The following is a 41,949-nucleotide window of genomic DNA, read 5'->3' on the forward strand; positions in this document are numbered from 1 at the left end:
AATATCTGTCGGTCATGATACATCAGGTAGTTCATTATTAATGACTGAAGGATTACAAATCTCTCGCTGCTTTTTGTTTTATTTTTTAGTATTTCTAAAATTAGCAAATGTGTAAGTTTCATTTTTTTCTTTTTTAAAGTTATCAAATACAAAGATAAGAAAAAAGAAGCTTACACACTTTTATAGGACAGTACCAACAAAGCAGACTCCTTGGCGCACGATGTTTACAGAAGATAATAAGACCCGATTATTGGTACATGATAAATGTTATCGTAGTTATGTGTATAAGAAAAGAAGTAAATAACTTTCTGACTATGCGAATTTGCTATATAAAAGCAAGCCATAGTTTGCTTGAGCCGTATGAGGGGAAACTCTCATGTACGGTTCTTAGAGGGGAAAGCCCCCGAGAGGGGGCTGACCTACTCGATCCCGACCTCTCCATGATTGCCTACAATCATCTGCTCAACCACCCGGAGGGGTACAAGGTGAAACCGCAGTTCTACGTCATCAACTTCGACGACCCTCGCCGCAGCCACCGCTGCAACCCCATACACCCGGATTTCATGACCGACATTTCGGATGCCTACGAGAGTGCCTATACTATCATGCTCAACCTCAACCGCACGTGGGTGCAGAAACAGGGCGACTTCTTTGTGGAATCGCCCATCATCCTCTTCGCTGCCATCATCTGGTTCCTGCGCATCTATCAGGACGGCAGGTATTGCACCTTTCCCCATGCCATCGAACTGCTCAACCGCCGCTACGAGGATGTGTTTCCCATCCTGACGAGCTATCCCGAACTGGAGAACTATCTTTCGCCCTTCATGGACGCTTGGCAAGGGGGAGCGATGGAACAGTTGCAGGGACAGATTGCCAGCGCGAAGATTCCGCTCTCACGCATGATTTCGCCACAGCTCTACTGGGTGATGTCGGACAGCGAGTTCACGCTCGACATCAACAACCCCGAAGAACCGAAGATTCTCTGTGTGGGCAACAATCCCGACCGCCAGAACATTTACGGTGCGGCACTCGGATTGTATAACTCCCGCATCGTGAAACTCATCAACAAGAAGGGGATGCTGAAATCGTCGGTCATCATCGACGAGCTGCCCACCATCTATTTCAAGGGACTGGACAACCTCATCGCCACGGCACGCAGCAACAAGGTGGCGGTGTGTCTGGGCTTTCAGGATTTCTCGCAGCTGGTGCGTGACTATGGCGACAAGGAAGCAAAGGTGGTGATGAACACCGTCGGCAACATCTTCTCCGGGCAGGTGGTGGGCGAGACCGCCAAGACGCTTTCGGAGCGTTTCGGCAAGGTGTTGCAGAAACGGCAGTCTATCTCCATCAACCGTCAGGACGTCTCCACCTCCATCAACACACAGATGGACTCGCTCATTCCGCCGAGCAAGATTTCCGGCCTCACGCAGGGCATGTTCGTGGGTGCGGTCAGCGACAACTTCGACGAGCGCATCGAGCAGAAGATTTTCCATGCGGAGATTGTGGTGGACAACGCAAAGGTCGCCGCCGAGACGAAGGCCTACAAGCCCATTCCCGTCATCACGGACTTCACGGACGAGCAGGGCAACGACTGCATGAAGGAGAAGGTGCAGGAGAACTACAACCGCATCAAGGACGAGGTGAAGCTGATTGTCAAGGACGAGCTGGAGCGCATCGCCAGCGATGAAAGCCTGAAGCATTTGCTGCAGAATAAGTAAGAACGATTAAGGGAGAGCCAATCCTTCGTTGACTCTCCCTTAATCTGTATTTATAGCAGGGTTCCTTATCCCATTCCGTTGATTCGTTCATTCAATTTCCGAATCTTGTCTATCAGTTGGCTGAATGGCAGTGAATCACCGTAAATCATGGTTCCCTGCATCACCTCATAATCCTTCTTCCATTCCTCCACGATGTTTTCCGGCGGCACTATCCGCAAGGTGGCAGGCTGCAAAGTGTCATAGTCGAATCCTCGCAGACCGATAAAGGTGCGGCGATGGTCGATGACCGACTGATAGAGCGCTTTGTCCTGCAAGGCTTCCTCAGCAATCGGCGTATCCATAATCTGCCCGATGTCGTAGAGGTGTCTCGACATACGTTCGGTACGAATGTTCTCCTTCGGCTTGGCAAATTCCTCGTGCAGCAGGAACACCTTTTCAAGGAATGTGCGTTGTGGCAGCACGGCACGGACTTCAAACTCTTTTTCCGTGAATGGAGCCTTTGTGAAGACCTCGTCGATGAACGACCGCAATTTGACGGGAGTGACCGGCTCGCTCATGGAACGGCCGCTGACCTCAATGATAACCTTGGGACGGATATAGACGTTGTCGTCAAAAGCGGGATGATAGGCCACCTCGATGATTTCAGGGTCGGTCGTCGTCACGGGGGTGATGTTCACGGACACCGTAAACGCATCCTTGGAAATGCCGTCCCGGACGAGTTGTTCCGCCAAGTCATATTGCAGCCTTTCCCTGACAAACGAGCAGGAGGCACGGCGCAGTTTGTCGCTTATCTGAGTCTTCGACAGCTTTCCGTTGAAACCAAGATATTCACGGTCTATGGCAATGTCGGCATCCTCGGACATTCGGCTGATGAGATGCCAGCACTTGCTCAGATTGGTACCGCCCTTGAAGGAGATATGCTCCGCATAGGGCAAAGCGAACAATGCCCGCAAGACTGCCGTCACCCACCAGTCTTTCTCGATTATCTGAAGGTGCAACCCGTTCTCGGCTTGCACACGGCGTATGATTTCCTGTCGGTCTTTTACGGATAAATCTGCAAATTTCATAGCTATGAGAGTTTTTTGCGCACCCATATCGGTGCAAGTTGGATGTCTTTCTGATAGTCTTCCTCGGTCACATGTTCAAGATGTTTTCTGATAACGGCTATCTGTTCATCGGTCACGTTGTGTTCACCAATCTCGCGCATGGCGGTCACGATAAGCTGCATCAGGGTAGAGCGGAAAGCGAAAATACGCATTTCCGACGTATGCTTGAACAGGATGCCCTTGCCCTTCCCGATGGACACGCGACGCCCGGAACCATCCGTGACAAACACGACATTGGCCGGAATCTGGGTGGATAGTCCCAGCTTGTTCAGTACGTATGCTCCAGTAGGGGCAATCCTCACCTTGTCGCGCTTGGCGATAGCTTCGGCAATCTCTTCAATGGAGGGCGGTATGATGCCGCTGCCCCATTTTCTGTCCACTTTTGGATAGCAATAGATGCCCTGGGCCACACGCATAAGGTCGCCCGCACGGCACAGACGGACCAAGGCCGACCGTACCGCATCGGAAGATGCCGGGTGAAAGTCATCGGGAAAGAAGAGCCTTCCCCTTTTGGATTTCTCCACCCTTCTTTTTATCTCGTTATAAACGCTTTGTGCTGCCATTTCTTCTTTAATTTTGCCACAAATGTATAATAAATTTGTGACATAACCAAACGGATAGACCGTTTTCATTCAAGTACATACGTTTTTCTTGTCCTAAAACAATTATTGGGATAGGAAAAGCCGACTTTTATGTCCCTTTTACCTCCTCATCCGCTCCAATTCCTCATCCCGTCGAATCTTCTCATTGAGTTTCTTCTGCATCTTGTCGATGAAATAGGTACGGCTGGGATTCTTGCGCAGTTTGATGGCAGAGTAGTAGCGGTAGCACTCCTTGGTGTCAAGCCCGAAGAACTCGTAGAGGGCAGGGGCGAGCACCTTCAGGGGTGTCTCTCCGTTGTCAATGCAACCCATCTCGCTCAGCCCGTAAATCAGTTCCACGAGGTCGAGGGTGTTGCCCGTCCATTGCAAGGACTTTGGCGTTTCGCTTTTGGCGGCAGTAATATTGGTTGAATGGATGTTGGATGTGAGTGGTGGCACTTGGGGAGTGGTAAGGAACTTCTGCATCTTCCTCACGAAAGAAAGTGCCTTTCCGATATAGGCGGCGGCTTCCTTGCGTTCTTCGGATAACAGACGCACGGGGTGGTGTTGCAACTCGATTTCAATATAAGCCAGTGCGATGGCGGTATGGCTCGCATGGCTGCTGCCGCACAGTTCGATTACTTGGTTGGCGAAAGCCATATATGCCGTTTCCATATTGCAGTCTCCGGCTTCATTGATACGGCGGAAGAACTCGGTATCCGCCAGTAAGAAATAGTTCATGTCCTGTCAATTTTGAAATTTTACACTCTGTTTTCGGTATGCGCACATGAATAATATTGGCAAAAATCGCGACCAAAAAGCAAAAAATCCGGCACGGTATTTACAACGTACTGGATTTCAGTGCAATAAGAATTGATATTTTTTATCCGGCATGAATTATGGTCGTCTTAAAATGTTCTATTTCAGAACATTGCTTTATTAAACGGATTATAGAAATGTTCTCCTATGGTACATCCCGGCTATTTCATGGTTTCCATGCGTGTGTAGATGCTCCGGTACACTCCGTTGGAATAACTCTTTTGTGAGGAGAGTGTCCAGCGTGCTTCGGGTAGTGCCGACTTGAAGAAATGCCGTCCCGTTCCCGATATGAAAGGCACGGTATATAGGATAATCTCATCCACCACCCGCATACGCAACAGCCCGTTGATATAGTCCGAATTGTCGGGGGTGGCTTCTGCGAGATAGCAGATGTTGGTATTGTCTTTCCGCCATTCGTCCAGCATGGAGATGGAGTAGTCCGGCGTGACATGGTAAAGCGCGTTTTCCCTTATTTTGTCAATATCGCAGCGGTCAAGGCGTAAATCCTCATACGCTTTGCCATATAATTCTGAAGAATGACACCCGTCCATCGTGAGGACGGCAAGAATCTGAACTTTACCCATAGCCTTTTTCTTTCGTTGGGCAAGGAGCAAAAAAGTAGCGTGCAATCCACACTACTTTCAAGCGACGGCTCTGGTAAAGCCTTTTACGGAGAGTACGTGAATGCACGCTATGCGTAGGCATAGCATAAGCATCACGCAATCGTCTCCGTAGTGTCAATTTACCAGATTTTCGCTCGAAACGCCTTGCGGTCTTATGTTATATATCGGCGGCGAAAGGCTCCCCAATCGCCGTTTACCTTCAAATGTTCATGCAAAGATAGCTAAATTCAGTGAATTACCGGCTATGATTGCCTGAATTTGTATTTCAAGCCATACTCTTCCAGCTTGCTGTACAGCGTTGTACGTCCTATTCCGAGCAGTTCGGCGGCAACCTTGCGGTTACCGTTTGCCTGTTTCAACGCACGCAATATCCGCTCCTTATCCTCCGCGTCATTGCGCAAGGCGAAGCTGACAGTAGAGGTCGGTTTCGTCACGGCAAGTTCCAGATGCTCTTTCATGACAACACCTTCCTGCGCCTGCAATACAGCACCCATAACTTTCTGCCGAAGTTCCCGCACGTTGCCCGGCCATGCGTGTGTCAGCAACGCTTTACGTGCTTCGGAACTGAACCCGCTCACGCTACACTCCAGCTCTCTGTTTGCCATATCACGGAAGAACTCTGCCAGCGGCATAATGTCTTCTTGACAGTCACGCAACGGAGGAACGGTTATCCCGAAGTCGTGCAGGCGGTACAGAAGATCCTGCCGAAAACGCTTTTCATTCACCGATACCTCCAAATCTTCATTGGTAGCAGCGATGATGCGGACATTGAAATTCCGGTCTGCCTTGTCTCCGACCGGGCGATACCGCCTCTCCTGTATGGCACGGAGCAACATCTGTTGGGTTTCCAACGCGAGGTTTCCTACCTCGTCCAGAAACAACGTGCCGCCTTCCGCCTCATGGAAATATCCTTTCTTGGCATTGTCCGCACCTGTAAATGCACCTTTGACGTGTCCGAAGAAAGCCGACGGTGCAAGCTCTTTGGAGAGTGAACCGCAGTCCACCGCCACAAATGGCTTGCCTGCACGTTTGCTCTTGTCATGCAACAGGTGGGCAATATGCTCCTTGCCCGTGCCGTTCTCACCAAATATCATCACGCTCATATCGGTGGCGGCTACCAGCCTTATGCGGTGCATGATTTTCTGAAAGGCGGAACCTTCACGGGCGAATATAGGCATACGGCGTTGTCCTGCCTGACGTTCTTTCAGTATGGAACGGATCAGGGGGACAAGTTTATCCTCCACAAGCTGTTTGGGAATATAGTCTATCGAGCCGAGTTTCATGCTTTCCACGGCGGTATTAACTTCGGCGTAGTCGGTCATAATGATGAAGGGCTGCATCTTTCCCTCCTTTCGCATCCAGCACAAAAGGTCTATGCCACTGCCGTCAGGCAGACGCAGGTCGGCAACCACGATATCATTATCTGTTGCCTGTTGCAGATGTTTCTTCGCGGTTGAGAGGTGGTAAGCCTTCATATTGCGGTAGCCCTCCCGTGACAGCATATTGCAGACATATTCGCAATACACGATGTTGTCTTCCACCACAATTATTTTTGTCTTATTCATCTTCGTATTTTCTCCTTTCCTCTTCTGCCAACCGTATTATTTCCACTCCCTTATCCAGCACGGCAGTCACGGCATGGCTTAACGCTTCACCATCCGGGAGAGCATCGCCACGAAGCAATCCGTAAAGTACATTCAGCGGTTGGTCGGCACGGAGCACCTCCCACGAACTGCGCAGGTGGTGGATCAGGGAATCCAGCTTTTGCAGGTCTTTTTCTTTTGCTGCATCCCGTACCGCCTGCATTTCCTTTTCTGTTTCAGTTATCAACTTTTCCAGCATGACGGCTTCATTGCCATAGGACAATAAGGCGGAAAAGTCCGGTTTCCCGTCCGGTGTCGCTTTTATGGCACACCTGTCGGAAACCTCCATCAGTTCCGATATGGAGAACGGTTTGAACAGGCATCCGGCAAAGCCTTTTGCCAATAGTTCCCCTTTGTTACAACTGCCCGAAGCGGTTGCCACAACCACCGGGATTGTTGGTGAATTGCCCACGTTGGACGAACGCAACAGTTCCAGCAATTCGAAACCGTTTATATCGGGCATATTCAAGTCTGTCAGCAACAGGCTGTATTCTTTCTGGCGTATCATTTCCATCAGTGCCGCAGCATCGGTGCAAGTGTCGCAGTGTATTCCTTCTTGGGAATACATCTCTTTCAGCATCAGAAGTAATACCTCATCATTGTCAATGGCGACAACATCATGGAATTTATTGTTATGATAAACAGGTGTATTGCTTGTATATCCAAGCTGTTCTTCAGCTTCCTGCATAGAAATTTCAACTGTGAAACGACTGCCTTTCCCTTTCTTGCTGTCTAAACGGATTGTTCCGCCAAGCATCGACACAATATTACGCATTATGGCAAGCCCAAGCCCGAAACCCTCCTTTGCGGCGGCATTTGATAGACGTTCAAACGCACCGAACGCTTGTTTCTGTTCCTCTTCTGTCATGCCTGTACCTGTATCTTCAACGACCAGTGTCAGAACTCCATTATCATATTCAGTAATCAAAGAAACACCGCCTTCTTCTGTGAACTTGACAGCGTTTGACAGCAGGTTATTCCCGATTTGTATTATTCGCTCTTTGTCGGTCAATACAATGGCATCGTGTCCAGTCTTCACGGACAAGGACAGCCCTTTGTTCACGGCAACAGGCATGAACTCCGTTTCAAGTGTGTGCGTGATTGCTGAAATCCGGCAGGGTGACAGACGGGGCTGTTCCTTGCCGTTGTCCAGGCGGAAGAAGTCAAGCAAAGTGTTAAGCATATCCCGCATACGGTCGGAGGATTGCAGTATGTTTTGGATATACTGCCCGGACTTATCCTCACACTGTTCTTTCCGTATCAGTCCGGCATAGCCTGTTATTGCTGTCAGCGGTGTGCGCAGTTCATGGGTGATAGTATGTACCGCCTTCTTCCTTGACGTTATCAGTGCCTCGTTCCGTTGTACGGATTGTTCCAGTTGCCTTATCAAATCAGTTGTCTTGTGCTTGTATTGTTTAATGCTTTTTGCATCACGATGTATGATGATGTAGGAAATTAACAACAATAGAAGAACGAATCCCATTAAACCGCCTACTTGCATAAATGACTTTTCACGCATGGCAACTATTTCGTTTTCCCGGCTTTGCAGTTCGGTTTGTACCTTTTCTTCTATTTGGCAAATCAATTCTTGCAGTTGTCTGTTAAGTTCTGCATTACGAGCTGCAAGGCTGTCGGCTTGTTCCGACAATTGGCGATCCTGCACTTTCTGTTCGCTGATTACGTTTCTATTGACCGAATGAAGGATAGTGGTTGATACTGCTGGAGTTACTTCCTTTTTTTTGCCGAATATGCCTAAGAAACCTTTTCGTTTTGGCTTTTTGGACTGTTCCTGCACACTTTTCTGTACAATAACCGGAATTTGATTGGCTATCTTCTTGTTAATAGATTGTTGTTCATCCATTAACCGGACTATCTGGAACATCTGTCGTTCCTTATCCTCTAAAAGACTGCGCACACTATCGATGCGCTCTGCTGGATAGGTGGCCTTGAAACGGCAGAGCATACTGTCCATTGCCATACGCCGTGCATGGTAATGCTCGATATCTTTATCGTTCCATTCCAGTATTGTTTCACCCAATAGAGAAAATTTTATCATTTGAATATTGATATTGTTTATTTCTTTTCGGAGCTCGTCTATTTTTTTATTGCCAAGTTCTAATGCTTCTATCTCCTGCCATTCATAGAGGCTATTATATGCCATACATCCGATAAGAATGGAGATAAGTATATATCCCAACCGTATTGCCTTATAGAAATTTCCTGACCGCTCCATTATTTTAATGACATTGATTTTTGGAACATGAATAAAAGTTTATCTTTTTCGTTCATGCGGATATTATCAGAATAACCGTCTTTTGTTATTTGATACCCACATGGCTTAACCATAAAAATGCCTAAGCCCTTAGTGTACGAACTTACTTCTGAGGCATAGTCTTTACTTGTATTTAATGGAACTTTCCCTTTAATATGACACCACTCATTATTACAACTGATGTCTTCAATCTCAGACATCAGTTTTTGCAAATCTGTAATAGCTTTGGAACTCGCTACTTGGGGTATCTGCAACTCAAAACAGAGCATCGGTTCGAGAATGTCCACACCTGACTGTTGCAAAGCCAGCCTGAAGACATAAGGGGTCAGCTGTCTGAAATCAGCAGGTGTACTTACCGGGCTATAATACTCGGCTTGAGTAAAAGTTACTTTCAGATCTGTCACTTCCCATCCATGTAAACCAGATTGGCAAGACATACGAATCCCTTCAAAAACGGCATTTTGAAAAGAATGGTTCAGATAACCATAGGAGATGTCACTTTCGATTTGCAACCCTGCCCCTAACGGTAAGGGTTCAAGAGTCAGCCCTATTGTGGCCCAGTAAGGGTTGGGTGGTACTTCGATCTGAATAATCTTATTGACCTTTTTTATAGGTCGTTCTTTGTAGATAGTCTTGATCTCATCAAAATGGACCTTTACGGAAAATCGTTCTTCCAGCAATGTCTGTATGATTTCCTTTTGGGTCAAACCATATAACGAGATTTCCAATTCATCACTATATGAGTTTATGGAAAAGGACAAAGACGGGTCTTCAATCCACAATGTATTCAGAGCGGATATCACCTTGCTTCTCTCTTCGGGCTTATTTGGCCGGACGGAGGATTTGAGAGCGGGATGCTGATGAGATAATCCTTGAATCAAACAAGGTTTAGCACCTAAATAATCTCCGATTCGAAAATCTTCTATATCTTCTACAATCGCGATATCATTGGCACCCACTTCATCAACATTTATCTCTCTGCCCTGATAAATAGTCTTTAGATTTTTAATCTTGATGAATTTTTCCGAATCGTTGATTCTTACAACGTCTCGAAGTCTCAGACTTCCGTCAATTATTTTAAGAAAACTTCTTTTATGCCCTTTGGGGTCATGCTCTATCTTATAGAGATAAGCTGAAAGTCTGTTTGAGACTGATGCCGGAGGAAGTATAAAAGAAGAAATGGCGTCCAACAACTCATTGATACCGATATTGAACATTGCTGATCCATGTAGCACCGGATAGACTTTGGCTTTTGCCACAAGAGCGATTATCGTATTCCAATAATCAGCCGGTGAAATTTCGCTATCCGCCAAATATCGTTCTAATATATCGTCGTCATGGTTGCATACAAATTCTTTGTATTCTTCCTTTATATATGTTTGGGAGCAAACCGGATAAACCGATCCATCGACAACAGTTTGCATAAACAGGACATCTTGCGACAGATTTGTTTTTATATCCATATACAAACGCTCCAAATTCACACCGGCACGGTCAATCTTATTGATAAATATAATTGTCGGGATTTGCAGCTTTTGTAAAGTACTGAACAGCAACTTTGTCTGCGCTTGTATGCCTTCCTTTGCGGATAAGATGAGGACTGCTCCATCAAGCATTTTGAATGTCCGCTCCACTTCCGCAATAAAATCCATGTGTCCCGGAGTGTCAATGATATTGCATTTCACTCCATTCCAGATAATAGATGTCGTAGAAGCCCGGACAGTAATTCCTCTACGTTTCTCTATATCCATAGAGTCCGTTATGGTGTCACCATTATCCACACGGCCGCACTTTTCCGTTGCTCCACTGGCAAACAGCAGATTCTCGGTTACGGAAGTTTTTCCTGCATCAATGTGAGCAAGAATTCCTAAATTTATAATATTCATTTGGATTAAGCAATAATATACTACAGTAGATGCATTGTCGAAACGCACCTTTTAATACCTCCTCGTAGCATATGAGAACTACAGGATTACTAACTCGTATTAATATGTATATTATTACTGCCGCATAACGATTACAAAATTACACAAAAAAATATATCTAACAAAAGTGGGAGGATTTTTTAACTTTTTTTACCATAGACATTTTATTAGGGAAGCGTAGGTTCAACTGGCAAGTACAAATAAGTAGAAATGTTTGAACAACACCGTTTTAGGAAGTTGAAAAATCAAGTTTCTCTCTCGGTATAGCGTTTATTTTGGCCAATATCTTCTTTAGTTTAGCATTTGTGTATTTCCCATTCGTGTTCTATTTAGCTCCTTATTATGAGTATGTAGCAAGTTACTTATCAAATTCAGCCTCTTTGAGGGTCAAATATGGTTTTGCAAATGGTGACTGACAAGACATAAACAAGGTCAGCAGGAATTTTTTACATAAATGGACATGAATGTATATAACCTAAAATAAGAATAAATTTTAATAAGGGCTGCCCAAAAAGAAAAAAATGCAGTTGCCATCCTATAGATACTTGCAGAAAGGATAAAATTTACTTTTAGACCTTTTGGGATAGCCCTTATTAATACTTCAGATAAAATTCCTTAGGTTATATTTTCAATCCTTTGGACCGGGTTTCCTCCTTGGCATACAGTCCCGGACGCCCGATTATGACATGGTTGGCAACGATACTATCCGCCGGACTGCGTATCTGCGGCGGTGCATTTTCGGGATATTGCGCCTGCCTGTTCCTCACATCTTCCGCTTCCGGCTTGAGCTGTTGCCCTTCATTCTCCTTTTCTGCGACTTCGGGCGTGGGTGGCGCAAGCTCCAGCTGAATTTTTCGGTCAAGGGCGGCAAGTTCGGACTTCAACTGCTTCAGCTCGTCCTCCTTCTTCCACACCTTACCCGCTATCTCCTGTAACTGCGGTATCTCCATCTCCAGCACCTCGTTCTTCGCCTTGTACTGGTCGATGATGGAGGGTATCCTCTCCATCGCGTTGAGGAAGTTGCGGGCGGCGGCCAACGGGTCAGCCATCGCCAGATGCCCGTTGTTGTAGGTGTACTTGTAGTTCCCCTCGACCACGAAGCGGTTGTCGGTGAACTCCAATCCCTCTTTGAGTATCCTTTCGCTCACCACCTTTATCGGAAAACCGTAAAGTTCACCGACCTGCGTGTACAACCCTCCGGTCGTGGCATTCTTGGCTATCTCCTGCAAACGCTTTCCGATGACCTTCTCATCGGCGGAATCCACTCCGTCCACCTTTATTATATTAAGGCGGTTGCCCTCCTTGTCGGTCTGCACCACCGACAGGAAGCGGTTCCAGTCCTCCGTCATGGCATCTATGAAAGCCGTGTTGTTGCGCAACTCGCCGGTCTTTGACTCCAGCTTGAACTCCGAATCACGCTTGCCCTTGTTGAACGACTTGCGTTCCCCTTCGAGCGATGCGATCCGCTTTTCCAGTTTCGCCTTGTCCAACAGGTCGGTATTGCCGGAGAGCAACGCCATGTATTCCGAGAAATTCATGCCCGATTTCTCGTCCATCGCCCCCTCGTCAATGGTACGCGCACCCATCGCGCCGCTTTTGAGCTGGCTTATGAAAGTCTGCTTGCAGTGCAGGAGGTTGAACTTGTAGCTGTCCAGCGACATCTCCACCGCATAGATGATTACATCCACGTTGTTCCCGGCGAAATGCTTGGCTATCTCATTCCCGGCTCTAACTCCGCGTCCGTCACGCTGTTGCAGGTCGGACGGTCGCCACGGCGTGTCCAAATGATGGATTGCCACACACCGTTTCTGTGCGTTTACACCCGTACCAAGCATACTCGTGGAGCCGAACAGCACACGCACCGTTCCGGCATTCATGGCATCTATCACCGCCTTGCGAGCCTTGTCGGTCTTGCACTCCTGAATGAAGCGCACCTCGCTTGGCGGTATGCCGTAATCCTCCGTCAGCTTGCGCTTGATTTCCGAATAGACGTTCCACCCGTCGCCCGGCTGGTATGTCCCCAAGTCAGAGAAAACGAACTGTGTGCCTTTCTGCGCGTCGTATTTTTGGTAATACTCCGCGATCATATTGGCACAGTGGCTCGCCTTGTTATCGGGGTGGTCTTCATAATTCGGATCTATCATGCGCATGTCGAGAGCCATCTTGCGGGCGTAGTCCGTGGCGATGAGCATCTTCGCCTTTTCTTCCGTTTCCGAAAGCGGCAGCCTGCCCAACAGGGTAGCGTCGCCTGTCTTGGCGAACTGCATCAGCTTCTGTATGAAGTCCTCCTGTTCCGGCGTGGGCGGTATGTGGTGCAGTATCTCGTTCTTGTTGGGACGGTCCACGCCCACATCTTCCGCCGTGCGGTAGTCCGTTATTTCGTTATAGAAGGCGGCAAGTTCCGGCACTTTGATGAAGTAGCGGAAACGCTCCTTCTGCACCACGTTGTTCGTCACGTTAAATTCAAAGTCCGTCGTCTTTTTGGCGAATATCGCCGCCCAAGCATCGAAACACCGGATGTCCTGCCGTTCCAGCTCCTTCGGACGCAGGTACTTGAACAGCAGATACAATTCAGTCAGCGAGTTGCTGATGGTCGTGCCCGAAAGGAAGGTCGCTCCCAAGTCCTTGCCTGTGCGCTCCTGTATGGTACGTATGGCAAAGAGCATATTCAGTGCCTTCTGGCTTCCCTCGCTGTTTCCCAGCCCCGCCACACGGTCGTGGCGCGTGTTGAAAGTCAGATTCTTGAACTGGTGCGATTCATCAATGAAGATGTGGTCGATGCCCATCTGCTTGAAGTCCACCACGTCATCCGTGCGCGATCGAATGGCGTGTTCCACCTTCTCCAGCTTCGCTTCAAGGTTGTGCTTGCGCTTCTCCAAACCTTTCAGCATCGCCCGCGACACGTTCTTTCCCTGCTGGCGCAGCACTTCGAGGTTTTCCTCCACCGTGTCAAGCTCCGCTTGCAGGATGCGCTGCTGCAACTCCGGCGACTGCGGTATCTTGCCGAACTGGTCGTGCGACATGATGACACAATCGTAATCGTTGTTCTTGATATTGTTGAAGAAGTGCACACGGTTGGCAGTCGAAAAGTCCTTCTCCGAAGCGTACAGAATACGCGCGTTGGGATATGCCGCCTGATAGGTGGCAGCAATCTCCGCAACATTGGCTTTCAACCCGATAATCATCGGCTTATGCGCCAAGTTCAGACGCTTCATCTCATGCGCGGCGATGCACATTATCAGCGTCTTGCCGGTTCCGACCTCGTGGTCACAAATTCCGCCGCCGTTCTGTTTCAGCATCCAGACGCAATCCATTTGCGAGGGATAGACACTCTTGATGCCCCGGCTTGCCAAGCCTTTCAGATTGAGGTCGGGAAAAGTCTGGTGCGAGCCGTCATACTTCGGGCGCACAAAACAGTTGAACTTGCGGTTATACATCGTCGTCAGCCGTTCCTTGAACTGCGGCGACTGCTCTTCGAGCCATTCGGAGAAACCGTTTCGTATCTCGTCAATCTTGGCGTTGGCGAGCTGTATTCCCTCGCTGTCGCGCACCTTGATGTCATTGCCATGCTCGTCCTTGCCGATGGACTTCATCATGTCGGGGCAGGTGTTGTGCAGAGCGTGCTTCAGGAGGTGCATACCGTCATAGTTCCGGTAATACCCCTTCACCAGAAACTCGTCCGTGATTTTCATGGTGCGGTAGCCGCACGCCACCGAAAACTCGTCCATGCTGGCGGAGTAGGCGATTTTCACCTCAGTGTCGAACAGATGGCTCATGTAGGCGGCATAGACACCCGTCGGAATCCAGCGTTCCCCGAAGTTGAAATCAAGGTCTTCAAAGGCGATGCGTGGCGGTTCGGCATCTTTCAGAGCCTCCAACGCCTGCTTCACCTCCGGCATACGTTCATTTTCGGGGTTTTCGCCCATCCATGCCTCTATGCGTTCCGCCTTCTCTATCACGTTCCCGGCGATGAAGCGGTCTTTGATCTCGTAACCGGTCACGAGCGGATTATAATAGATGCGCCCTTGCAAGGCAGTGAGCAATTCCTCCGCCGTGCTGTCGGTTATCTCCCGCATATAGTCGAGATTGACCGTACCGAACTTGTTGAGTGATGCGGAGAGGGCTTCTTCGGGAGAGCCTACGTTGGCATGGCTCTCCACCGCAAAGGAAACAGGACGCTCGAAGATGTCCGCCTTGACGAACTTTCCGTTCTCCGCCCGTTCCAACGAAAGGATGTCACGTCCGCCCGCGTCCATCATCACCAATTTCACGTTCTGCTTGGCGTTGAGGTTGCCGTAGCGCATGACAAACTCATCGTAACAGGTGTTCAAGTGTTCACGCCACGGAACATTCGCCTCGCGCCGGAGCGATTCATAACGGTACAGACGCTCGTAGGCATCACGCAGGGAGATGTAGAGCATCAGTTTCTCTTTCTGAAAGCCATTGAGGTCAGCGGGATGGAACATCCCTCCGTAGGGCGTGAGGTCTTTCAGATAGCCCACGTTTCTTGACGCATCGAGCACGATGGAGCCTTTACGGTGATGGGGCTCCAGCGTGCGGTCGTAGGGATGCGGAGTGAGGTCAAGCGGTGGCTGCTTTACCTCTGCAGGCTTCGTCTCAGCTTCGGACAACGGCTTTATCTCTCCCATGGGAGGGATGAAGGCGGGATTAAGCGTATCAGCCACGCCCAGTCTCTTCAACTGTTCCTGACGATGGCGTTCCGCCTCCTGGCGCAATGCCACACGCTTCTCCGGTGTCAACGTCATCATGGTCTCATAGAAACCATTGATAGGCGGGTTGTCCTCCCAGTTGATGTCCGCATAGATGTCGCCCGGCAGGGTCTTCTTTTCTTCTTTGTGGGCATCGTCTGCATTTTTCTGTGAAGGCTGCAATGATTCACCATCCTGCTTCTTCGGCTTCTCCGCACGGGCAGGTGTGGGATGATTCCCCTTTTGTGCCTGTTTGGCGACAGCAGACTTCTTTTTGTTCTTCGGGACAGGCTTCTCTTGCGGAACGGTGTACTCCCATAGGTCGAAAAGGGTAAGCTGTACCGCCTTCCCCTCAGCAGAATGATCTATTGAGGGTTGTTCTTTCGGAGACTCTGTAATTGTAGGGACTTCTTCCGCTATCTTGGTTTCCTTGGTCGCAGACGGAATGGCTTGGGTTGGTATCTCCTCCGCCATACCCTTATAGCGTGCCACGTCCAACCGTGCAGCCAAATCGGCATCAATCCGCTTACGCAAATCCTCGGCGATTCCCGTCACACCGCCCTCATATAGATAGAGCATCGCAGGTTTCCCGTATGGGTCGGTGTCCAGTTTGGCACTGGTGTGTATGACCAACTCGGGATGTGCCAGCAGATAACGGTTGGTCGTCACGTGGGTATGATTGTCCTTCACCGTCTGTGTCAACAGTTGGTCGTCCTCCGTCAGTTCTTCCTTGCGGCTGTTCTTCTGAAGGATGATCAGGTCGCAGCCCACCTCGGTGTTGGCGTTCTCCGTGAAGAGGTTGTTGGGCATTCGCACCACCGACAACAGGTCGGCATTCCTCATCATCAGAAAGCGGGTGCCGTTGTTGCTCTCGCTGTCCAGCACGCCCTGCGAGGTGAGGAAGGCGACGATGCCGCCGTCACGTACGGCATCGAGTCCTTTCAGGAAGAAATAGTTATGTATCTTCTTCGCCGCTGCCCGGTGCATGAGGGAACGCTTCTCATACTCCGCATCGAATACGGCGATGTCACCGAAGGGGATGTTGGACAGGGCAAGGTCGAAATGGCCGTTGAAGGGTTTTTCTATTTTCTCAAAACCTTCTACACGCACTTTCCGGTCGGGATGAAGATGGCGGAGCATCCTGCCCGTCAGCAGGTCCTTCTCGAAAGCCATCACATCGGCTTGGGGTGCGTAGCGCAGCATGGAGTCCACGAAAGCTCCCATGCCTGCCGATGGTTCCAGCAACCGTACGGGCATGATGCCGTGCCCCGCAAGCACGCCTGCGAGGGTATCTGTGATTTCCTTCGGGGTATAGAAGGCCGTGAGCACGGAGCCTTTCAGCGAATCAACATAACGCTTGTACTCCATCTCGTTACGGCTATTCTCACGGATAAGGCGGTGGAGTTCCGCCGTGGGTGCAAAGAGTTCGAGGTCGGATTTCGCCCAGTGGACGGCATCCGTCAGTTCCTTGGCGGGATTAAGAATGCACTTCAAGCCTCCGAAGCCGCAGTACCTACGCAGTATGTCGCGCTCGGCCTCGGTGGGGGTGCGCCCTTCCCGGTCAAGGAGGAATGCCGTCCGTATCGCCTCGATATTGTCCCTCAGTCGCTGCTTGCGGTTAAACGCCATACTCGGCCAGATAGAGTACGACAGCTCCCGTCAGTTCGCTGTACAGCAGGTCATAGTCCAACGACTGGGCGAAATGGTCGTCAGACAGGTCGTAGATGGAGAATACGTTGTCCACTAAAGGCAGCAGTTTCGTGGTAAGGGCTTCCTGCCGCGTTTCGGGGATCTCGTAGGCAAACTCGTTCGTGATGACCTCACGCAGGATGGCGTATCTGGAGTGGTGCAGCCCTTTCAGCAGGGTCTGCATCGCCAGTTCCTGCGCTCCCTCGATGGGATAGCCCTCACGGCGTGCCTGTTCGTAGGCGGTTGCGGCCAGGTCGGCACGGGTCTCGATGAAGGAGGCATCATCGGCCTGCTCAAAACGGTTCTCTTGAAGGTGTTTTTGCAGATAGAGGTGGTAGTACGACAGCTCTTTCCGCTTTTTTTCGTTCTTGTTCATGTCTATTCTTGGATTATAGTGGTGAATACTAAATGTCGGGATAGAAATCGGGTAGGTCGGAAAACGGAGTAAGTTTTCTGACCTACTTTCGTTTTCCTTCCTCCCACACCACCGTACGTGCCGTTCGGCATACGGCGGTTTCGGGCTTATCTTGTCCCTTTTGGACTCCGCATATTGGACATCGTCACTTCTTCTCTATTGTCGGGATACGCCCTATCGTCTTGAAAAGAGAGTTCCTCTTCGGTCATCTGACTACTACAGTTTCCAAATACACAGATTGTCTTGTGAGACAATGCACGATTCGGCCCTTCGCCTTGACCGTCACGCGGTCGGCTACTTCGGCCTCTGCTGACTCCTCGACATTCGTTGTTACTATCCTTGCGGACTGCCGAGGCCTCGCGGGGTAAGCCATACATCTTTCCTCGTTTACCTGCATGGTTTACGCAACAAGGTTACGGTTGCCTTTAGGAGCTTCACTGTCTTTAGCCAGCTTGTCCGCTTGATGCGCCTTAGTACCATGTTTCTGTTCGTCAGGCCACGATTTCGCTATTGCTTCTTCTCTCCCGAGCGTCACCACTCGAAACTTGCAAGTCGCTATGGGGTTCGTTGGCAACTACGCCCCGCGTGGACTTTCACCACAGATGTATGACATGCCCGTCATACGAAAAAAGCACTCCGGGTATCCCTCCCGAAGTGCCACCACTAAATCCAAAGTAAATCAGTCCGGTCTTAGAAGAACAAGAACGATTCGACTTTGATTCAGTGGCGAAGGTACTCATTTATTTCCTCTTCGGGGAATATTTTCCCTTGTTTTTCACTTCGGGGAAGACAAATACCGTGTTGAAGTCGGCATCAAAGGCGATAATGGCATCGAAACTCTTGCCTTGCTTGCTCTTGAAGCCTTTCAGCAGGGAGGTCTTCCCGGCGGTGAGCAGTTCTTTGACTTCCTCGTCCTTCAAGTCACGGTTGGCTTTCTGACGGAACACGGGCAGACCGCATTCTGGATTGTCGCAACGCACCACCTTGCCGTAGAACTGCATCTGCCCTTTGCCGCACTTGGGACAGGTGCAGCCGGAGGGCTTGTGCCCGAAGATTTTGTCGCAGGAGAGCAGTTCGGCGGTGATTTCCGTGGTGTATCGCTCTATATCCTCATGGAAGGCGAAAGCTTCCTTCTCCCCACGCTCGATGCGTGCCAGTTCACGTTCCCACTCTCCCGTTAGGGCGGCATCGGCGATGCGCATTCCTTTCACTACGGAGTAGAGGGCCAGCCCCTTCTCGGTGGGTACGAGCGATTTCTTGCAACGCTGCACATAGCCGCGGGCAAAGAGGGTCTCGATGATGGCGGCACGGGTGGCGGGAGTGCCGATGCCACATTCCTTCATGGCCTGGCGCACCTCCTCATTCTCCACGTCCTTGCCTGCCGTTTGCGTTCCGCCAAATCCGGCTGCACTCGGCATATCCAAACAAGTTTGGTTCTGCTCTCGTTGGCACGGATTTTCCATCGCTGAGAGCAGGGTGGCTTCGGTATGCAGGGGTTTTGGCTTGGTCTTACCCTCGGTGAGACTGATGCCGCATACGGCAAGGGTGTCGCCGCTCTTCCAAGGCGGAAGTACCTGCTCCTCGCTCTCTTCGCCCAGCACGGCACGCCATCCCGCCTGACGGATGACGCAGCCCTTGGCGGCAAACTCCGCCTCGCCACTGAGGGCGGTGACGGTGGTGAGTTCCTTGACGCACTTGTCGGAAAAGGCTTCCACCATGCGCCCGGCTATCATCTGATAGACGGTGTTGTCCTCCTTGGAGAGAAAGAGGGGCTTCTCGCCCGTGACGAGCAGGGCGTGGTGGTCGGTCACCTTGCTGCTGTCCACGCTGCGGCGGGTCAGCCTGTCTCTGTGGGGCTCCTTGCCAATCCATTCGGGATAGCCGCCCAGGAAGGCGAGCAGCTTGGGGATTTCGGCAAAGACATCTTCAGGGATGTAGCGGCTGCCGGTGCGCGGATAGGTGATGAGCTTCTTCTCGTAGAGCTTCTGCGCTATCTCCAGTGTCTTCTCCGCCGTGAGTCCGTGCTTGGCATTGGCTTCCTTCTGCAGGGTGGTGAGGTCGTAGAGCAGCGGCGTGTCCTCCACCTTCTCCTTGCACTCCACCTTGGTGACAAGCAGGGAGGACTGCGCCTTTACCTTATTATATATATGCTCCGCAGGGGACTTCTCCTTCCATTTCTCCACGGAAGAGAACTTCACCGTCTGTTCCCCTGTGCCATCCGTAGATAGATGCACCTGCCAGAAGGCTTCGGGCGTGAAGCGTTTGTGCTCCCAGTAGCGGGCGCACACCATAGCCAGCGTGGGTGTCTGCACACGTCCGAGGGAGTAGGTGCCCCTGCCTGCGGCGATGGTCATGGCCTGCGTAGCGTTGATGCCCACTAACCAGTCGGCCTCGCTGCGTGCCTTGGCGGCATGATAAAGGCGGTCGTAGCGGTTGCCCTCTTCGAGGTGGCGCAGCCCCTCACGGATGGCTTTGTCGGTGAGTGAACTGATCCAGAGGCGTACAAAGGGCGTGCGGCAGTCCAGGTAGCTGTAGAGGTAACGGAAGATGAGCTCACCCTCGCGCCCGGCATCGGTGGCCACTACAATCTGCTCACTCTCTTCGAAGAGTTTGCCCACTATACGTATCTGCGTGACGACGCTGGGTTCGGGCTTGTAACCCTTCTCCGTCTTGGTATGACGGGGTTGCAGGGTAAAGGTGTCGGGCAGTATGGGCAGGTGCTCACGGGCGAAGCCGTGGATGCCGTAGCCTTCGGGCATGGTGAGCTGCACCAAGTGCCCATAGGCCCATGTGACGGCATAGCCGTTGCCGGAAAAATAACCTTCTTCTCTCTTGGTCGCGCCCACGATGCGGGCTATCTCACGTGCCACGGAGGGCTTCTCTGCGATAATGGTCTTCATACTGATTTACTTTTTTTCTGTTTTTACCTATTGTTTCTATTCTCATGTTCGGGATAATGATGGATTTAGTGGTGGCACTCCGGCTCATACCTTCATGCCTTTGCTCTTGCGTTTTTCCTGCTTCTGCTGGACATCATCCTTCGGGGCGGTCTGCCCCTTCTGCAGCGGCTCGTTTACATTTTTGGTCGCCTCGTTGGTCTTGCCCTGACTGTTGACGGCTACCTGCGTGCGGCTCTCGTTTGCTGGAGCTACCTTCTGGGCATTATCAGGATTGGTGTCGTAGCGATAGGGACGGCCTTTCTCGGGATTGAAGCGGAGGTACATGGTGGAGGGTATGCCCTTGTCGTCGGGTACGTTCTCCAGCTTGACGGTCTTGCCCGCCACGTAGTCGGCTTTCTGCTCCTCGGTGAAGGGCACACCCTTCCACTTGGTGATAGGGCGGATGCTGCCATCCTCGTTGGTCCATGTATTGCGACGTTGCTTGCCGGGTTCCTGTTGCGGTGCTGACTGTTCCACCTTTTGGGATTCCTTGTTGCTCTGCTCCTCCACGGTACGGGGCGACTTACCCGTGCCGGGCACGAACTCCACGCCTCGCTGCTCCACGTTCACCTGCAGGGTGGTGACGAACTTGCGGCCGTCGTTGCGCTCGATGAGCTTGTCCTTGACGGGCAGTCCGGCACGGAGCATCTCACGCTCCCTAGGGGTGATCTCCGTCTTGCCGATACGTTCAGGAATGCGGATGCGGGCGGCGGGCATGTCGGTAATCTCGTTGGTCTTGCGGTCGATGCTGATGAAAGAAGGGGTTATCTCGCCCGTGGCCTTGTCCACCAAGTCCACGATTCTTCCGAGGTTGCCTGTCTCCTTCAGGGCTTTCTTCTCTTCCGGGGTGAACTTGTGACCCTTGTACTCATCGAGCTTCTGCTCCTTGCGGATGAAGTGGGGAACGAGACGCACGTTGCCGTCGTCGTCCTTGCGGAAGGAGAGGCGGGCATCGAGGCTGAACGACTCTCCTCCGAAGTTGGGCGTGACACGCACGAGGTCGGACTTGCCGTAGTTAAGCATCTTCTGCAGGTCACCGGACTGCTCCAGCTCCTCACGCTTCACGCCCCAGTTCTTTTCCAAAGCCTGCCAGTCGATGCGGCTTTCGTCGATGGGCTGGTAGCCTTGCTTTTGCTTGTTCTCTTGTTTGTTCTCTGGTTTGTTCTCTGGTGCGTTCTGCTGCACGTTTTCCTGTTGTTTCTGTTCCATGTTTTCTTGTTTTTGGGGTTCTACATTGTTTGTCTGATTCTGTTTTTTCTTCTGCTCTTCCTGTGCCTTCTGTTCCTGCGCCACCTGTTTTTCGTAGGCAGAGGTATCCACTTTGTGGGGTGCGAGCAGGTCGGCATTGGCCACGGGGTCTTTCAGCAGTTCCTTCATCACGCCGAGCAGGTTCTCCGCCTGGTCTGCCGCAATACGGTAGAAACCGAATCGGCTAGGTTCCTTGCACTGCCGAAAGAAGTTGCGGAAGAAATTGTCGAGCACGTCGCCGTTCTTGTCAAACTGCAGAAAATCCTGTGCGTTCTCCATCTTTGGCGGTGTGCGTCTGGGGGTGCCGTCCGCCTGTAATCCGGCCACCACGCTGATTTCGCCCGTCTTTTCATCACGGACTATCAGCACGTCTTTTTCGTTTTTTTTCTTTGCCATCTTGATTGACTTTTAATTGTGATACATTGATTGTTATCGGATGCGGGCCTTGTAGTCCGCCATCTTCTCTTTCTGGAAACAGTCAATATGCTCCGAGAGGAACTTCTCCACGTCCGACTCCTTGTAGTAGGTCTTCTGCCGGAGCATGAGGTAGGGCAGGATGCCTAACGTGCGGTAGCGTTGCAGCGACCGCTTGCTCACCTGTAGCATCAGGCAGAGGTCCTGGTTGTCGTAGAGGCGTTCGCCGTTGTACAGCTTGCACTCCGTACCTTCCTCCGTACCTGCCGACTGCCGCTGGCTGCGGTATAGCAGGTCGTCGAGTATCTTCTCGTGTCTGTCAAGCCGCTCCATGAGGAGGTGGAACAGCCGCTCTATCTTGTAGGTATCCATTTTCTTGCCCTTTTATGTTTTCTTGCCTGTCCTTACCATATACTGCCTGTGCAGCTCACCGATGCGCTCTGCGTTGCCGCTCATGGAACACTCCTTCATCATGCGCTCCACATCCGTGAGTCGGTAGCGGCAGGTACGCCCCATCAGCGAGAAGGGGATACGCCCCTCGTCACGATAGCGTTGCAGGGTGCGCAGGCTGATGCCGAGCAGAGCGGTCACCTCCTTGCTGTTCAACCACCGTTCCTGTGGCTGCACGGGCTGTCTGTCCTCATACTTGCGGATGTGCTCCGCTATCTTCTCGATGTGTCCGACCAGTTCCTGAAAGGCGGCACTTTCTATCATTATTACGTTCATAATCAATACTGTTTTTTCTTGTTTCTGCTGCAAAATTACAGGGTATGGAAAGGGTGAACTTATGACTCATAGATGACTCATAGAAGATTTTCTTGCAACTGGCTTTGGATGGCTCAACCATCGGTTCCACATGCTGCCACCTGCGCTGGAAATGAGTGGTTTTAGGAGGTCGCAGCGTAACTTTGCACCGATAATCACAGCAACACTCAGAATCATGGAAGTAGTAATCATTGAAAGAAAGGCGTTCGAGGCACTGATGGCGGATGTCTCGTCGCTGACGGAGAAGGTGAACCGTCTGTGCGGTCGTGAAAGCGACAGGCGCATGGCGAAGTGGATGGACAACGAGGAGGTATGCCGGTTGCTGCGCCTTAGTCCGAGAACCTTGCAGACGATGCGGGACAAGAGATTGATTGCCTGCTCGCAGATAGGCAAGAAGTTTTATTACCGCAGGGAGGACGTGGCCAGCCTCGTCATTGACAGTAAGGAGGCCAGCCTATGAAGCAGGAGATTCTCACGCTGGAGCAGGGACGTGTGGCGGACATGCTCCTCTCGCTTAAAAACAGCCATCGCAGGATAAACCGCTTTCTGCAGGAATATACTCCTCCGCTGAACGGTGACCGTTACCTGACGGACAAGGAGGTGGCGGAAGCATTGAAGGTGAGCCGCCGCACCTTGCAGAACCTGCGCAACAACCGTGTGCTGCCATTCATCCTGTTTGGCGGCAAGGCACTCTATCGGGAGTATGACATACAACGTCTGCTGGAGGCAAACTACCGCAAGGCGGATGTATAGGAACGAAAAAGACGGACGGGCAACCCTGATGATAGGATTGTCCGTCCGTCTTTTTCGTTTGTGATGTCTGTCTTTCAGTTATTCCCAGAAGTCCACAGGGGAATGATGATGGCTTGGTGTTTTTCTCTTCCCCTTTCTTTTGTCGCTGTCTCTTTCAACCACTTGCGGAAGGCGTGGGCATAGAAGGTGTTAGCCCGATAGGCCAAGGCGACAATGATGTCCCAGTGGTAGATGTCCACGGAACAGCCCTCCGCCATGCTGATATACTTGCACACCTCATAGTCCACCAACACACCCGTCTTGCGGATGCCCTTTATCTCCCTGCCTACGGTGGCGGCAGGGAGGTTGAACAGGTCGGCTATCTCGGCGAGGGTCATCCATACTTCTTCCTGCGGGTTGCCCTCCATGCGCACGTGGCCGTGCTCGTCTATTCTGATAGTTCTTCTCATGGCGTTCCGTGTTAGATGGTCTGACAAATGAACTGCTCCATGGACTCTATCTGCTTGGACAGGCGTTCCATGTCGTTGCTTACCTTCTCGGCGGTAATCTTCGCATAAATCTGCGTGCTGCGGATGCTGGTGTGACCCATCATCTTCGACAGGGTTTCAATCGGCACGCCGTTGGAGAGGCAGATGGTGGTGGCATACGAGTGGCGGCTCTGGTGCCAGGTGATGTTCTTGTTGATGCCGCAAAGTTTGGCTATCGCCTTGATGCCGTTCTTGCAGTTCCCATAACATGGGACGGGCAACAGCCGTCCGTCTTCTGCCATGCCGCTGTACTTCTCGATGATGTGCTTGGGCACGTCGAGCAGGCGGATGTTCGACTCCACGCCAGTCTTCTGGCGGTTGGTCTTTATCCACAGGTGGCCGTCGAAGGAGGTCTGCAGGTTCTCTTCCGTCAGGTTGTACATGTCCCGCCAGCTCAGTCCCGTGAAGCAGCAGAAGATGAAGAGGTCCCGGATAAGTTCATAGCTTTTCTTCTTGAACGTGCCGTTGATGAGTGCCGTAATCTCCTCCTTGGACAGGAAGCCACGCTTGGTCTCTTCCTTCGTGATGTGGTAGGCATAGAAGGGGTCACGCGCCAGCCAACCGTTGTTGATGGCGGTGAAGATGATGCTGCGGAAAGGCATCATGTACGACCACACGGTGTTGGTGCAGTGGTTCTTCTCCGTGCGGAGGAACAGCTCGAAGTCGGTGATGAAGGCGGGTGTCAGCTCACGCAGGGCGATGTCGCTCATCTTGTAGCGCTGCTTGATGAACTCCGACAGGTGGTTATATACCACGCAGTATTTCCAGTAGCTGCGCTCGCTCTTCATCTTGCCTACCTGCTTTGCATAGTCCTCGTTGTGCTGCTTGAACACGGCCAGCAGGGTCTTGTGGTTCTGACCCAGCCCCAGATAGGCGTTGCGCACCTTCTCCGCCGTGACATACCCGTCGGTGTCGCACACTTCCTGATACGCCTTGTTGATGCCAAGCCGTATCTTGTCCAGCATACGGTTGCCCTCCTGTGCCACGAGGCTGCGGCCTGTCAGCTTGCCCAGTTCCACGTTCCACATCTTTTCCTCCACGTCCAGCTTGCTGCTGAACTGTGATACCTTTCCGTTCACCGTGATGCGGCACATCACGGGAATCATTCCGTTCTTTTTCGGCGCGTTGCGCTTGAGGTAGAACAACACCCTGAAAGTGCTTCTGCTCATACTCTACGTTTTTTAATTGCAAAATTAGTTTCTGTAGAGCTGAAAGGCTGTAAGCAAACCGCAGCACATCGGCGCAATCGCATCCGCTTCATGTCTTTTTCGTCCTTTTCCCGCAGGCAACATCAGATATTACCCTAACTTTACCTCCCGAAACGCTGTATTCCGATAGTTTACAGCCATTTCCTCACGGTCTTTTCAGACCTCTTCGACAGCGAAAAGAGTAACGGGATAGTAACGAAACTCTTGCTTCAACTGACTTTTTGTGGCATCTGTTGTCTTCACAGAAAATCCAACTAAATCAATTAATCCGCTCATTCTCATAGATTTTTCATCATTCTGCCCTCATTCTCAGTTTTTTGTTATATCTTTGCATGAGATAAAAACCCACTTGAGAATTTGTAAAAACCTACAAGTGAAAAGGATATTTATCGTATTTGCAAAGTTAATAAAAAAGTCCATGCCTGCCAAACAAGGAATGACATTTCAGACAATCATGAACGATCTGAAAGCTCGGAAGTTCTCACCTATTTATATTCTCATGGGTGATGAATCTTATTATATCGATCGCATTTCTACCTATATTGCAGAGAATGTCTTGAATGAATCCGAGAAAGATTTTAACTTAACTGTTTGTTTCGGGGCTGATATAAATGCTGCCCAAGTAACCGATATGGCACGTCGTTTTCCGATGATGGCAAAATATCAAGTCATCATCGTAAAGGAGGCGCAAAATGTTCGTTCCTTGGATGCTTTAGAAAAATACCTCAGAAAGCCTGTTGATTCCACAATTTTGGTTTGGTGTCATAAGAATGGAACAATTAACGTTCGAAAAAAAATTATTTCATTGGCGCAGGGTGTCGGAGTGGTTTTTGAAAGTAAAAAACTACGCGATTATCAATTAGCAGATTTTATACAAAAATATGTTAATAATAAAAATATCTCTATTGATGCTAAATCCTGTGGAATGATAGCTGATTCTGTGGGAGCAGATTTGAATCGGTTGACGTCTGAACTTGATAAGGTTATCATATCCTTACCGGAAATTGATAAACGAATAACACCTGAAAGAGTGGAACGAGAAGTTGGCGTGAGTAAAGAATTCAATAGCTTTGAGTTGAGGAATGCCTTGATAAGGAAAGATGTTTTTAAAGCTAATCAGATTATGAACTATTTTGACAAAAATCCTAAAGCAGGCTCTTTGTTTTCTTTTCTTCCATTGTTATTTTCTTTCTTCCAAAATCTGATGATAGTACATTATTTACCACAAATTAAATCAGAGAACAATATTGCAAATGCATTGAAATTGCGTTCAGCTTGGTCGGCAAAAGACTATATTATCGGACTAAGAAATTATACACCACGCAAAACAATGGAAATTATTTCTAAGTTTCGTGAGATAGATGCAAAGAGTAAAGGCATCGGAAATCCTAATATTAGCACTGGAGATTTGATGAAAGAGCTCATTTTTTTCATTTTGCATTAAGAAAATCTACGATTTTTCGCGTTTTATAGTAGAAAAATAGCCCTAAACTTGCAAGATTTTACTTATTTTGAACTGGTTTGACAGATTTTGAAATGTTAAATTTTAAGGCTAAATGACTAAGAATAGGGCTGTTATACTGTTTTTATCATCCTGACAATCGCTTATTTTGGCGCATCCTTTACATTCATTCTAATTACTAAAGTTTTAGAGATTTAAGGGCTTCATTCAATTGATAAATTTAGCATTAACATTTATTATCTTTTATATTTGTATAACGTTTAAACATGAATATCAATAAATAAATCACAAATTCATATTTACAACGTAAAGTACACAATCGCAAATTAAAAACGCCTCACCTATATTTACTTTCACAAATATAAAGTTTCATATCTCTATAGGCGAATGAATATATATGCAGAAGGCGGTTAGTGCATATATATATATGATAATCAGTGGTTTATAATTATTTAATGACGTAAGTGCGACAAAAAGAGGAAAAATTCATCCATTTTACAAGTATTATAGTATTCCTGGGGGGATTGGTCTATGTAATAGACTCTTTATACCCAATCATATATACTTTATAGCTAATCTTTTGATTAACCATCCTTTTTATATCTATTATTTATGTATGTAAATGTAAATGTTAAGCATCTACTCTTGAATGAGACATTCAACATATGTAAATATGTAAAGATGAATTTTAAAACCTATATTTATGTTTAGTTTACTTGTTGGGGTAAAAAAAAACATTTACCTTTGTAAAACTAAATAAAAACGAGTTTTTACTCGTCTAACAGCTATAATACAATAATGAAAGATAGAATTAAACAGTTAATGGAGAGTCAGCACATGACCCAGCAAACCTTTGCCGACTTCATCGGCATCTCATCGGCATCATTGAGCAGTATTTTTACAGGGAGGACCAAACCAACATTAAACACCGTTGAAGCCATCCGGAGTAAATTTTCTACCATCAGTCTTGATTGGTTATTATATGGTACCGGGAATATGTTTAACGATGTATCGGAGTTAGCCTCAGGCAGTGTGGCTGCAGCTTCGCCACAAGTTAGTAACGATCTCTTCAGTAATGATACCGTTCCCACCCTACCGTTTCAAGAAGCTAACACTGTACCATCTCCTACATTGCAGACACCTATTCAAAATCACCCTATTGTGAGTACGAAAATAATTAACAAAAAAGAAAGAAATATTACCGAGATTAGAATTTTTTTTGATGACCAAACTTGGGAAACCTTTGTACCTAAAAAATAGGAAAAATGTTTTTGTATATTTAGTGTTCCCCTTGTTTCTCCTTTCTTTATGATTTATTTTCATTGGTGCGAATTTCTATTTTCCAAATAGCGAAATTGTTATTTGTAGTATTTTGTTGTTGCTTTTATCGTCTGTATTTTCATTTTTAGCGGTGCGAAATCTCTATATACTTAAAATAATAAAAGTTAAAATAAACTCGCATATATGTTAATAAATATTTTGTTATTTCATCTTTATTTTTATGCTTATCACGCTACTTTCCCTTTTATGGGATTATTTTTTTATGTTCGTCCAATAGTGTCCTAAATAATTTTGTACCCCACGCAAAGCTTCATCAAATCATGAGACTTGATGTGTTTTGTTTCAATGTTGAATAACACATACCTCCTCATGACTTCAAATCGTATTCAGATAATGGTAAACAGGCTCTTGATAGCGAACATTCGAACCGAACATAACTACGAAATTATATTACAAAAACCGCACCTAGGATGTGCTTCATAATCCATTGATAATCAGAATAATATGAATTGTGATTTAAAAGCTTAGCTTTTGCACTCCGATTCATGACCTTTTGCATTGCAAAAGCTAAGCTTTTGAAACGCGAAAGCTAAGCTTTGGATAAACGAATGAAGAATATTTAGGACACTATTGATGTTCGTCTGATATTTTATGTACCTTTGTAAGCAAATTCCAAATTCATTAATTCATGAAAAAGTATATTTTGGATCTTCAAGTAAAATCAGTTGAGCAATTAAACGCAAAGAATGTTTTGATAAAACTCACAGATGATAAACCTTTACCCGAAATGTTACCCGGACAGTTTGTCCAAATTCGAGTTGATGGCTCCTACTCCACATACCTTCGTCGCCCTATTTCCGTAAATTTTTATGATAGTGCGACCAATGAATTGTGGTTATTGGTTGCCATGGTTGGTGATGGAACTCGAAAGATTGGCACGGTACGCCCGGGAGATTATCTAAATTGTATTTTTCCTCTTGGCAACAATTTCACTATGCCGCAGCAACGAGATGATAAGTTTTTGTTGATAGGTGGCGGAGTCGGTATTGCTCCCCTTCTCTATTTTGGTAAACTAATCAAGGATTTTGGTGCCACACCCATATTCCTTTTGGGTGCTCGTAGCCGGAATGATTTACTTGAACTGAATGAATTTGAGAAATACGGAAAGGTTTTTGTTACCACGGAGGACGGCTCTATGGGTGTGAAAGGCTACGTAACAAATCATCCCATTTTACAGGCAGAACATTATACCCGAATTTCCACTTGTGGCCCCAAGCCTATGATGGTTGCCGTAGCCAAATATGCTCGAACCGCCGGTATTTCATGTGAAGTTTCTTTAGAGAATCTGATGGCTTGCGGACTTGGGGCATGTTTATGCTGTGTGGAAAAAACCACTGAAGGAAATCTGTGCGCTTGTACCTCCGGACCAGTCTTTAACATCGATAAGCTCTTGTGGTAATGTTCTTCCGGTATGAGTTCAATTGTTCAGTTTGTATAGAAATATGTGTAAAATAAAATGATAAACAATGGCTGACCTGACTGTAAAGATAAATGATTTAAAGTTAAAGAATCCGGTAATGACCGCGAGTGGTACTTTCGGCTATGGTTTGGAGTTTGCCGATTTCGTGCCATTGGATGAGATTGGCGGTATTATCGTCAAAGGAACAACGCTCAATCCCCGAGAGGGTAACGATTATCCTCGTATGGTGGAAACCCCTCATGGGATGTTGAATTGCGTGGGGTTGCAGAATAAAGGCGTAGATTATTTCATCCACCATATTTATCCTGAGGTTTGTAAAATAAACACCAATATCATCGTGAATGTTAGTGGAAGTTCTCCGGAGACCTATGCCGAGGCAGCAGCTCGTATCACTGAGTTGGATGCCATTCCAGCCATAGAGCTCAATATTTCGTGTCCCAATGTAAAAGAAGGTGGAATGGCTTTCGGTGTGTCTTGCTCAGGAGCATCGTCTATTGTGAAAGCCGTTCGTCGTCGCTACAATAAGACGCTGATAGTGAAGCTTTCTCCTAATGTTACGGATATAGCCAGTATAGCCCGTGCATGTGAAGATGAGGGAGCTGACTCCGTTTCGCTTATCAACACCCTCATGGGAATGTCGATTGACATCGAACATCGTCGTCCGCGATTAAGTATTCGTACGGGTGGTCTGAGCGGTCCCGCCGTTAAACCTGTTGCCTTGAGGATGGTTTATGATGTTGCCAAAGCCGTGAAGATACCTGTTATAGGTCTTGGGGGGATTTCTACGGCTGAAGATGCTTTGGAGTTTATGATGGCAGGTGCCACCGCTATCCAGATAGGTACGGCAAACTTTGTGGATCCGCAGGTAACTATAAAAGTTCGCGATGGAATCAACAAATGGCTGGATGAGCATGGCTGTCGTTCCATAACCGAAGTGATAGGCTGCTTGGGCTGATCTCCTTTTATAAAATTTGAGAGCGATCATATCAGATCGCTCTCAACCAACACAAAAACTAAACTAGACTTAACTAAACATTTCCGAACGATTTATCACAAACAGTCTTGAAATGTTTTGCAAAGGTACTATAAATTATCCTAATCGTGTCTTTTTTTGATGTTTTTTTCTTTGAAAGTATAAAAAAAACTACATTTTTTCAGAATTAAACATTAGCAACGCATCCAAAATGGTCATTGCCGCCATGGATTCTACGATTGGAACTGCACGTGGCAATACGCATGGATCGTGTCTTCCGCGAACTTCAAGTTTAGCTTCCTTACCGTCAATATCCACTGTTTTTTGTTCCATCAATAGTGTTGCTACCGGTTTGAAAGCCACTCGGAAGTATATATCCTCACCGTTGCTCAATCCTCCTTGAATACCCCCACTGTGATTGGTATGTGTGGAGATGGTCTTTTCGCCGGTTCCATCTTCTTTGGGCGATGCTATGAAGTGATCGTTTTGCTCACTTCCTCGCCATGCCGTGCCGGCAAATCCTTCTCCGTATTCAAATCCTTTCACGGCATTGATGGTAAGCATTGCAGCTCCTAACTGTGCGTGTAGTTTTCCAAATTCAGGTTCTCCGAGCCCTACAGGGCAGCCTTGTATGACGCATGTTATGACACCGCCAATCGTGTCGCCCTCTTTCTTCATTTGTTCAATCAAAGCTTTCATTTCCTGAGCTTTCAATGGGTCCGGACATCTCACTTCGTTTTCCTCAATCTTCTTAAGGTCATATTTTTTATAATCCCTATCCAAGCATATCGTACCTACTTGTGAGGTATAAGCTCTGATTATGATTCCATACTTTTTCAATACCAACTTTGCCAAAGCTCCGGCTACCACGCGGGCCAGCGTGATGCGTGCCGAGCTTCGTCCGCCCCCTCTGTAATCTCTGATGCCATATTTTTTATAATACGTGTAGTCAGCATGTGAGGGGCGGAACAAGTTGCGTATCTTCTCGTAATCTTTCGAACGTTGATTTTTGTTTTGCACAATAAATCCGATGGGTGCACCCGTTGATTTCCCTTGAAAAATACCACTGAGCAATTCCACCTTGTCTTTTTCCTTTCTGGCAGTGGTAATCTTGCTTTGTCCGGGTCGTCTTCTGTTTAGCTCGCTTTGTATGAAGTCCGTGTCAATGTCTATACCTGGCGGCATTCCGTCTATGATGCCACCTATTGCCACTCCGTGGCTTTCTCCAAAGGTTGTTAGTGTGAAAAGTGTTCCGAACGTATTGTGCATTTTATTTCTGACTTATGATTGGCATCCGCAGCAATTCTTTCCTTCATTGTTGCCGCATCCGCAGGTTCCTTCTTTGCTTTCGCCACAACATCCTCCCTGACAACCACCTCCGCAGTGATGCGATTGCAAGCGTTCAACGAAGTCGTTCACCTCTTCTTCACTTGCCGGTCTGTTCATCATTACATGTCCTCTGAATTTTAGTTCTTTGCCTGCCAACGGATGATTGAGATCTACTTTCACCTTTGTTTCCGACACTTCCTGCACGCAACCGATAAACCTGTCGCCGTCTTCGTTTTGCAGCGGAATCATGGCTCCCACGTATATATTCTTTTCATTAAATATGCCATCCGACACGAAGAGAGCCTTGTCTAAACTCAGAACTTTCTCCGCTTCATGTTCTCCGTATGCTTGTTCCTTAGTAAGCTTAAATTCAAAGTCGGTATCTGTCGGTAGGTTTGCCACAGCCTTTTCAAACTCAGGGATGGTCATGTCGCAGTCCGTATAGAAGCTCAAGGGTTGCTGTTCTTCGGTTTTCTCTACGAAGACTTCTTTGCCATTCTCCACACTATATAATTCGTAATTTATGACTATCAGTTTGTGGTTCTTTTCTTCCATAATTCACTTTATATGATTTATATGAGTATGGATGCAAAGTTAATTAAAAAACATTACAAGGTCAAAATGAATTTCGCTTTTTTACTTTTCCAGAAAGATTTTTCCTATCTTTGCAACTAACATTTAGGGCTATGTGGACCGAGTCTTCTTCCCAATATGATGTCATCATGATGAATGCGATGAAAAAATTCAGTATCTTTCTATTTCTCTTTCACCTCGCGCTGATTGTCTTCGCGCAACGTCCGGATTATCTTAAGATGTCGGGCTTGGTAAGGCAGGCTGCCATGGAGAATGTTCTGCATCAGCGACAGTTGCGCTCTCCATCCTCTCCTCCCATTCGAAGGTCAATCCTTACCGCCTTTGTACGGATTAAGGGCGATGCGGCGAAAATTCTTAGGGCGAACGGTTGTCGGAAACTTTCGCAGCTGGGCGACATCTACATCGTTTCCATTCCGTTGAACCGGCTTACTTCTCTTTCGCTTCATCCCGACGTGCTACGTATAGAGGCGGGAAACAGGGCTTGCGCGCAAATGGATACCACCGCAACTTTCGTTAATGCCCTGCCGGTGTATGTCGGGAAAGAACTTCCACAGGGCTACACCGGAAAAGGAGTCATTGTGGGTGTGCAGGATATAGGTTTCGACCTTACGCATCCTAATTTCTATTCAGCCGATATGAGCCGTTATCGCATCAAAGCGATGTGGGATCAACTCTCGAAGGACACCATAGGGTCGGAACTTCCCGTTGGACGCGATTATCAAGGCGAGGAAGCATTGCTTGCCATCGGGCATCCGCTCGATGGATTTACCCAGACTCATGGCACACATACGGCAGGCATTGCCGCAGGCAGTGGAGCGGAAGGCAACGGACGTGTGAGCCCTTATCGTGGCATTGCTTACGATGCCGACCTTGTCATGGTGGCGAATGCCGCAGGCGACAATGTCGCACTGATCGACTCTGCCGACTATTACAAATACACTTATGCCACCGATGCTCTTGGTTTTAAGTATATTTTCGATTATGCAGATAGGCAAGGAAAGCCCTGTGTTATTAATTTCAGTGAGGGCAGCCACCAAGATTTACGAGGAGATGACCGTCTTTATTACGAATATCTCCGGTTGCTCACCGGACCGGGGCATATCCTTGTGGCGTCCGCAGGCAATGACGCAGACTGGATTAACCACATTCGAAAGCCGGTTGGAAAAGCCAAAGCGGGTTCTTTCGTATTGGGCAATCTCGACAAGGCTTATTTTACAGTGAAGAGCGACAAACCTTTCACTTTCCGGATAAAAGTGTATGCCGACAGGCAATATCCTCAAATTGCGGACATCTCAACCGAGACCATTCTCGCGGCTCCCGATTCTTTGTTTGCCGATACGGTGATTATTGATGGGAAAACTTATCTGTGGCGCGTTGTGGGTTATCCGTCCGACTTCAATTCTTCCGAAACGGTATATGATATTTCCCTTTCGTGTCTGCCTCGACTCGGACACGACGTTCCCGTTTCTTTGGAACTTGTGGGCAATGAGTCTGCCATCGACTTGTACCGGATTGGAGGTTACCTCCTGCCCAATCCGCTTGACCCCTCTCTCAAGGATGGCGACAACACGTATAGCATTCATTCGCCTTCAAGTGCGCCTTGCGTAATATCGGTGGGAGCGACCGCTTATCGGCGCGGTTTCCTGAATTATCTCGGCGAGTGGAAAGACTACAATCAGGGCACCGGTGGGGTGCGCACTTCTTTTTCCGGCGTTGGTCCCACCCTCGATGGCAGGACGAAACCCGACGTAATGGCTCCGGGACAGAATATCATATCGTCTTATAGCAGTTTCTTCATCAATAATCCTGATAACGTGGGAAAACCGCTTTCGAGCGATGTGCGTCATTTCGACTACAACGGCACTACCTATGCTTGGAACTCCAATGGAGGCACGTCCATGTCTTCGCCCATTGTCGCCGGTGCCATAGCCCTTTGGCTGCAGGCCTATCCCCGGCTGACGCCCGAAGACTGTCTTGACGTTTTCAGCAAGACTTGTACGCACTATGATTCGTCGCTTGTCTATCCGAACAACCTCTACGGTTATGGGCAAATAGATGTCTATGAGGGTTTGAAAGAAGTGATGAGAAAGGCGGCTGCCGGCATCGAAGAGTCTCCGCGTGAATTGAAGACATCCGACAATCGCATTTATCATCTTGACGGTCGTTATGCCGGGACATCTGTGGCAGAACTGCCACGAGGTATTTACATTCGCAATCATAAAAAATATGTAAAGCCGTAGCAGAAACTTGTTTTTCCACAACCATTTGCTCTGTGCGGTCAATAGTGTCCTAAATGTTTTTTTCAAAAAACGCACGAAACATCGCATAAATCATAAGACTTGATGTGCTTTCTCTCTAATCATATATGGCGTGTACCTCCAATTTGTATTCAGGTGGTGGTAAGCAGACGCTTGACAGCGAACATTCGACCTGCCCGGAATCATGAAATTATATTACAAAAAATACACCCGGGACGTTCCTCATAATCCATTGATAATCAGGATGATATTAATTGCGATTTAAAAGCTTAGCTTTTGCACTTCAATTCATGACCTTTTGCATTGCAAAAGCTTATCTTTTACGGAGCAAAAGCTAAGCTTTAAAGAGATGAATGAAGAAAATTTAGGACATTATCGAACTTTTCCCATATCGCGGGGAAGATTTTTCGCATTTTCAACAACCCGGCTAAACAAAGAGAATATACCTCAGTTCGGGATAAGAAAACACGAAAAAGTAAATAAAAAAGCAAGATAGCTTCATAAATATTTTGTACCTTTACAGCTAACAATCAAACAGTTACAAATATACTTACAACGACTACCGATTACAAAATTACTGAATTATTCTGTGTCATAGATGATTTTTGCAAATATTTTGAAGCTAAAAATGCTGGAAAACTGCTTTTGGGTGACGATACCCACGAAGCGCAGAAAGCGCAAGTCTCCTTGTTCGACGACAAACACCCATCAGCTTTCTTAAACTTTGGGTATCACTTTATAATCATATAAAAAACAAAGACACCTATATGCTTTCAAAAACGAATACCACAAAGCTTATTAATGCTTTAATATTGGTAATTCCAAGACCAACACATTCATAGGAAATATATCTACCTTGGAGAGGGATTTATCTATCAATAAACAAGGAACTGACATATTATAAAGCATATAACCGGCCTTTTTTCGTAAACCAAAGCCACTGCAATGAGCCAATTGTCCAAGGTAAGAGTTAAGACAAGAGCGATAAAAACAAACCTCACCATAAGAACAAATGCCTTTCGATAAATTATAATATGCCGAAAGCGTTCGATAAAAACTACGCTTAAGCCGTTCCCCGGGCAGCAAGACATTACCATACAGACGCATTCCGAGAAAGTCTATGCCATAGGTCGCTGGCTGTAATACCCACTTCTTAGGATGCATATATAAGCCATAATCAGTAGAAAGGATATATGCCATTCTATCCTTCAGTTCCGATAAATACTTACGAATACGATGCACAATGATCATATCATCTACATACCTACCGTAATACTTCAAGCCTTCTTTACGTTTCATTAAGTTGTCAAACGAGGATAGATAGACATTGCTAAAGAGTTGGGAGGTTAGATTACCAATAGGTAGTCCGCAACCCTCAGCACTATAAAACAAACTTTTATTGCGTGGCAAACCGTTCCATTTATCTTTTCTTCCTCTGAAGATACAGTTTAAAGTAGGGTTATTTAGTTATTATCTTTCGTAACAAGTCTTGTGCCAAGGCATAATCTATGTGTTCTTCCCAAGTCAGACCGGCATATCCACAATAGAGTAAGGTTTGCGCTTACGAGGAATAGTTTTTTCTCTTTTTTGTTACTTTGCTCCGTAGCATCAAAGAGAGAAGACGGTTGTACCCAACGACTTCACTTTACGACACTTTACCTTATAATCCATTTTGGACTTTTGAAGAAACAAATAAGCACTGCGCTCATAAGCTTTCCAAAATATACCTTCATGATGAAGATAAATACACACTGCATCAGACGTTTCTAATGACAAGACAGAAGAAAGCAACATTTTCTTATAACTTTACCAAAAGTGTAATTTTCAAAAATAAAAATCGACCGCCAAAGGCGGTATTTATGAGCGGACCTTTTAAAGAGTCCGCTCAAAATAAAACTATCGGGGAAGACTACTGAAACGGCTGCGCCACGAACCCGTAGCTGCGGTAGCTTCTGAGCAGGTACACGCCACCACTGCTGAAGTTCAGGCTGTACGCGCTATGACTATCGGTGGAATAAACACTGAACGACCAATAGCCACCGCCGGAACCAAGGCCGTAAAGCTTACCATGGTCGTAATAGCCCAACGCAGGGAGGAAGAAGTAATTTCCAATCACATTATCAGCAGGCTTGCCGTTCGCAGGAGAAATGCTGTAGACGTCGAAATTATTTTGAAGCAAATTTTTTCCATTGGGATCTGCCTGCTTTAAGTCGGCAAGCTCTTTATTGTTTTCTTTAGCGATGACGCTGAGCTTCTTCAACCATATACCACCAGTATAAACCTTTCCGAAAACCTTCCACTTGGTGCTATTATCCCAATGGGCATCACCCTTCAATACGTACCAACCAAGTTCGTTGGCATTGGGAAGCTGCTTGAAGAGAGCATTGGAAGCCTCGAAAGAACCACTACCTTCATGATACCAACGAGAAGCATCGGCTGCCTTAGACTTAGGATAATTTGAGCTTGTTGCACCATCAATTGTTGGCTGCCAAGGATCAGTAGTAGCGTCCCACTCGTGACCGGACCAATAGTTCTCACGAGCATCCCACATGCAATAATTGTGACCGCTGTAAGTAAAAGCAACATAGTCCTCTGCTAATCCATCGGAACCATCGGTGTTCTCATGACCACCGTTAAGATCGGCAGAACCAAGACTTACCGGAATATCACAAATCCGATTGACAGCAAAGTCATGGGATTGGTAGTATTTGGTCAGTGTTAATTCCTTATTTTCCTTAACGCTAAAGACAGTATATTTAACGCTCAACTTACGGGTGCCGGGGGCTATAACGACGTAAAGCGAGTTCTTTATACTTTTCGTTGCTGTAGTTTGATCGGCAAGCGCAAGACCATTTCCATCAGTACCGACATTTAGCGTAATTGTCTTTGAATTACCCGTACCGGAAAGACCGGTTTGGTCAAGATCATAAGTACCGGAAATATTGTTGGCGTTTGAGGTGATCTCTATGCGTTTGATCCTAAGGTTTGCGCGATCCTGCTGAGATGGTATATAGGGAAGGAAGCAAAGATAGGATGCCTTGTGCTGCAAATCGAAACGATAACCGCTCTTGCCTGCAGCGGTAGTCTTCGTTGCCTTGGCCACACCGCAATCGCCAACGGCACCAAAATGCTTGGTGTTGTTAAATTCGGATTGGGTCTGATTGTCGGCGATGACTACTTTCTTTGCACCGGCACCGGTGTTAGTACCATAATAGTACACATCGTATTGACCATTGGTGGTGTAAGAACCATCTACCAAGAATGTTGTGCGGGGGGCTGACTTGGTGATTTCATTCTGGCTCTTACATAACTTGTCTTTATCGTCCACTACATAGATCACGTCGTTAGGCTCCCAAAGGAAGACACCTTCACCACCGATTTTGTCACGATCCATGGAAGTACGAGTGGTAATACCGGGAGTACCAATCTGTACACGCTCCATGGGAACCTCGGTAACAATACCACCGGTAAAGGCAGTAAGCTGATCATTGGTAGTAGCCGTGCTCTCTTCGTTGGAACAGCTACTCATCAGCACTGATGCGGCTGCGAAAGCCGCAAATGAGATAAATAATTTTGTTTTCATTTGTATAAATCGCTTATAAAATTAATTCATTAAAAAAAGGTTATTACGAATAAAGTATTTAAGAGTTGCCCTCTTGCCACTTAAGGCTGGTTATCTTCCTCTTCCCCAAGTACCTCGGGAACTGAATCAGTTGTCCCGGCGCCACCACCAATTGGGCTTCCGGCACAAAGTGAATACTCTGACTCTGCTGCATAGCAAACTATGCGGGGACAAACATAAGCCGCCTTGACAACGGCGACACCGGTTTCTGTTTTGTTCATAACGCTACAATAAATTTTGAATATGATTTTTAATTTCTGAATATACAACAATGAAGGAAGGCAAGGAATTACCCTCCACAAACGGATACAAAGAGTCGCTGCGCACCAAAGCATAATGCGCAGAAAGGGGGATGAAAGAAGATGTACCTAAATTATAGGAGAGAGAGAGAGAGAGAGAGAGAGAGAGAGAGAGAGAGAGAGAGTACAAAATTATTTGGAACTACCAAATAATTTGTGTTAAAAAAAGGAAGAAAGTTGATTTTTCTTTGCAGCACATCCCGAACCAAAGAATATTTGGTACAAAATTGTAAGCGGCTATGTGAAAAAGCTGATCCCAATCTCTATTTAATTTGTTGGCAAAGGTAAGGTATCTTTTCGTATTTTGCAACTTTTTATAATATATTCTTGCATTTTACAACTTCTTTTTAATATACCTTCTCATATTTTACAACTTTTTAAAAGAAAACAATTTATCGACCCATCCCCCTACCGCAAAAAGAATTGTAATTTTGCGAGTAAAAGCACTTTAACTTTTTATTTTTATCAAATTAATATAGGGATATTCCGTAAATTCCTAATTAATTGTTTATAAGTGTGATATATTATTTGTTACATAGAGAATTTCAGCTAATCCCCTAAATAAAGAATATGCTTGTCTTTCGTCTCGTCTCGGATAGGCGCAGGTGGTGGCATACGAGTTCATAGCGTATGGTTTTTGGTCAGTAAAATTTAACACACCTGTGAAAGAGTTTTTCAAATATTATACGTAATATTGCACTTGCAAGCCAACTCTTTAGCCACTATCCCATGCACATTCAGAAAAAAGTTGTATATTTGCGGAGCATTCGCCAAACAGCAATGCTGGCTATGAAAAGAAATACCAATAACATTTTTATTACTATGATCAAAAAATATGTAGAAGAAAACGAGGCACGCATGCTCGAAGAGCTCTTCAGCCTCATACGCATCCCAAGCGTAAGTGCACAACCAGCCCACAAAGAAGACATGGTACGCTGTGCCGAAAGATGGAAAGAACTGCTCTTGGCAGCAGGCGTCGACAAAGCAGAAGTCATGCCATCAAAAGGCAACCCAATGGTCTATGCCGAAAAAATCATCGACCCAAAAGCAAAAACCATCCTGGTTTACGGACACTACGACGTAATGCCCGCAGAACCATTCGACCTGTGGAAAACCGAACCCTTCGAACCAGTAGTGAAAGACGGACACATCTGGGCACGAGGAGCCGACGACGACAAAGGACAATCATTCATACAAGCAAAAGCATTCGAATACGTCAACAAGCACAACCTGCTGAAGCACAACATGAAATTCATCTTCGAAGGCGAAGAAGAAATCGGCTCATCAAGCCTCGGCCCATTCATCGAAGAACACAAAGACCTGTTGAAATGCGACGTCATCCTCGTATCCGACACCACACTCATCGGACCCGACACACCCTCCATCACCACCGGACTGCGCGGACTCGCCTACTGGCAGATTGAAGTTACTGGACCCGACCACGACCTCCACTCCGGCACATTCGGCGGAGCAGTGGCAAACCCAGCCAACGTCCTCTGCAAACTCATCGGCGACATAACAGGCCCAGACGGCAAAATACGCTTCCCCGGCTTCTACGACGACGTAGAAGAAGCATCCAAAGAAGAACGCGCACTCGTCGCCTCCATACCATTCGACATGGACGCCTACAAAAAATCACTCGGCATCAAAAACGTATTCGGCGAAGAAGGCTACAGCACCATCGAACGCACAGGCTACCGCCCATCATTCGACGTCTGCGGACTCTGGAGCGGCTACCAAGGAGAAGGCGCAAAAACCGTACTCCCATCAAAAGCCTACGCCAAAATATCATCACGCCTCGTCCCACATCAAGACTACAAGAAAATCGGACAACTCGTCGTCGATTACTTCAACAAAGTAGCGCCAGACACCGTCGAAGTAAAAGTAGAAATGCTCCACGGCGGCTACGGCTACGTCTGCCCCATCGACTTCCCCGCATACAAAGCAGCCGAACGCGGCTTCGAACAAGTATTCGGCAAACGACCATTGCCCATGCGCATCGGCGGCAGCATTCCAATCATCTCCACCTTCGAGAAAGAACTCGGCGTAAAGAGCCTCCTCATGGGCTTCGGCCTGGAATCAAACGCCATCCACTCCCCCAACGAAAACATGCCAATAGACCTCTGGAAGAAAGGCATCGAAGCCGTCATCAACTTCCACTTGGAATACGACAAAGAAGCATAAACCAAACCTTTTCATCAAAAAGAAAGACCCAATCGAAAAGAAATCTTTCATCAAAAAGAAAGATCCGATCAAAAGAAAGACTCAACCAGAGTCTTTCTTTTTTTCATTTCGCTGCCCACCCTAAACAGCCCTCTGCACCCAAAAAAGAAAATAACAGCATAAATCTTACGCATTTCAGAAATAATCATTACCTTTGCACCACTTAATACAATGGGCTTGTTTGGATTTGACGGCAAGACGAAATGGTATGTAAGCATGCGGAGCATCGGTGGCTGGCTCCTAAATATCAGTTATCAAACAATTAATTGGCGAAAACAATTACGCTCTCGCTGCCTAATCGAAGTACAGTAGATTACTGGCTTTATTCCGTCGCAAGGCGATGGAACGAGACATCGCTCCAAGGATGTTGTTCCGAATCTGAGGATCAAGCGGTGCAGGAAAATCGGAAATAGTTCGGCTGTGCCTCGCCGGTCGGATGAAATTTAGAGGATAAGGCTACAGTTGGTGGTTCAGGTCTTGCTGTAGCTCGAAAACCAAAGGCTGAAATAAGCATGTAGAAAGCGTATGGTTTCCTTGTGCGGACGTGGGTTCGACTCCCACCAGGTCCACCACTAAGAGTGCTGTAATTCAATCAGTTTACAATCAGCACAAATCAAAAATAGGCTGAACCCAAACAAAGGGTTCAGCCTACGTCGTTTTTATCCGGAGCCACTGTTAAAGCCTGTTCTTCTCTGCATTGCCTGCTCCCGTTCCCTTGTACTTGCTTCGGGTGGTGTTGAACTTATAGCGCAGCGTAACGGACACTTCGCGCGTGTCGCTTGTCTGCGACTGCAGCACCCTCATCTGATTCAAATATATCAGATTTTCCGCTCTCTGCGTGTGGAAGAGGTCAGAGCCACGCAGCAACACCGAAAACCGGTCGTTGAAGAACGATTTGGTCAGCGTAGCGTCCACACTCATTAGATTGTTTGGAAAATTATTACTGTCCGCTAAACATAGAAATCCTCATTCCAACTCATTGAGACACAATAGTTCGGATGACAGCATGTTAGTGACAAGCCCCCTTATTCATTTTCTGTTACCTCGGGTGGCGATTCAGCCGCTGCTTCAAGC

Annotated in this window: 28 protein-coding genes, 1 other RNA gene and 3 pseudogenes; 10 read left to right on the forward strand and 22 right to left on the reverse strand. The window is 47.5% G+C overall.

All coding sequences use genetic code 11. The annotated features are described in order from the left end of the window. Positions 1-422: 422 nt before the first annotated feature. Positions 423-1,718 (forward strand): annotated as a pseudogene (locus ETF27_RS00125) (TraM recognition domain-containing protein); the annotation flags it as partial. Between the two features lie 65 nt (positions 1,719-1,783). On the opposite strand, the gene ETF27_RS00130 reads toward ETF27_RS00125, so the two are convergent. The 14 genes and pseudogenes from ETF27_RS00130 to ETF27_RS00190 all read right to left on the reverse strand — a co-directional run bounded on the left by ETF27_RS00130 (position 1,784) and on the right by ETF27_RS00190 (position 22,827). Continuing rightward, complete coding sequence (locus ETF27_RS00130; protein WP_021825012.1) at positions 1,784-2,785, reverse strand: nucleotidyl transferase AbiEii/AbiGii toxin family protein; 1,002 nt, start codon at positions 2,783-2,785, stop codon at positions 1,784-1,786. Positions 2,786-2,787: 2 nt separating this feature from the next. Beyond that, positions 2,788-3,456, reverse strand: a complete 669-nt coding sequence (locus tag ETF27_RS00135; RefSeq protein ID WP_021825025.1) for a DUF6088 family protein — start codon at positions 3,454-3,456, stop codon at positions 2,788-2,790. A 69-nt stretch (positions 3,457-3,525) separates the two neighbouring features. Further along, positions 3,526-4,146, reverse strand: a complete 621-nt coding sequence (locus ETF27_RS00140; RefSeq protein WP_021825069.1) for an RteC domain-containing protein — start codon at positions 4,144-4,146, stop codon at positions 3,526-3,528. 239 nt (positions 4,147-4,385) lie between these two features. Continuing rightward, positions 4,386-4,808, reverse strand: a complete 423-nt coding sequence (locus ETF27_RS00145) for a dihydrofolate reductase family protein (protein ID WP_008653350.1) — start codon at positions 4,806-4,808, stop codon at positions 4,386-4,388. Between the two features lie 281 nt (positions 4,809-5,089). Beyond that, positions 5,090-6,412, reverse strand: a complete 1,323-nt coding sequence (locus ETF27_RS00150; RefSeq protein WP_147785293.1) for a sigma-54-dependent transcriptional regulator — start codon at positions 6,410-6,412, stop codon at positions 5,090-5,092. Next, positions 6,405-8,723: a hybrid sensor histidine kinase/response regulator gene (locus tag ETF27_RS00155; protein WP_004291467.1), complete on the reverse strand. Its 2,319-nt coding sequence runs from the start codon at positions 8,721-8,723 to the stop codon at positions 6,405-6,407. The genes ETF27_RS00150 and ETF27_RS00155 overlap by 8 nt, the downstream gene beginning before the upstream one ends. After that, positions 8,723-10,648 (reverse strand): tetracycline resistance ribosomal protection protein Tet(Q), encoded by a 1,926-nt coding sequence (gene tet(Q), locus ETF27_RS00160; protein WP_004291466.1) that lies wholly within the window; start codon positions 10,646-10,648, stop codon positions 8,723-8,725. The genes ETF27_RS00155 and tet(Q) overlap by 1 nt, the downstream gene beginning before the upstream one ends. A gap of 659 nt (positions 10,649-11,307) precedes the next feature. Then, positions 11,308-15,270: pseudogene (locus ETF27_RS00165) on the reverse strand (helicase-related protein); the annotation flags it as partial. 137 nt (positions 15,271-15,407) lie between these two features. Beyond that, positions 15,408-17,025, reverse strand: a pseudogene (locus tag ETF27_RS11720) (N-6 DNA methylase); the annotation flags it as partial. Further along, positions 17,015-17,461, reverse strand: a complete 447-nt coding sequence (locus tag ETF27_RS00170) for a DUF1896 domain-containing protein (protein WP_021825109.1) — start codon at positions 17,459-17,461, stop codon at positions 17,015-17,017. The gene ETF27_RS00170 and the pseudogene ETF27_RS11720, both read right to left, overlap by 11 nt. Positions 17,462-18,240: 779 nt before the next feature. Continuing rightward, positions 18,241-20,400: a type IA DNA topoisomerase gene (locus tag ETF27_RS00175; RefSeq protein ID WP_021824923.1), complete on the reverse strand. Its 2,160-nt coding sequence runs from the start codon at positions 20,398-20,400 to the stop codon at positions 18,241-18,243. An 84-nt stretch (positions 20,401-20,484) separates the two neighbouring features. Continuing rightward, the gene (locus ETF27_RS00180) at positions 20,485-22,083 is read right to left on the reverse strand and encodes a DUF3945 domain-containing protein (protein WP_021825017.1); all 1,599 of its coding nucleotides are present in this window, start codon (positions 22,081-22,083) and stop codon (positions 20,485-20,487) included. A 33-nt stretch (positions 22,084-22,116) separates the two neighbouring features. Then, a complete protein-coding gene (locus ETF27_RS11680) occupies positions 22,117-22,473 on the reverse strand; it encodes a helix-turn-helix domain-containing protein (RefSeq protein WP_021825123.1) in 357 nt (118 codons plus the stop codon). 12 nt (positions 22,474-22,485) lie between these two features. Then, entirely contained in the window at positions 22,486-22,827 is a 342-nt protein-coding gene (locus tag ETF27_RS00190; protein WP_021824907.1) for a helix-turn-helix domain-containing protein, read from the reverse strand. Positions 22,828-23,041: 214 nt separating this feature from the next. On the opposite strand from ETF27_RS00190, the gene ETF27_RS00195 reads away from it, so the two are divergent. Both ETF27_RS00195 and ETF27_RS00200 read left to right on the forward strand, forming a co-directional pair. Then, entirely contained in the window at positions 23,042-23,326 is a 285-nt protein-coding gene (locus ETF27_RS00195; protein WP_036906529.1) for a helix-turn-helix domain-containing protein, read from the forward strand. Between the two features lie 41 nt (positions 23,327-23,367). Continuing rightward, on the forward strand, positions 23,368-23,619 hold the full coding sequence (locus tag ETF27_RS00200; protein WP_231369752.1) for a helix-turn-helix domain-containing protein: 252 nt from the start codon (positions 23,368-23,370) through the stop codon (positions 23,617-23,619). Between the two features lie 74 nt (positions 23,620-23,693). Here the strand turns inward: ETF27_RS00200 and ETF27_RS00205 are convergent, their stop codons facing one another. Continuing rightward, entirely contained in the window at positions 23,694-24,068 is a 375-nt protein-coding gene (locus ETF27_RS00205; protein ID WP_036906423.1) for a hypothetical protein, read from the reverse strand. Positions 24,069-24,079: 11 nt separating this feature from the next. Then, entirely contained in the window at positions 24,080-25,315 is a 1,236-nt protein-coding gene (locus ETF27_RS00210; RefSeq protein WP_021824858.1) for a site-specific integrase, read from the reverse strand. 457 nt (positions 25,316-25,772) lie between these two features. On the opposite strand from ETF27_RS00210, the gene holA reads away from it, so the two are divergent. The 4 genes from holA to ETF27_RS00230 all read left to right on the forward strand — a co-directional run bounded on the left by holA (position 25,773) and on the right by ETF27_RS00230 (position 30,532). Continuing rightward, complete coding sequence (holA, locus tag ETF27_RS00215) at positions 25,773-26,798, forward strand: DNA polymerase III subunit delta (protein WP_130829754.1); 1,026 nt, start codon at positions 25,773-25,775, stop codon at positions 26,796-26,798. A gap of 816 nt (positions 26,799-27,614) precedes the next feature. Next, positions 27,615-28,076 (forward strand): helix-turn-helix domain-containing protein, encoded by a 462-nt coding sequence (locus tag ETF27_RS00220; protein ID WP_130829516.1) that lies wholly within the window; start codon positions 27,615-27,617, stop codon positions 28,074-28,076. Between the two features lie 709 nt (positions 28,077-28,785). Next, positions 28,786-29,556, forward strand: a complete 771-nt coding sequence (locus ETF27_RS00225) for a dihydroorotate dehydrogenase electron transfer subunit (protein ID WP_130829517.1) — start codon at positions 28,786-28,788, stop codon at positions 29,554-29,556. A gap of 67 nt (positions 29,557-29,623) precedes the next feature. Beyond that, entirely contained in the window at positions 29,624-30,532 is a 909-nt protein-coding gene (locus tag ETF27_RS00230) for a dihydroorotate dehydrogenase (RefSeq protein ID WP_130829518.1), read from the forward strand. Positions 30,533-30,721: 189 nt separating this feature from the next. Here ETF27_RS00230 and aroC read toward each other — a convergent pair whose 3' ends face one another. Continuing rightward, the gene (gene aroC, locus ETF27_RS00235) at positions 30,722-31,819 is read right to left on the reverse strand and encodes a chorismate synthase (RefSeq protein WP_130829519.1); all 1,098 of its coding nucleotides are present in this window, start codon (positions 31,817-31,819) and stop codon (positions 30,722-30,724) included. 12 nt (positions 31,820-31,831) lie between these two features. After that, the gene (locus ETF27_RS00240; RefSeq protein ID WP_130829520.1) at positions 31,832-32,434 is read right to left on the reverse strand and encodes an FKBP-type peptidyl-prolyl cis-trans isomerase; all 603 of its coding nucleotides are present in this window, start codon (positions 32,432-32,434) and stop codon (positions 31,832-31,834) included. A gap of 179 nt (positions 32,435-32,613) precedes the next feature. Between ETF27_RS00240 and ETF27_RS00245 the strand changes: the two genes are divergently transcribed. Next, positions 32,614-34,713, forward strand: a complete 2,100-nt coding sequence (locus ETF27_RS00245; protein ID WP_130829521.1) for a S8 family serine peptidase — start codon at positions 32,614-32,616, stop codon at positions 34,711-34,713. An 816-nt stretch (positions 34,714-35,529) separates the two neighbouring features. On the opposite strand, the gene ETF27_RS00250 is transcribed toward ETF27_RS00245, so the two are convergent. The 3 genes from ETF27_RS00250 to ETF27_RS11135 all read right to left on the reverse strand — a co-directional run bounded on the left by ETF27_RS00250 (position 35,530) and on the right by ETF27_RS11135 (position 38,574). Next, on the reverse strand, positions 35,530-36,141 hold the full coding sequence (locus ETF27_RS00250; RefSeq protein ID WP_165444198.1) for an RNA-directed DNA polymerase: 612 nt from the start codon (positions 36,139-36,141) through the stop codon (positions 35,530-35,532). A 499-nt stretch (positions 36,142-36,640) separates the two neighbouring features. Continuing rightward, on the reverse strand, positions 36,641-38,314 hold the full coding sequence (locus ETF27_RS00255) for a hypothetical protein (protein ID WP_130829523.1): 1,674 nt from the start codon (positions 38,312-38,314) through the stop codon (positions 36,641-36,643). 80 nt (positions 38,315-38,394) lie between these two features. After that, positions 38,395-38,574 (reverse strand): hypothetical protein, encoded by a 180-nt coding sequence (locus ETF27_RS11135; RefSeq protein WP_158635965.1) that lies wholly within the window; start codon positions 38,572-38,574, stop codon positions 38,395-38,397. 900 nt (positions 38,575-39,474) lie between these two features. Here ETF27_RS11135 and ETF27_RS00260 point away from each other — a divergent pair. Beyond that, positions 39,475-40,836 carry a dipeptidase gene (locus ETF27_RS00260; RefSeq protein WP_060940243.1) on the forward strand — a complete coding sequence of 454 codons (1,362 nt, stop codon included), beginning with the start codon at positions 39,475-39,477 and terminating at the stop codon, positions 40,834-40,836. 212 nt (positions 40,837-41,048) lie between these two features. Then, positions 41,049-41,447: a transfer-messenger RNA gene (ssrA, locus tag ETF27_RS00265) on the forward strand. A gap of 103 nt (positions 41,448-41,550) precedes the next feature. Here ssrA and ETF27_RS00270 read toward each other — a convergent pair. Next, positions 41,551-41,796 (reverse strand): outer membrane beta-barrel protein, encoded by a 246-nt coding sequence (locus ETF27_RS00270; protein WP_147785295.1) that lies wholly within the window; start codon positions 41,794-41,796, stop codon positions 41,551-41,553. Positions 41,797-41,949 lie beyond the last annotated feature (153 nt).

This window comes from Prevotella brunnea, from assembly GCF_008016795.1.
GTDB lineage: Bacteria > Bacteroidota > Bacteroidia > Bacteroidales > Bacteroidaceae > Prevotella > Prevotella brunnea.

Bases quoted from the DNA above. Each gene is read 5' to 3' on its own strand.
- ETF27_RS00255 (WP_130829523.1), bottom strand. From the start codon at position 38,314: ATGAAAACAAAATTATTTATCTCATTTGCGGCTTTCGCAGCCGCATCA.
- ETF27_RS00130 (WP_021825012.1), bottom strand. From the start codon at position 2,785: ATGAAATTTGCAGATTTATCCGTAAAAGACCGACAGGAAATCATACGC.
- ETF27_RS11135 (WP_158635965.1), bottom strand. From the start codon at position 38,574: ATGAACAAAACAGAAACCGGTGTCGCCGTTGTCAAGGCGGCTTATGTT.
- ETF27_RS00135 (WP_021825025.1), bottom strand. From the start codon at position 3,456: ATGAAAACGGTCTATCCGTTTGGTTATGTCACAAATTTATTATACATT.
- ETF27_RS00270 (WP_147785295.1), bottom strand. From the start codon at position 41,796: ATGAGTGTGGACGCTACGCTGACCAAATCGTTCTTCAACGACCGGTTT.
- ETF27_RS00155 (WP_004291467.1), bottom strand. From the start codon at position 8,723: ATGGAGCGGTCAGGAAATTTCTATAAGGCAATACGGTTGGGATATATA.
- aroC (WP_130829519.1), bottom strand. From the start codon at position 31,819: ATGCACAATACGTTCGGAACACTTTTCACACTAACAACCTTTGGAGAA.
- ETF27_RS00195 (WP_036906529.1), top strand. From the start codon at position 23,042: ATGGAAGTAGTAATCATTGAAAGAAAGGCGTTCGAGGCACTGATGGCG.
- ETF27_RS00225 (WP_130829517.1), top strand. From the start codon at position 28,786: ATGAAAAAGTATATTTTGGATCTTCAAGTAAAATCAGTTGAGCAATTA.
- ETF27_RS00240 (WP_130829520.1), bottom strand. From the start codon at position 32,434: ATGGAAGAAAAGAACCACAAACTGATAGTCATAAATTACGAATTATAT.
- holA (WP_130829754.1), top strand. From the start codon at position 25,773: ATGCCTGCCAAACAAGGAATGACATTTCAGACAATCATGAACGATCTG.
- ETF27_RS11680 (WP_021825123.1), bottom strand. From the start codon at position 22,473: ATGGATACCTACAAGATAGAGCGGCTGTTCCACCTCCTCATGGAGCGG.
- ETF27_RS00245 (WP_130829521.1), top strand. From the start codon at position 32,614: ATGAAAAAATTCAGTATCTTTCTATTTCTCTTTCACCTCGCGCTGATT.
- ETF27_RS00145 (WP_008653350.1), bottom strand. From the start codon at position 4,808: ATGGGTAAAGTTCAGATTCTTGCCGTCCTCACGATGGACGGGTGTCAT.
- ETF27_RS00180 (WP_021825017.1), bottom strand. From the start codon at position 22,083: ATGGCAAAGAAAAAAAACGAAAAAGACGTGCTGATAGTCCGTGATGAA.
- ETF27_RS00200 (WP_231369752.1), top strand. From the start codon at position 23,368: ATGCTCCTCTCGCTTAAAAACAGCCATCGCAGGATAAACCGCTTTCTG.
- ETF27_RS00260 (WP_060940243.1), top strand. From the start codon at position 39,475: ATGATCAAAAAATATGTAGAAGAAAACGAGGCACGCATGCTCGAAGAG.
- ETF27_RS00220 (WP_130829516.1), top strand. From the start codon at position 27,615: ATGAAAGATAGAATTAAACAGTTAATGGAGAGTCAGCACATGACCCAG.
- ETF27_RS00230 (WP_130829518.1), top strand. From the start codon at position 29,624: ATGGCTGACCTGACTGTAAAGATAAATGATTTAAAGTTAAAGAATCCG.
- ETF27_RS00150 (WP_147785293.1), bottom strand. From the start codon at position 6,412: ATGAATAAGACAAAAATAATTGTGGTGGAAGACAACATCGTGTATTGC.
- ETF27_RS00170 (WP_021825109.1), bottom strand. From the start codon at position 17,461: ATGAACAAGAACGAAAAAAAGCGGAAAGAGCTGTCGTACTACCACCTC.
- ETF27_RS00205 (WP_036906423.1), bottom strand. From the start codon at position 24,068: ATGAGAAGAACTATCAGAATAGACGAGCACGGCCACGTGCGCATGGAG.
- ETF27_RS00140 (WP_021825069.1), bottom strand. From the start codon at position 4,146: ATGAACTATTTCTTACTGGCGGATACCGAGTTCTTCCGCCGTATCAAT.
- ETF27_RS00175 (WP_021824923.1), bottom strand. From the start codon at position 20,400: ATGAAGACCATTATCGCAGAGAAGCCCTCCGTGGCACGTGAGATAGCC.
- ETF27_RS00190 (WP_021824907.1), bottom strand. From the start codon at position 22,827: ATGAACGTAATAATGATAGAAAGTGCCGCCTTTCAGGAACTGGTCGGA.
- ETF27_RS00210 (WP_021824858.1), bottom strand. From the start codon at position 25,315: ATGAGCAGAAGCACTTTCAGGGTGTTGTTCTACCTCAAGCGCAACGCG.